This window comes from Burkholderia cenocepacia (assembly GCF_900446215.1).
GTDB classification, from domain to species: domain Bacteria; phylum Pseudomonadota; class Gammaproteobacteria; order Burkholderiales; family Burkholderiaceae; genus Burkholderia; species Burkholderia cenocepacia.
Window position 1 is genome coordinate 168,837 of sequence record NZ_UAQZ01000013.1, and the last position, 57,671, is coordinate 226,507.

Genomic DNA, 57,671 nt, shown 5'->3' on the forward strand with positions numbered 1-57,671 from the left:
ACCGTGCGCGTGTCGATCGCGAGTCCTGCCTCCCCGGCCGCTTCGAATACGCCGCGCACCGACGCCAGCAAGCGCGGCAACGGCACGCTGCCCAAGCCGCTGCCCATCAGCTCGATCGCGGTCGCGCGCAGCACGGCGCCCGGCAACAGCACATCCGCGCCGCTGATCGAGCCGATCTCCACGAAACGCAGCCGCCGGCCGCCGGGCGTCGCCTTCGCGGCGACAACCAGCAGCGTCTGCGCGCTGGCGCCCCACAGATAATCGAGCACGACGTCCACGCCCGCGCGGAAATGCGGTTCGAGCGCCCGCGCCAGATGCACGTCGTCCTGCTGCAGCGACACCGCCGCGTCCGCGCCGGCACTCAGCAACGCCTGCAACGCGGCCGCGTTGCGGCCCGTCGCGATCACCTTCGCCGCGCCGAGATGCTTCGCGATCCGCACCGCGAGCCGCCCCGACGTGCCCGTTGCGCCATTGACGAGCACCGTCTCGCCCGCGACGAACCTCGCGCGTTCGGTCAGCGCCGCCCACGACGACATCCCGGGAATCGCGATCGCCGCGGCCGTGACATCGTCGAGCGCGTCCGGCAGTGGCACGCACTGCGTATCCGGCGCGATCGTGCGTTCGGCCATCGCACCGAACGGCGCGGGCGCACCGAAGAAGTAGACGCGCCGGCCATCATCGAGACGCCCCACGCCGTCGACACCCACAACGAACGGATAAGCGCCAACGGAGGAATAATGCGTACCCGCCGCACGCCCCTGCGCGATGCGGCTCAGCGCGGACGCCGTCACGTCGATCAGGCTGTGGCCCGGCATCGCACTCGGCGGTTCGAACTCCGTATAAACCGGACGCTGTCCGGCGCCTTCGACGACTGCTGCTTTCATGGTGATTCCTTCGATTCTGGAGGGTGGGCCTTACCGGGCATCGAGCCATGCGCGCAGCGCGGGATCGCGTACTTCCAGCACGTCGAACAGGCCGAGCGCACGCAGCGCGGGCAACGCATCGATCGCGTCGGCCTCCGCACGCGCCCGCTCGGCCGGGGCAGCGTTCGGGTCGATCAATACACGCGCGTTGACCAGAAACGCGCCGACGGTCCCCTTGCGGATCGTCGTTCCGCCGGCATCGATCCGGTCGGCATGGTCGGGAAGCATCTGTTCGGCTCGCATCGCGTCGTACTCCGGTTGTCATCGATGGACGCAGTGTAGGCGTGCGAATCCGGCCGATCTCCGGTATAACAGCCATTCGATACCGATATCCGGCCATGTCCGATCCACTCCTGCCCGCCCGCTTCGTCACGTCCGACGACGGCCCGTTCGTGGTCGCCGCCGTCCTGTCGCAACGCGACCCGCGCATCACCGCGCCGCATTCGCATGCGCGCGGCCAGCTCGTCGGCGCGCTGAGCGGGCTCGTGACGATCGGCCTCGACGACCAGGAGTGGGTCGTGCCGGCGATTCATGCAATCTGGATTCCGCCGCATTGCCGGCATTCGTTGCGTTCGTTCGGGCCGATTGCCGGCTGGTCGGCGTTCGTCGCCGAAGCCCGCTGCGCAGCGCTGCCGGCGACGCCGCGCGCGATCCGCACGACGCCGCTGCTGCGCGAAGCCGTGCAGCGCGCGGCGAGCTGGGGCGATTCCGATCTGAATGCCGCGCAGACGCGGATCGCCGACGTGATCCTCGATGAAATCGCGGCGTCGGAAGCCGAGGCGCTGGGGCTGGTCCGGCCGCGGGACCCGCGGCTCGTGAAGATCACCGATGCGCTGGCCGCGGATCTCGCGAACGACCGGCGGCTGGAGGAATGGGCCGAATGGGCCGGCATCGGCGCGCGGACGATGAGCCGCCGCTTCGTCGCCGAGACGGGGCTGACGTTCGCGCAGTGGCGTCAGCAGGCCAGGCTGCTGCGGGCGCTGGAGCGCATTGCCGACGGCGTGCCGGTGACGACGATCGCGCTCGATCTCGGGTACGACAACGTGAGCGCGTTCATCGACATGTTCCGGCGCGCGCTGGGGACGACGCCGGGAAGGTACCTGGAGGCGGGACGGCAAGCACCGGGATAAGTACGGCCGCCATGCGCGGGCATGACGCCGCGCGACGAACGGCCGGCGCCCGGCACGGGAAAACCGCCCGCCGCTGCATCAATACGTGCCGTCGCCCTGCTTCGCGGCGCCGCCGCTCCCCTTGAACTGCGCGGCGAGCCGCTCCGCGCTCCGTGCCAGCAGCGTCGTATCGACGCCGACCGCGACGAACGACGCGCCCGCTTCCAGATAGCGCCGCGCGGCTGCTTCATCCGCGCTCAGGATGCCCGGCGCCTTGCCGGCCGCCTTGATCGCGCGGATCGCGCCGTCGATCGCGGTCTGCACGTCCGGGTGCCCCGGATGGCCGAGATGGCCGAGATCGGCCGCAAGATCAGCCGGCCCGATGAACACGCCATCGACGCCGTCGACCCGCGCGATCGCATCGATCGCCTCCAGCCCCGCGCGCGTCTCGACCTGCACGAGCACGGCCATCTCGTCGTTCGCGCGATGCAGGTACTCGCCGACGCGATTCCACCGCGATGCGCGCGCCAGCGCACTGCCGACACCGCGAATCCCGTGCGGCGGGTAACGGGTCGCCGCCACCGCCGCGCGCGCCTCGTCCGCGCTCTGCACCATCGGCACGAGCAGCGTCTGCGCGCCGAGATCGAGCACCTGCTTGACGATCACCGGATCGTTCCACGGCACGCGCACGACCGGATGCGACGGATACGGCGCGATCGCCTGCAGTTGCGCGAGGATCGTCGGCACCGTGTTCGGCGCATGTTCGCCGTCGATCAGCAGCCAGTCGAAACCGGCGCCCGCGACCACTTCGGCGCTGTACGGATTCGCGAGACCGAGCCACAAACCGATCTGCGCGTCGCCGCGCGCGAGCGCGGCCTTGAAGACATTCGACGGAATCTGCATCGTTCGCTCACCTCACTCGAAATAGCACTGGATCGTCCCGAGCGGGCCGTAGTCGACGCTGAACGTATCGCCCGAGCGCGCCGCGCACGGCCGCGTAAACGACCCGCCGAGCACGATCTGCCCCGGCTCCAGCGCGACGTCGAAGCGCGACAGCCGGTTCGCGAGCCACGCGACGCCGTTCGCCGGATGGTTCAGCACGCCGGCTGCCACGCCGGTTTCCTCGACCACGCCGTTGCGCGACATGATCGCCGCGACCCAGCGCAAATCGACGTCCTGCGGGCGCACCGGCCGGCCGCCGATCACGACGCCCGCGTTCGCCGCGTTGTCGGCGATCGTGTCGAACACCTTGCGCGGCCGCTGGGTGTCGGGGTCGATCGACTGGCTGCGCGCGTCGATGATCTCGAGCGCGGGCACCACGTAGTCAACCGCGTCGTACACGTCGAAGATCGTGCAGTTCGGGCCGGTGAGCCGCTTGCCGAGCACGAACGCGAGCTCGACCTCGACGCGCGGCACGATGAAGCGGCCGGTCGGGATCGTGCCGCCGTCCGCGAAGAACATGTCGTCGAGCAGCGCGCCGTAGTCGGGCTCGTCGATCTGCGACGAACTCTGCATCGCCTTCGACGTGAGGCCGATCTTGTGTCCCTTCAGCGTGCGGCCTTCCGCGAGCTTGAGGGTTACCCACGCGCGCTGGATCGCATAGGCGTCGTCGATCGTGATGTCGGGATGGTCGAGCGAAATCTGGCGGATCTGCGTGCGTGCGCGCTCGGCGTCGTGCAGACGGTGCGCGAGCTGGTCGATGAGGGCGGGTTCGAGCATGGTCGGATCGGGAATGGGGTTCAGCCGGCCCGCTTGTAGCGGGCGTGAATGTTGTTGTGCTTGTACGAGCCGCTTTCGCTGAACTCGGTCAGTTCCATCGACAGCGCGAGATAGCGTTTCGCGTACAGCTCGGCGAAATGGGCCTTGATCGCGTCGAACAGCGCGTCGCACGCGGCTTTTTTCTGCGCATCGGTGCGGCCCGAGCCGATCTTCAGCATCACGTGGACGAACGCGTCGTCCTCCGTGCCGTCGGCGACGCAGTAGTCGTGCAGCTCGATCGCGCGCGACCGGATGCCGCCGGTCGGGAACACGCCGCCCTGCGCGATCAGCGTCGCGTTGATCGTGCGCAGCAGCGCGGGAATGCGAGCGTCGTCGCGGATGTTCGCGGTGTATTCGACGACGATGTGTGGCATGGCAACTCTCCGGTCGGATTCGAGGGCGTGGCGGGCGGCAACGCTCAGGGCAGCGGGAAGATCGCGTTGATCTGCCCGGTGCCCGAGCTCGCGAAATAGTCGGTGACGATCTCGACGGGCCGGTCGTAACGATCCCAGCCGAGCAGCCCGAGCAGCATCGCGGTGTCGTGCATGCCGCCTTCGCCGTGGCAATGCGTGTTGTACTCGGGCAGCATCGCGCAGAAGGTCTTGAAATCGCCCTGCTTCCACAGCTCGACCACGCGCAGGTCGACCTGCCGGAAGAATTCGCGACTGATCTGATGGATCGATTCCTCGGGGCTGCCGTTGTCGTTGAAGCGGTGCGACAGCGAGCCGCTCGCGAGGAACGCGACGTTCGAATCGCTCTTCTCGATCGCTTCGAGCAGCGCCTCGCCGAAGCGCCGGCTTTCGTCGAGCGTGTGCCACATGCACCAGCCGGCGATCGACACGACCTTGAAATGCTGGTCGCCGTTCATGTAGCGCATCGGCACGAGCGTGCCGTATTCGAGTTCGAGGCTGTCGATCTCGTGTGCGCGCGTCGCGACGCCGCGCTCGGTGGCCGTTTCCGCGATCAGCCGGCCAAGCGCCGGGTTGCCCGGATACGCGTACTGCATGTCGCGGATGAAATGCGGCAGCTCGTTGCTCGTATAGGTGCCCGCGAACCGCGCATTGCAGTTCACGTGATAGCCCGCGTTGACGAGCCAGTGCACGTCCGACACGACGATCGTGTCGACGCCGAGCGCGCGGCAACGCTCGCCGATCAGCTGGTGGCCGCGGATCGCCGCTTCACGGCAGCCGTGATGCTTGCCGGGCAATTCCGACAGGTACATCGACGGCACGTGCGTGATTTTCGCGGCGAGGGACAGTCTGCCCATCGTTCAAGTCTCCCTATCGTTCTTGCGACAACACGGCCGGCGCCCGTCACACGCCCCAGCGCGGGACGTGATGCGAACCCATCGAAATGCACACGTTCTTGATCTCGGCGAACACCTCGAAACTGTACTCGCCGCCCTCGCGCCCGGTACCCGATTCCTTCACGCCGCCGAACGGCTGGCGCAGGTCGCGCACGTTCTGGCTGTTGACGAACACCATCCCGGCCTCGATGCCGCGCGCGAGGCGATGCACCTTGCCGACGTCCTGCGTCCAGATGTACGACGCGAGGCCGTACGCCGTGTCGTTCGCAAGCCGCAGCCCGTCGTCTTCGTCGTCGAACGGGATGATGCACGCGACCGGCCCGAAGATCTCCTCCTGCGCGATGCGCATCCGGTTGTCGACGTCGGCGAACACGGTCGGCCGCACGAAGTTGCCGTTGCGCAGATGGTCGGGCAGCCCGGCCGGCTTGTCCGCGCCGCCGGCAACCACGCGCGCGCCTTCCTGCTCGCCGATGCGGATGTAGCCCGTCACCTTTTCCCAGTGCTGGCGCGTGATCATCGCGCCGAGATTCGTGCCCGGATCGGCCGGATCGCCGACCACCAGGTTGTTCGCGCGGCGCGCGAATTCCTGCACGAAGCGGTCGTAGATCGTGCGTTGCACGAAGATCCGCGAGCCGGCGGTGCAGCGTTCGCCGTTGATCGAGAAGATCGTGAACAGCGACGCGTCGAGCGCGCGATCGAAATCGGCGTCGTCGAAAATGAGCACCGGCGACTTGCCGCCGAGCTCCATCGAATACTTCTTGAGGCCCGCGCGTTCCATGATCCGCTTGCCGGTGACCGTACCGCCGGTAAACGACACCGCGCGCACGTCCGGATGCCGCACGAGCGCATCGCCGGCCGTCGCGCCGTAACCCTGCACAACGTTCAGCACGCCGGGCGGGATGCCGGCTTCGAGTGCGAGCCGGCCGAGCTGGTCGGCCGTCAGCGGCGACAGCTCCGACATCTTCAGCACGGCCGTGTTGCCGAGCGCGAGGCACGGCGCCGTCTTCCACGTGGCCGTCATGAACGGCACGTTCCACGGCGACACCAGCGCACATACGCCGACCGGCTGGTACAGCGTGTAGTTGAGCATCTGGTCGTCGACCGGATAGGTGCGCCCGTTCATCTGCACGCACACTTCCGCGAAGAAGTTGAAGTTCTCGGACGCGCGCGGAATCAGCTGCTTGCTCGTCTGCGCGATCGGCAGGCCGGTGTCCTGCGTCTCCAGCGCGGCGAGCATCGGCACGTTCTTCTCGATCAGCTCGCCGAGCTTGCGCATCAGCTTTGCGCGCTCCTTGGCCGGTGTGTTCGCCCATTTCGGGAACGCTTCCTTCGCGGCGCGCACGGCCGCGTCGACCTCGGTCTCGCCGCCCGACGCGACGTCGGTGATGACTTCACCCGTCGCCGGGTTCAGCGTCGTGAAGGTTTCGCGGCTCTCCACTTCGCGGCCGCCGATCCAGTGCTTGATGGTCATGTGCTCTCCTTCCTTGGGCGACGGCCTCAGCCGGCGCGATAGTAGTCCGCTTCGCCGACGATCGTGTTCACGAGCCGGCCGATCCCTTCGATTTCGGTCACGACTTCGTCGCCCGGCTGCGTGTTCGCCAGCCCCTCGGGCGTGCCGGTCAGGATCAGGTCGCCCGGCGAAAGCGTCATGAAGCTGCTGATGTGCTCGATCAGCGCCGGCACGTCGAACACCATGTCGCGAGTGCTGCCGCGCTGCGTCTCCCGGCCGTTCACCGTCGTGCGCAGCATCAGGTCGCCCGCGTCGCCGATCTCGTCGCGGCTGACGAACCACGGCCCGAGCGGCGTGCAGGTGTCGCGGTTCTTCACGCGCAGGTTCGGGCGGTAGTAGTTTTCGAGATAGTCGCGGATCGCGTAGTCGTTCGCGACCGTATAGCCGGCCACGTAGTCGATCGCCTGCGCGCGGCTCACGCGGCGCGCCGGGCGGCCGATCACGACGGCCAGTTCGCACTCGTAATGCATGTGCGTGGCGTCCGCCGGGCGCACGGTGAGCGACCGGTGGCCAACGAACGTGTTCGGCCCCTTCAGGAAAATCAGCGGCTCGGTCGGTGCATTGAACGCGAGTTCCTTCGCGTGGTCGGCGTAGTTCAGGCCGAGCGCGAAGGTCGTGCGCGGCGCGACGGGCGGCAACCACGCCACCGCGTCCTCGGCCACCACTCGCCCCGTATCCAGGCGGATCGCGCCGTCGCCGGCCGGTTCGGCCGCATGCAGTGCGCCGTTGTAGATCACGCGAGCCGTCTTCATCGTGCTCCCTCCGCCATCAGCGTATGCCGCAACGTGCCGATGCCGGCCGCGGCGATCTCGATCGTGCTGCCCGCGCGGGCATGCGGTGCGCCGCCCGCGACGCCGAGCAACAGCACGTCGCCCGCGTCGAACGACATGAACGCCGTCACGTCGGCGATCAGCGCGCGCACCGGGCGAATCAGCGTCGCGGTCGACGCGGACGCGGCCACCTCGCCGTCGATCCGCACCGTCAGGCCGATCGCGTCGACGTCGGCGAGCGCGGCGGCCGGCACGATCGCCGGGCCGAGCGGGCAGAAACCGTCACGGCACTTGAAGCGCACGGCCGGCCGGTAGTAGTCGGGATGCGGCACCGACACGTCGCTCGCGAGCGTGAAGCCGTGCACGTAGTCGAGCGCCTGCGCGGCCGCCACGCGCGTCGCGCGCCGGGCGAACACGACGGCCACCGACGCGCCGATCTCCAGCGCGTCGACGCCGGCCGGCACGACGACGGCGGCGCCGTCGGCCGCATGCGTGTTGGCGGATTTGATGTACAGGATCGGCGCCTGCGGCGGGCGGCCGTAAGGCGGCGCATTCACGGCGTCGCCGAGCGCGTCGAGCGCCGCGCGCTCGTTGAGCAGCGCCCCGTAGACGGTACCGATGGCGACCGGCAACGGCGGCGCCGCGGCGGTCGTGCAAGACAGCTCCATGCGTCATTCCCCTGCCGCGCGTCGCGGCGCATCGTCAATAGTTAATATCTTAAGTAAACAATCGTGCGCTGGCAACCTCGATTACCCTGATAGGCGAAATTCATCAGCTTCGGCTGTTAAGATTGATGCGTCCCCGTCCTCTGCTCTCCCCCGATGAACCGTACGCTCGACCATCGCAACCTGGCCATGCTGCTGCTCGAGGCTCGCGAAACGCTGATGGGTTTGTTTCGCCCCATTCTCAAGGAATTCTCGCTGACCGAACAGCAATGGCGGATCATCCGCGTGCTCGACGGCGAACCGGCGCAGGCGCTCGAAGCCGGTCAGATCGCGAAACGCTGCTGCATCCTGAGCCCGAGCCTGACCGGCGTGCTGGAACGGATGGAGCGCGACGGCCTGATCACGCGCACGCGTGCGCAGGAGGATCAGCGCCGGCTGCTGGTCAGCCTGACGCCGCAAAGCAGGAAACTGGTGACGGAAATCGGTCCGCGCATCGACGAGCAATATCGTCAGCTCGAGTCGCGGTTCGGCCAGGACGGCCTCGAAGATATCTACCGCGCGCTCGACCGGCTCATCGAGCTCGGCAGCCACGCGTAAAAACGGCGCCCGCGCCGCGATCGGCAGGAACGGGCGCCGGTGTGGCGCGGGCGGTCGAGCGGGCTTGCGCCGGCCCCACGAATGCACTTTTCCAGACAGGGAAACGTGCGTTGTTCGCGTGAACGTGCCCTAATGGATCGCGCCGCGCATCAGCTCGGTCACGGCCACGCCGCGCGACGTGCGCATGCACTCCTCGACGTAATCGATGAACGGCAACGGCTCGAAATCGATTTCGTCGCGCACGCGGCGATTGTCGAACACGCGATCGACCGTCGCGAATTCCCCGCAGCGCTGCAGCGCCCGGCCGATCACGCGCTCGAGCGCCGGATCGGGGCGCCCGAGCACGTCGCGCACCACGAGCGGCAGCTCGGCCGGCGCGCACGCCGCGTAGCGCGGCGCCCCGGTCATCCCCGCCGCCTCGTCCATCGCGCGCACGATCTGCGCGACCTGCGGCGCCTCGTCGCCGGCCGACACGTGATAGACGTCGTGCGCGAGCGTCGGCTTGACGGCCAGCAGCATCGTCGCGCGCGCCACGTCGTCCACCGACACGATGTCGATGCGCGTCATCGGCCGCGCGGTGAAGCGGCGCGCCGCGTGCGCGAGCCGGAACATCCAGAACGAATTCGGCGCGGGCCGCGTCCCGAGCACCGTGTGGCCGACCACGTGCGACGGCCGCACGACGACGAGCGGCAGCCCGAGCGCGCGCAGGCGCTGCTCCGTTTCCGCCTTCGCGTGCAGGTAGTCGGCCGCGAGCACCGCGCCCGGCAGCCCGTCGTCGCCCGGCGCGGCGTCGTTCCCCGCGTCGCGCTCCGCCTCCTCCTGCACGATTCCGCCGCGGCCCGCATGCGCGTAGGCCGTGCCGACGTACACGAAGCGCTGCAGGCGCGGCGCGCGCGCAAAGCGTTCGGCAAAGTGCACCGCATCGGCGATGTCGGCCCGCAGATGCGCGCCGTCGGCCGGCGACGCGTGGCCCGCGCAGTGAATCACGTGCGTCGCGCCGGCCAGGCGCGGTGCATCGGCGCCGTGCCACACGTCGCCAAGCGCGCCGACGATCACGTTCGCATCGGTCAGGCGCGACGCCCAGTACGGCGCAAGCCCCGCGCGCAACGCCGCTTCACGCAGCCGCGCGACCGCATGGCCGCGGTCCTGCGCACGCACGACGCAGACGATGCGTTCGAGCAGCCCTGCATTGACGAGCGCCGTCAGCACGGTACTGCCGATGAAGCCGGTGGCGCCGGTCAGCACCAGCCGTCCGACGTTCGCCGCCGCGACCGGTGCGCTGGCCGGCGACACGAGGCTCGTCCGCCAGTTGAGCGACAACGCGGTTTTCCAGATCAGCACGATAGTCTCCTTCGAAGAGTCGGCCGGGCGGCGCGGTGCCCGCGGTTGCGGGCGGCGCACGGCTCACCGGCCGGGCCGGGGCTGACGCGCGCCCCGGCGGCTCCCGATCGGGCGTGCGGCCTGCGATCGCGTCGATCGCGCTCTGGCACGAGGTGGCGGCAGCCGACGCGGACGGGCGTCCGCGGCACAGGATCGGGAAGGTCCCAGTGTGGGGCCCGAACGCATGCAAGTCTGTCCCGAAAGTTTCGTGAAAGTGTGCCGATTTGTACGCGATTGTCGGAGTGTGTCGTGCCGGCCGCCGCGTCAACACGCTGAAACGTTCGCTCGGGCCGCGTCCGGGCGGTGCCGGATCGCACTCCCGCGGCGGTTTCGGCGGCGGCCGGCGGCATTGTCATCCCATGTCTGGACCGCCGCGCGTCTTCGCATGGACACCGCGATCGCCGGTGTCCCCCGCGTGTGCTGACGCCTCGGGAATGACCATGAATCGTCAGACGTCGTTTCATCTGAAACCGAAATAGACCCAATACGGATTTATTGCGGATTATCACTTGCGTTTCACACCAGTCTATCTAGACTATTCAAGTCCAAACGGTCGAATGTGTCATTTTTTTCAGGAGACGATGCAATGCGCCTCACCATTCGGATTAATGGCAGCGAATCGGCAACCCGGCACTCCTTCGCGGTACTGTGGGTCGATACCGACGAGGGGCTGTGGTCGCGCGAGGCACATCAGGGCATCGACCTTCCGACCTGGGGCAAGGTCCGCGACGTCGAGGGCGCGATGGCGCTCTGCGCGGCCGACAGCGGCAATGCCGTCTGTCAGTTGAAGGGGTTGTCGTTCGATGCGACGCGGCGTGAACAAGGCCCCGCGGTGCTCGCCGGCGAACATCCCGACGGCGCGTGGCGGCTGCAGGCGGTCGATACCTGCACCACCCAGCCGGAATATCGGGAATTTATTTCCGTTGCCCGATAGGTATTATTGACATGAATCGTCTGCGGTTTTCGGGTTTATTCCGGTATCGGTGATATTCATTTCGATATTCAGCATGAATGGCGCCTCGGTTCGAGGCGCTTTTCATTTTCTGGATTAAAGAAATAACCGGGGTGCGGGCAATTGATCGCGCGCCGGGACGCTCGCGATCGAGCGGCGGCGAAGACCGCACGCTCGGATCGGCATGCGACGCTCGTGCGTGTTTCGTCCCCTGTGCAGCCGCCGCGAATGCCTGCCCGGCCCCGCCTTCCTCCCTTTTCCGCCGTGTTCCCGATCGCCTGCCATTCGCCTTTTTGCGGGGCCGGAACATACTTTCCCCACACGGTGTTTACTCATTTATTACAATTGCATTATTCAGACTGACCCGCCGCCGCCCGGCGGCCCGACCCGGCCATTGCATGAGCGTAAAAAAGAAGACCCACCCTGCCGATCCGTACGCAGCGGCGACCAAGAATCCGATGCTCGCGTCGCGCCTGCCGATGTGGCGCTCGCGGCTGATCGTGGTCGTCGTGTTCCTCGCGTTCGCCGCGCTGATCGCGCGCGCTTTCTGGGTGCAGGTCGCGAACCAGGATTTCTACGTCGGCCAGGGCCAGAAGCGTTATCAGCGCACGATCGAACTCGACGCGATGCGCGGGCGCATCGTCGACCGCAACGGCGCGATGCTCGCGGTCAGCCTGTCGACCTATGAAATCTGGGCGAACCCGAAACAGGTCGCCGACACCGATTACCCGCAGATCGCGAAGCTGCTCGACATGCCGCTCGTCGAGGTGAAGCGGCGTCTCGGCAACGACAAGACGTTCGTGCTGCTCAAGCGGCAGGTCGACGCGGATACCGCGAGCCGGCTCGACAAGCTCGCGATCGACGGCATCACGCAGATCGCCGATTCGAAGCGCTTCTATCCGGAAGGCGAATCGGCCGCGCACGTGGTCGGCTTCACGAACGTCGAGGACAAGGGCCAGGAAGGCGTCGAGCTCGCGGCCAACGCGCGCCTGCAAGGCACGTCCGGCCAGCGCGAGGTGATCCGCGACCGGCTCGGCCGCATCGTGTCGGACACGCGCCCGCTCGTCCCCGCGCAGCACGGCGCGACGATCGAGCTGACGATCGACCGCCGCATCCAGCAGCTCGCCTTCAGCCAGCTCAAGGCGGCCGTGATCGAGAACAACGCGGTGGCCGGCAGCGTCGTCGTGCTCGACGCGCAGAACGGCGAGATCCTCGCGCTCGCGAACTACCCGACCTTCGATCCGAACGACCGCGCCCGCCTCACCGGCCAGCAACTGCGCAACCGCGCGGTGATCGACACGTTCGAACCGGGCTCGACGATCAAGCCGCTCGTCGTCGCGCTGTCGATCGACGAGCGCAAGGTCACGCCGAACACGATCATCAACACGTCGCCGGGCACCTACAAGATCGGCCCGGCGGTGATCCACGACACGTCGAACCACGGGTCGCTGACGGTATCGCAGGCGCTGCAGAAGTCGAGCAACGTCGCGCTTGCGAAACTGGCGCTGAACCTGCCCGCCGAAACGATCTGGAACAAATACCAGGAGTACGGGATCGGCCGCGCGCCGGAGCTGACGTTCCCGGGCGTCGCGTCGGGCCGGCTGCGCGGCTACAAGCGCTGGCGGCCGATCGAGCAGGCGACGATGGCGTACGGCTACGGGCTGTCGATGTCGCTGCTGCAGATCGCGCAGACCTACACCGCCTATGCGGGCGACGGCACGCTGCACCCGGTGTCGCTGCTGAAGAACGGCACCGACCAGCAGACGATCGACGCGCACCGCGGCCACCGCGTGACGTCGCCGCAAACCGCCGCCGCGATCCGCTCGATGCTCGAGATGGCGGTCGGCGAAGGCGGCACCGGGCGCCGCGCGCGCGTCGACGGCTACCGGATCGGCGGCAAGACCGGGACCGCGCGCAAGCAGGTCGGCGCGAGCTACGCGAAGGGCAAGTACCGCGCGCTGTTCGCGGGGATGGCGCCGATGAGCAACCCGCGCCTGATCGTCGCGGTGATGATCGACGAGCCGCGCGGCAAGGGTTACTACGGCGGCACCGTGGCCGGCCCGGTGTTCGCGTCGGTCACGAGCGGCTCGCTGCAGCTGCTCGGCGTGCCGCCCGACGCGCCGGTCGAAGCGGAGAAGAACGCGCCGGCGAAGGCCGCCGCGCCGCAGAAGACGGTCGCCGCGCCGAAAGCGGCGACAGCGACGACGACCGTCACGCAGAAACCGTCGGCGTCGCCCAGGACCACCGCGCAAGCCGGCCCCCCCGCGCCCGCGAAGCCGGCCGCCGCCGGCTGACGAAGCCACGGGCGATGCCGGGTCCGCATCGCCCCGCCCCATCCCACTCTCTAGGAACGCACCGCATCATTTGAGCGTTCCCGCCGCGTCCTCCTACAATTTTTGCGCGCCGCAGGCGGCCTTGCCTGCGCGCCCGACTACAACAACGGAGAGAGACGCATGCGATTCCACTGGAAAACGCTCGTGCTGGCCACCGCGAGCGTCACGCTGCTGGGCGGCGCCCCGGCCCGGGCGGCCGATGCCGCCGACGTGAAGATCGGCTTCCTCGTCAAACAGCCGGACGATCCGTGGTTCCAGGACGAATGGCGCTTCGCCGAACAGGCCGCGAAGGAACAGCACTTCACGTTGATCAGGATCGCGGCGCCGAGCGGCGAGAAGGTGTCGACTGCGCTCGACAGCCTCGCCGCGCAAAAGGCGCAAGGCGTGATCATCTGCGCGCCCGACGTGAAGCTCGGCCCCGGCATCGCGGCGAAAGCCAGGCGCGCGGGGATCAAGCTGATGTCGGTCGACGACCAGCTCGTCGACGGCCACGGCGCGCCGCTCCCGGGCGTGCCGCACATGGGCATCTCCGCTTACAAGATCGGCCAGCAGGTCGGCCAGGCGATCGCGGACGAGACGAAGCGGCGCGGCTGGAATCCGGCCGAAGTCGGCATCATCCGGCTCGCGTACGACCAGTTGCCGACCGCGCGCGAGCGCACGACCGGCGCGGTCGACGCGCTGAAGGCCGCCGGCTTTCCGGCCGCGAACGTGATCGACGCGCCCGAGATGACGGCCGACACCGAAGGCGCGTTCAACGCGGCGAACATCGCGCTCACCAAGCATGCGAACTTCAAGCGCTGGGTCGCGTTCGGCTCGAACGACGACACGACGGTCGGCGCGGTGCGCGCCGCCGAGGGGCGCGGCATCGGCGCGGATGCGATGGTCGCGGTCGGCATCAACGGCAGCCAGATCGCGCTCAACGAGTTCGCGAAGCCGAAGCCGACGGGCTTCTACGGTTCGATCCTGCTGAATCCGCGCCAGCACGGCTACCAGACGAGCATCAACATGTACGACTGGATCACGAAGAACCAGGCGCCGCCGCCGCTCGTGCTGACGTCCGGCACGCTGATCACGCGCGACAACGAGAAGCAGGCGCGCGCCGCGCTCGGCCTGTGAACCCGCACCAGGAGCCGACATGACACGCACCACCCTCGTGACGGGCGCCGCCGGCGGCATCGGCCAGGCGCTGTGCCGCACCTTCCTCGCAGCCGGCGACCGCGTGCTCGCGCTCGATCGCGACCGCGCGGCGCTCGACCGCTTCATCGGGACGCTCGCCGATGGGCGCGCGACGCCGGTCGTCGACGATCTCACCGACGCCGAGCGCCTGTGCTCGATGCTCGAATCGCATCCGGAAGTCGACGTGCTGGTCGCGAACGCAGGCACGGCCGCCTCGACCACGCTGCGCGACACGACGCCCGCGAGCTGGCGCACCGATCTCGATGCGAACCTGACCGCCACCTACGTGAGCGTGGAAGCCGTGCTGCCCGGCATGCGCGCCCGCGGGCGCGGCGCGATCGCGATCATCGGTTCGGTCAACGGCGTGCATGCGCTCGGGCATCCGGCCTACAGCGCGGCGAAGGCCGGGCTGATCAGCTACACGAAGTCGCTCGCGATCGAATACGGCCGCGACGGCGTGCGCGCGAACATCGTATTGCCGGGCACGGTCAAGACACCCGCGTGGGAAGCGCGCGTGCAGCGCAACCCGCAGGTATTCGAGCAATTGAGGAAATGGTATCCGCTCGACGATTTCGCGACGCCCGACGACGTCGCGCAGGCGGCGCTGTTCCTGTGCTCGCCGGCCGCGCGGATCATCACCGGTGTCGCGCTGCCGGTCGACGGCGGCCTGCTGGCCGGCAATCGCGTGATGGCGCAGGAACTGACACTCGAGACGTTCTACTGAGACTGAAGCCGGCAGCGCCGGCGGCCGCCCGCGCCGCCGTGCGCTGCCCGGTGCGCGATGCCGCGCGCCGTCAATGCGCGGCCGCGACCGGCTTCGCCATCCGGCCGAGCACGTGCTCGGTCATCCCGCGCGCGAGTTCGGTCTCGCCCATGAACACGGTGCCGATCCCCTCGTTCGACAGCAGCGCGGCCTCGTCGCTACTGTTCGTGCACAGCACGACTTCAAGCGTCGGGTTGAGCGTGCGCGAAATCTCGACGATCTGCCGCACGTCGAACACGTCGGGCAGCGTGACGACCAGCATCCCGGCGCGGGCGATATGCGCCTGCACCAGCACGATCGGCTCGATCGCGTCGCCCGACACGGCCGCGATACCGTCCGCGCGCAGCTTCTCGACGAGCTCGCGATTCTGCTCGACGACGACATACGCGATCCCCCGCTCGTCCAGCGCATGCGCGATCCGCGTGCCGACCTTGCCGTAGCCGACGATCACGACCTGGCCAGTCAGATGCGTCTGCGGCGTCGACATCGGCAGCGCGGCGAGCGGATCGTCGCGCGCCTCGAGCTTGCGTGCGAACGCCGAATGCTTGCGGATCCAGGCGAGCGCCGGATCGATCATCGCGAACAGCAGCGTGTTCATCGCGATCGAGATCAGCGCGACCGCGAGAATCAGGCTCTGCCCTTCGGCCGACAGCAGCCCGAGCGCACGGCCGAGCCCCGCGAGGATGAACGAGAATTCGCCGATCTGCGCGAGGCCCGCGCCGACGGTCAGCGCGGTGTTCAGCGGATAGCGGAATGCGATCACGAGCGCGACGGCCGCAACCGTCTTGCCGATCAGCACGATCGCCGCGACCTCGATCACGTGCAGCGGCTCGTCGAGCAATACTTTCGGGTCGAACAGCATGCCGACCGAGATGAAAAACAGCACCGAGAACGCGTCGCGCAGCGGCAGCGTCTCGTCGGCCGCGCGCCGGCTGAATTCCGACTCGCGCATCATCATCCCGGCGAAGAACGCGCCGAGCGCGAACGACACGTCGAACAGCTTCGCCGCGCCGAACGCGATGCCGACCGCCGCCGCAATCATGCAAAGCGTGAACAGCTCGCGCGAGCCCGTGCGCGCGACGAGCCACAGAATGCGCGGGAACACGCGCTTGCCGACCACCAGCATCAGCGCGATGAACGCGGCGACCTTCAGCATCGTGACGCCGAGCGTGCTCCACACGCTGCCGCCGGCCGCGTGCGCGTCACCGGGCGGCGTGCCGCCGAGCAGCCCCGCCACGGGCGGCAGCAGCACCAGCACGAGCACCATCACGAGATCCTCGACGACCAGCCAGCCCACCGCGATACGCCCGTTGACCGTTTCGACGAGCCCGCGCCCCTCGAGCGCGCGCAGCAGCACGACGGTGCTCGCGACCGACAGCGCCAGCCCGAACACCAGCGCCGCACCGAGGCTCCAGCCCCAGGTGAGCGCGAGCCCGCCGCCGAGCAGCGTCGCGACGGTGATCTGCACGATGGCGCCCGGCAGCGCGATCTTGCGCACCGCGAGGAGATCGCCGAGCGAAAAATGCAGGCCGACGCCGAACATCAGCAGCATCACGCCGACTTCCGCGAGCTGCTGCGCGAGCGACAGATCGCCGACGAAACCGGGCGTGCCGGGGCCGATCACGATCCCGGCAAGCAGATAGCCGACGAGCGGCGGCATTTTCAGCAGCGACGCGAGGTAACCGAAGATCATCGCGAGACCGAAACCGGCCGCGAGCAACGCAATCAGGCTGACGTCATGAGGCATCCCCCCTCCCAAGCTCTTGTAACTATTTAGTAAGGTTCAAGAGTGAAAGGATAAGGGATGAGGCGGAAGAATGGCGCGCAGCGGCGAAAATTTCACGCGGCGGCGCCGGTTGGCGGGGCGCGACCCCGGCAAAGTGAAAGGCATGGCGGGCCCGGTCGCACGTCGATGTGGACCGGGCGACAGGCGGGGCGAGCGCCCTGCCGCTCCCGTCAGCGCGACGCTTGCGGGAACCGCGCGCCCGGCGGCGGCTCGGGCCGCGTCGACGGCACGCTCTTGCGCACCTTCGCGACCTGCGCGGCCGTCACCGGCGCGCCCGTGTTGCCCCAGCTCGTGCGCACGAAGTTCGACACGTCCGCGACTTCCTGGTCCGACAGGCGCCAGCCGAACGGCGGCATCGTGAAGGTCGACGGCGCGGTGCGCGTGCCCTGCAGCGCGCTGCCTTCCAGCACGACGTGGATCAGCGAGGTCGGATCGTCGCCCTGCACGACCGGGTTGCCGGCGAGCGCCGGGAACACGCGCGTGTAGCCGTGGCCGTCGCTGCGGTGGCAGGCCATGCAGTTGTCGCGATAGACGGCCGCGCCCGGCTTGCTCGCGTCGCCGGTCTGCAGCGCCTTCGCGGCGGCCGCGTCGTACACGTGCGGCTGCTCGCCCTGCACGCGCGGCGGCAACGTCTTCAGGTAGCGTGCGATCGCGTTCAGGTCGTCGTCGGTCATGTGCTGCATGCTGTGGCCAACCACGTCCGTCATCCCGCCGAACGCGGCCGTGCGCAGCGTACGGCCGGTCTTCAGGAACTGCACGATCTCGGTTTCGTTCCACGTGCCGAGGCCCGTGCGCGGCTCGCCGCGCAGGCTGGTCGGCACCCAGCCGTCGATCGCCGCGCCGCCGGCCAGGAAGTCGAGGCCGTCCGCGTCGGTCAGCCCGCGCTCCTGCATCGTCGGCGCGCGCGGCGTGTGGCATGCGCCGCAATGGCCGAGGCCCTGCACCAGATACGCGCCGCGGGCGACCACCGGGTCGGTGTACGGCGCCGCGTCGAACGGCTTCGGCGCCGGCGCGAACAGCTTGCGCCAGATGCCGAGCGGCCAGCGCATCGACAGCGGCCACACGATGTCCACCTTGCGGTTCTCGTGCTCGACCGGCGCGACGCCGTGCATGAAGTACGCGTACAGCGCCTTCATGTCGTCGTCGGTCAGGCGCGAATACGACGGGAACGGCATCGCCGGATACATCGTGTCGCCGTTCTTGCGCACGCCTTCGCGCACCGCGCGGGTGAAGTCCTCATAGGTCCAGCCGCCGAGGCCCGTCTTCGGTTCCGGCGTGATGTTCGTCGAGTAGATGCCGCCGATCGGCGTGTCGAACTTCAGGCCGCCGGCGAACGGCTTGCCGCCGTTCGCGGTGTGGCAGGCGATGCAGTCGCCCGCGCGGGCGAGGTATTCGCCGCGCTTCACGAGCGCCGCGTCGGCGGACTGCGCGACAGGCGCAGCCGCCGCGCCCGAAGCCGCGGCCGGCGTAGACGCCGGCTGCGCGAACGCGGCGCCGCCCGCCAGACCGAATGCCGCCCAGGCCGTGCCGATCGCCAGCGCGCGCCGCAGCGGGGACACCGGACGCGCGGCGTTGTGGTGGTTCATCGTCCTCTTCATACGGTCACCAGCGGGGCGGGATTTTTCAGGTATTGCTCGCGGATCGCACGTGCCGACCAGTAGGCCAGCGCCGCGATGATCCCGGTCGGGTTGTAGCCGATGCCCTGCGGCAGCGCGGACGCGCCCATCACGAACACGTTGTGCACGTCCCAGCACTGCAGGTAGCGGTTCAGCACGCTCGTCTTCGGGTCGGTGCCCATGATCGCGCCGCCGACGAGGTGGGTCGTCTGGTACTGGCGCGAGTCGAAGTGCTTGCCGAACTCGCGCGTCGACACGCCGATGGCCTTCGGCCCCATCGCTTCCGCGATCTTCTTCATCTGGCCGGTCACGTACTGCGCCATCCTGATGTCGTTGTCCTTCCAGTCGAACGTCATCCGCAACAGCGGCTGGCCGTACGAATCGCGATAGGTCGGATCGAGGTCGAGATACACGTCGCGGTACGACATGTTGGTGCCGTGCGCGTCCATCGAGATCGTGTGCGCGTAGTTGTCCTTGACCGCCTTCTTCCACGCCGAGCCCCACTGCGGCGTGCCGGGCGGCGTGGCAATGCCGCTGATCGGCTTCACGCCGGCCTGGTTCACCCACAAGGGCGAGCCGCCGACGAAGCCGAGCGGGCCGTGGTCGAAATTGTCCGCGTTGAAGTCGTCCACCGCGACGCCGTTGCCGCCCGCGCCGATGAACGGGTTCGTGTAGGTGTCCTTGTCGAAGAACGCCTTGATCGTCGACAGGTTCTGGTACGCGAAATTGCGGCCGACCACGCCTTCGCCCGAGATCGGATCGTACGGCTTGCCGATGCCCGACAGCAGCAGCAGGTGCACGTTGTGATACTGGAACGCGGCCACGATCACGAGATCGGCCGGCTGGTGCACTTCACGCCCGGCCGGATCGACGTAGGTGACGCCCGTCGCGCGCTTCTTCGTGTCGTCGAGGTCGACGCGCAGCACGTGGCACTTCGAGCGCAGCTCGAAGTTCGGCGCCTGCTTCAGCGCCGGCAGGATGTTCAGGTTCGGCGACGCCTTCGAATACATGTAGCACGCGTAGCCGCTGCAGTAGCCGCAGAAGTTGCACGGGCCCATCTGCACGCCGTACGGGTTCGTGTACGGGCCCGACGTGTTCGCCGACGGCAGCCGGTACGGATGCAGGCCGAGCGAGTGCGCGGCATCGAAGAAGCGCTGCGCCGAATACGTATTGAGCTGCGCGGGCAGCGGGAAGTTGTCGCTGCGGTTCGCCTCGAACACGTTGCCGTCGCCGACCACCTTGCCGCCGACCTTGTACGCCTGCCCCGACGTGCCGAACACCTTCTCGGCGAAATCGAAATGCGGCTCGAGCTCGTCGTACGTGACGCCCGTATCCTGGATCGTCATCCCTTCGGGGATGAACTTCTTGCCGTAGCGCTCTTCATAGTGGCTGCGCAGGCGCAGCTCTTCCGGCGTGATCCGGAAGTGCACGCCCGACCAGTGCAGCCCCGCGCCGCCGACGCCTTCGCCCGGCAGGAAGGCGGCGAGCTGCCGGTACGGCAGCGCGGTGTCCTGCAGGCCGTGGCGGATCGACACGGTCGTCTTCGACAGGTCGAGGAACAGCTTCTTGCGGATGTTGTAGGTCAGCTCGTCGATCGTGTTCGGGTACGCGCCGTCCGGATAGGTGTCGCGATATTCGCCGCGCTCCAGCGCGACGACGTTCAGGCCCGCTTCGGTCAGTTCCTTCGCGAGAATCGCGCCGGTCCAGCCGAAGCCGACGATCACCGCATCGACGTGCGGCTTCTTATCTGCGGCCATCAGCTGCGCTCCCCGTTGATCGAGACGGGGCCGTACGGATAAGGCTTGCCGCTCTGGTTGACGAAATCCATGAAGTCCGCGCGTGCGCCCGGGAAACCGATCATCTTCCACGCGGCCATGTCGCGATTGCCGCCATGCACCGGATCGCAGAAGTAGCCTTCGCGCGTGTTCTGCAGCAACTGGCCGAGGAACACGCCGGGCGGGACGTCGTCGATCTGCGCGCCGCCCTTTTCCAGCGCGCCGAGCACCGTGTCGCGCGTCGGCGCGTCGAGATCCGCGAACGCCTTGCCGTGCGCCTTTTCGCAATAGCGGTTGACTGCCGCGATGCCGAGCCGGTAGATGTCGCGCGGCACCAGCTTCAACTGGTAGCCGAGCTCGGGCACGCCCTGCTGGAACGGCCCCTGCATGTACCACGTCGCGCCGTGCGCATACGGCGTCTCCATCTGGCGATCGATGAATTCCGGCACGCCCGCTTCGAGCGCGCCGGGGCCTTCGGCGTCGGCCGGAATCAGCCGGTCGACGGCGGCCTGGACGAACGCCCATTCCTTCGCATCGAAAAAGGTCGGCTTGTACGGCGCGCGTTCGGCGCTGGCCGCCGCAGTGGACGCGTTGCCGGCGGTCGTCGCGGACGGCGACGACGAATGCAGGTCGCAGCCGGCGACCGACGCGATCGGCACGAGCGCGACCGACGTGCGCAGGAAACGGCGACGCGAATTGGGTTTGTCAGGTGGCGTGGACATGGTCGGATGTTGATCGTTGGGGATCGGGGTTCGGACGCGCGCATTCCGCATGCCGCGTGCCCGGCACGGCAGCCGTGCCGCAGGCGGCCGGTCGCCCTGTTCTTTCGTGTGTTGCGCACAACCTCGACGCTGGCGCCCGGCCGCGATTCGCGGTGGCGCCGTCATTGCAGCCGCACTCGCCCCGGGGCCGGCGGCGTTGCGCGGATCGACCTCTTTGCGGGCCCTATCGTCGGACAAATACCGGCATCGGCCGGCATCTTTCCGTCATCGCCCATGACCCTTATTCAACTTAGACGTCGCGCCTGCCGACGGCAAGCGCAACGTGCACGACCCTCTTTCCGGGCCTGGCGACGAGTGCCGCGAATTATATATGGAACCGGTTCCATTGCTAGAGGGTTCAATGCAATTCAGTGCATCGAAATCAGCAACAATGGAAAAACCGGATGCCGGAATGTGCAAGGATGAGGAAATGGCGGACAGCGACGATCAGGCGGCGACGGAACCCGGCGCCCCTCATCACGTGTATCTGCCGGCGGACATCCGGACGGCGCTGGCCGTCGGCGCGCGTTACGGCGTGCCCGCAATCCTCGAAGTGGCGGCGCAGCTGATGCACCGGCAGGGCCACACGTTCTTCGCCGCCGAAAACGATGTGTGGCTGATCGATGCCGTGCCGGCCGAATATCTCGAGCTAATCGATACGCGCGCGGATTGAATCACGCACCGTTCCTCTCTCACCACGGCCAGAACATCGACGCGATCGACAGCGCCAGCGCCGCGCACAGCGGCGAGTAATACAGCGTATCCATCCGCGCGAAACGCGACCCGCGAATGCGTTTGAAGAAGCCGACGTAGCGGAAATCGCCGACGGCCCGCACCGCGAAGATCAATGCGAGCGCAACGACCGCGAACGCGATCGCGCAGGGATACGTGTTGCGCCCCAGCCAGCCGGCACGCGCGGCGACCGCGCCTGCACCGCCCAGCAGCGCGAGCGCGACGGCAAGCGTGCCGACCGCAGTCGGCCGCAACAGCGGTACGCCATCCTGCTCCGGAATGGCCGCGCGCTTGCCCAATCGCCCGCCGAACGCCCAGTACACGTGCACGAGCGCGATGGCGCAAAGCGTCGGTACGCTGAAATACGCAGCGGTCATGTCGATCAAGGTCCTCGTCTCGTTGTCTCGTCGTTTTGCCGAAAGGTGTTCGGCTCGCGGCCCCGGCCCGCGCCACGCATGACGATACCGAAACCCGGTCACATGCGCATTGCGACCTCGAGTCGCAACCGATCGCCACGCATGCTGCGTTGCAGTGCGCATGCGTCGTCGCACAGCCCGGTCGCTTGACTTCCCTCCGCGCACTACTACCCTGTTATTCCAGTACTGCGGTCGGCCTGCCGCTGCGCGACCGGCTGCTCGCACGACGACGATAACGAAGGCCATGGAGGCGACTCATGCTGATCGGTGTGCCGAAAGAGATCAAGAACCACGAATACCGCGTCGGCCTCACGCCGGCCGGCGCGCGCGAACTCACGCGGCACGGCCATCGCGTGCTGGTGCAGCGCGGCGCGGGTACGGCGATCGGCCTGCTCGACGACGACTACACGGCCGCGGGCGCGTCGCTCAGCGACGGTGCCGAGGACATCTTCGCGCGCGCCGACATGATCATCAAGGTCAAGGAACCGCAGCCGGCCGAATGCGCGATGCTGCGGCGCGGCCAGATCCTCTACACATACCTGCATCTCGCGCCCGATCCCGATCAGGCCGCCGCGCTCGTGAAATCCGGCGCGGTCTGCGTCGCGTACGAAACCGTGACGGGCCCCGGCGGCGGCCTGCCGTTGCTCGCGCCGATGAGCGAAGTCGCGGGCCGCATGTCGATCCAGGTCGCGGCGACCCACCTCGAAAGCCCGCGCGGCGGCCGCGGCCTGCTGATGGCCGGCGTGCCGGGCGTGCCGGCCGCGCACGTCGTCGTGCTCGGCGCCGGCGTGGTGGGCACCGGCGCGCTGCAGATGGCGGTAGGCCTCGGCGCGCGCGTCACCGTGCTCGACAACAACGTGAACCGGCTGCGCCAGCTCGATCTCGTGTTCGCCAACCGGATCGCGACCGTCTGTTCGAATGCGCAGACGGTCGACGAAGCCGTGCGCGATGCCGACGTCGTGATCGGCGCCGTGCTCGTGCCGGGCGCGTCGGCGCCGCGGCTCGTCACGCGCGACATGATCGCGACGATGCGCAAGGGCGCGGTCGTCGTCGACGTCGCGATCGACCAGGGCGGATGCTTCGAGACCTCGCATGCGACCACGCATGCGGCGCCGACCTTCGTCGTCGACGGGGTCGTCCACTACTGCGTCGCGAACATGCCCGGCGCGGTCGCGCGCACGTCCACCTTCGCGCTGAACAATGCAACGCTCGGCCATGCGCTCGCGCTCGCCGACAAGGGCTGGAAGCAGGCGATGCTCGACGATCCGCATCTGCGCGCGGGCCTGAACGTGTGCGACGGTCACATCACGTACGAAGCGGTCGCGCTGGCGCTCGGCCTACCTTACGTCCCCGCGACCGGCGTGCTCGGATGACCCTGCCGGCATGAGCTGAACGCATCGCGACCGGCCACGCTCACGCGCCCTTCGACCGACTCCGCTTCGCACCGCCGCCCGCGCTGCCCGCACCGCCCATCGTGCGCGCCAGCAGCGGCCGCAGTTGCGCGAGCGTGCGCGTGTTCAGCACGTCCTGCCGCGTCAGCCAGCCGCGCCGCGCCTGATCGACGCCGAACGCGAGGTTGTCGAGCTCGTCCGCGCTGCATGCATCCGAACCGATCGCGACCGGCACGCCGGCCTTCGCGGCCTCGCGGCACCACACGTCCGGCAGGTCGAAGCGCCGCGGCTGTGCATCGAGTTCGACGAAACAGCCGCGCGCGGCAGCCTGCGCGAGCACGCGCGGCACATCGAGTTCGCAGGCGTCGCGCTCGCCGAGCAGGCGGCCGGTCGGGTGCGCGAGAATCGAGAAATGCGGATGATCCATCGCGCGCAGCATGCGATCGGTCTGCGCGCCGCGCGGCAGGTCGAAGCCGTCGCGTATCGCACCGACCACGAGATCGAGCCGGCCGAGCAGCGCGTCGGGCACGTCCAGGCTGCCATCCTCGCGAATGCCGGCCTCCACGCCCTTGAGCAACACGAAATCGTCGAACGTCGCGTTGAGGCGATCGATGTCGTCGAGTTGCCGCGCGAGCCAGTCGAAACCGTTGCGAGCGCCGCCGTCGGGTGGGGCGCGGTCGGTGACGGCCAGATAGGCGAGCCCGCGTGCACGCGCGGCAGCGGCCATCGCGCGCAGGCCGTCGCGGCCGGCCGACGCATCGGTGTGCGCGTGCAGGTCGCCATGGAGATGCTTGCGCTCGACCAGCGCCGGCAGCGTGCCGGCACGCGACGCATCGATCTCGCCGCGATCCTCGCGCAACTCGGGCGGCACCTCGTGCAACCCGATAGCCGCGTAGACCGATGCCTCCGTCGCTCCGGCAATCCGTTCGTCGCCACGAAACACGCCGTATTCGTTGATTTTCAGGCCGCCGGCCTGCGCGAGCCTGCGCAGCGCGATGTTGTGCGCCTTCGATCCGGTGAAGTAGACGAGCGCCGCGCCGAACGCATCGGCATCGACGACCCGCAGGTCGACCTGCAATCCGTTGACGAGCATCACGCTCGAGCGCGTCTTGCCGTGCGCGAGCACGCGCGCCACGTCGTCGTAGCCGACGAACGCTGCGGTGACCGCACCCGCGTCGCGCGCGGTGACGAGGATGTCGAGATCGCCGACCGTCTCGCGGCGGCGGCGGAAGCTGCCGGCCGGCACGGCCTGGCCGACGCCGGTCACCGCCCGCAGGCGTTCGAGCAACGGCATCAGCGCATGTGCGGCGTCGGGCAGCAGGAAGCGTTGCGGCTCGCGCTGCAGGCGATCGTCGATCGCTTCGAGCAGATGCGCTTCGGTTTTCGCGCCGAAGCCCGGCAGCTCGCGCACATGCCCGCTCTTCGCTTCGGCGCGCAACTGTTCGAGCGAATCGACGTTCAGCGCGTCATGCAGCGCCTTCACGCGTTTCGCGCCGAGCCCGGGCACGTCGAGCAGCTCGACGATCGCGCCCGGCAGCGCATGACGCAAGGTTTGCTGCAGTTCGCAGGTGCCGGTCGCGGCGATCTCGCGCAGCTTCGCCGCAAGATCGGCCCCGATCGACGGAATCTTCCCGAGATCGTCGCCGTTCGCGATCATCATCGGAATATCCCGGCCGTAGTCGGCGATCGTACGCGCGGCGTTGCGGTACGCACGCACGCGAAACGGGTTGGCGCCCTGGATCTCGAGCATGTCGGCGATCTCGGCGAACACGGCCGCGCACTCGGCATTGTGGATCGGCATGATCGGCGTGGCTCCCTTCCACGTGGATGGCGCCGCGCCCCTGCGCGACGGCGTCTGCCCGCCCGGCGCCGCATGTCGACGCCGCCGGGCGCCCGTTGGTCATCCTGCGCCGGCCGCGCGGCGCGTACCGCGCGGCTGGAGCCGCGGCGTCAGAGCGACGCGCGCGGTGTCGTCGCGTAGCGTCGTTCGTAGATCGATTGGCAATGCGTGCAACGTTCGGCGGTCGGCCGCGCCAGCAGCCGCTCGTAGCCGACCGCGCCGTCGCAGTCGATGCATTCGCCGTAACTGCCGTCACGCATCCGCTGCTGGGCGCGCCCGATCGCGCGCAGTTCGGTCAGCTTCATCCCGATCAACGCATGGTCGACGTCGACGAACAGGTCGGCATTCGCCTCGTCGCCCTCGTCCGGCGCCGCGCCGGCCAGATCCGCATAGGATTCCGACGCGCGCTGGTCTTCGCTCGTGCGGATCTCCGCACGCAGCGCCTGCTCGCTCTCGTTCAGCCGCTGTTTCAGCGTCTGCCGTTGTTGTTGGTCGAGCGACATGGCCGTCTCTCCTGTTCCGGTTCCGCGCGAAGAAAGGCGGCGCGCGGTATCGCGCCGGTGCGCGACGCGCAGGCATGACCTGCGCCGCCGCATCCGGATGATGCGACCGGACGCGCAAAACGCCGGACGCATTCGACGCAGGATAAACCCATTGAACACGCGTGTGTTGACCGGAATCAGCGTGCCGGTCATGCGACGGCGGAGGGACGAAACTGGGGACGGACGCGGAATCGCGACCGAAGGGGCGCGTGGCGAAGCCCCGTCGGCGCAAACGCAGCGCAGCAATTTCCCATGCGGCCACATCGCTTCGTTCCGTGCGCACGAGCCGGCCTCATTCCGTCGATACGGTCGCTCGCGCGGCGCCGCTTCGATGATTCGTCTTCCTTAGAATGCATTGCGCCCGATGAAGCCGCGCACCACCGTCATCAGGATGATCTTGATGTCGAACCAGAAACTCCAGTTCTGCATGTAGAACAGATCGAACTTCACGCGCGCCTCCATCGCCTCGACCTTGCGCGTTTCGCCACGATAGCCGTTCACCTGCGCCCATCCGGTGATGCCGGGCCGCACGCGGTAGCGGTACATGTAGCAATCGATCAGTTGCCGATAGAGGTCGTCGTGTTCGATCGCGTGCGGACGCGGGCCGACCACCGACATCTGCCCGAACAGCACGTTGAAGAACTGCGGCAGCTCGTCGAGCGACGTGCGCCGCAGGAATGCGCCGACACGCGTGATGCGCGAATCGTTGCGCGACGCCTGCCGCACCACGCCCGGCTGCACGCGGTGCACGCGCATCGTCCGGAACTTCAGGATATGGAACTCGCGGCCGTCGACGCCCTTGCGGCGCTGCTTGAACAGCACCGGCCCCGGCGACGACAGCTTGACCGCGATCGCCACCATCGTCAGCAGCGGCAGCAACGGAATCAGCACGCCGAACGCGAACAGCCGGTCGAACGCGAACTTGGCCCATAGCTCCGGCGCGGCGCGCGGCGTGGTCGCGAGATTGATCGCCGGCATGCCGAGCAGGTCGGTCGCGGAGCGATCGACGACCGCCATCTGCCGCACGTCGGGCAATAGCCGCAACTCGACGAACTCGTCGCGCAATTCGCGCACGATGCGCTGGATCCGCCACTCGTGCGACATCGGCAGCGTGAGCCAGACCTCGTCGATGTCGCCGCCCCGAATCAGGTCGCGCAACGTGGGCCAGTCGTCGATCACCGGCACGCCGCCGATGCCGCCCGCGGCGGTCTGCGCATCGTCGTCGAATACGCACGCGGCCACGAACGGGCCATTCGGCGCGCGCTGCATCCGCTCGATCGCCACCCGCCCGTAGCCGGTTGCGCCGACGACGGCGACGCGACGTTGCCGCCCCCGCGGATCGCCGCGCGTCAGCGCGAACGCCAGCAACGCCGCGCGGCCGAGCAGCAGCGCCGCGTCACCGGCGAGCACCGTGCGCACGATCCAGCGGGTCGTGACGGTGCCGCCGCGATTCATGATCCACATCGTGCCGGCCACCGTCAGCACGCTCGCGCACACCACCGCCACCAGCGTGTGCGTCAGCGGGTGCGCGCCGCCCTGCACCGCGACGCCGCCGCGCACGGTGCGCAGGTAGCGCGGCAGCAGCGCCACCGTCAGCACGCACAGCAGCGCGATCGCGCCGCGCTGCGCGTCGGACAGCGCATGCCAGCCGAGACCCGACGCAGCCAGCGCGACGAGCGCGCCGGCCAGCACGAGCACGACGTCGGCCGCCGCGATCGCGGCGCGCCGCATCGCATTCGTTCCACCGGACATCGACTGCATCGTCACGCACCGTGCGCCGGGAAACCGCAACGCCCTTCCGGCATGCGCGGGCGAACCGTCGCCGGCCTCGTATTCCCGCGCGTGCCGAGCAGCCGGCGATAGTCCGCGCGAATCAGGTCGTAGCATTCGCACGCGTGATGTTCGAGGCCATCGCGGTCGAGCACCGTGATGCGGCCGCGGCGCTGCCGGATCAGGCCGGCTTCCTGCAGGTTCCCGGCCGCTTCCGTCACGCCTTCGCGCCGCACGCCGAGCATGTTCGCGATCGTCTGCTGGGTGACGGTCAGCTCGTCGCCGTCGATCCGGTCGTGCGCGAGCAGCAGCCAGCGGCTGAGTTGCTCGCTGACCGAATGGTGCCGATTGCACAGTGCGCTGCGCGAGATCTGCGCCATCGTCGCCTGGCAGGTGTTGAGCAGCAGCCGATAGGTCTGCGGCGACCGCTCGAACTCGGCGCGCATCACGCAACTCGGCACGCGATACGCCATCCCGCCGATCCGCACCTCGACCCGACTCGACGCGGCGACGCCGCCGACCAGCGTGCCCAACCCGACCACGCCCTCGCGGCCGACCACCGCCACCTCGACCATCGCGCCGTCTTCCATCAGGTGCTGGACCGACATCATCGCCGTCGTCGGAAAGTGCAGATGACGCATCGGCTCGCCGACCCGGTCGAGCATCCCGGCCTTGATCCTGACCAGTTCGAGATGCGGTGCGATGGTGCGGATGCTGTCCTCCGGGAGGGCAGCAAGGATGGCATTCGCCGAGTAGCTCGAGTGAAGATGAAGCATGTCTGTATCCCTTTTATTGTCCGCGCCGCCTGCAGCCGCGTGCACGGAACTCGTTATCGCGATGCGCGCCCGGACATTGACAGCGGTTGCGGCCCACAACCCTGAATCCGACTGACCATCGGCTTGTCATCGCCGGATTGAGTCGACTGTCCCGTTTCGACACGCCAGCCCGAATAAGCGATTTACGTGCCAATAGCCGTCCATCCTTAATATATGAATCACGTCCGATTTAGCGCACCCGAATAACCGTCCCCAAAATCAAAAAAACGTCTCATTTCCGGACACTCCTCCACGCAACGGACACAGCGCACATTCGACTGATCAATTCCCGTGCATCGGCCGCGGGCGATCGGAGGACGGCCGCGACGCTTACCGTTCAAATACTTACAGCCGATTTTCAATTGTTTCCGTGATGTGCAGCGCAGCATTTGCCGACGCGACCACACCTCACACGCTTGTTTCAAACTGTCTCAAATTTGAATCGGGACACTAATTCGAGGCTCTGTCCGCTACCGCACACATCATGCTCAAGCCATTGATCCCAATGAAAAATCAGGCGCTCCCCGTTTATTTGTCAAATAATGTTCAATGTCGCGGGAGCCTTTCGTTGTACGATACGCCACGTCGTTCGATTGATTCCGGTTCGACATCGAATGACAGGAAAGCGCACCAATCCATTTCCGGACAATTAATCGCTTGAAAATGAATCATTAAATCGGCATAACGTTTGCACTGAACCGCAATCGTCAAACTTTGTGAAATGACGTAATGCGAAATTGCCCGAATTCGATTGCGTGCTAGCCTTTTTCGCCAGTATCGTCATTCCGCTTTCGATCAACACAAGTCCGCACGATCGTGCGAAATCCCCGTTGCGGGATTCGCCGCGACGACGCGCGACCGCCACCCTGCGAGGATGCGCCGTGACTCACCAGGCCCCCGACGCCGTCGCGTATGCGAACGGCATGATCGAGCTTTCCCACAGCTTCGACGCCAACCGGTTTCTCGCGGCCATCGACCGCGACGAACTCGCCACGCTGACGCCCCACCTTCAACTCGTTCACCTGAAATCCGGGCAAGTGCTGTGCGAACCCGGCGAAATGCTCACGGCCGTCTACCTGCCGGTCACGACCGCGATTTCGCTGCAGTACGTGTCGTCCGGCGGCATGACGCTGGAAGTCGCGGAGATCGGCAGCGAAAGCGTGGTCTGCGACGACGTGATCGGCGGCAGCGGCCGGATGCCGTGTCGTGCGCTCGCGTGCCGCGACGGCTTCGTCTACCGGCTCGACCGGCGCGTCTTCGCCGCCGCGTTCGACGCGTCGCCGGTGATTCGCCATCTCGTGTTCGTCTGCGTGCGGCTGCTGATGGCGCAGGTGTCGCAGATCACGTTCTGCAGCCGTCACCACGTGCTCAAACATCAGTTATGCAGATGGTTCCTGCTCGCGTTCGATCGCACGCGCAGCATCGAGATCCAGGTGACGCACAGCATGCTCGCGCAAATGCTCGGCGTGCGGCGGGAGACGGTCACGGACGCCGCCGGCGAAATCCAGAAACTCGGCCTGATCCGGCAATACCGCAGCTCGATCGAGCTCGCGGACCTCGACGGCCTCGAAAAAATGTCGTGCGGCTGCCGCGCGATCGTGCGCGACGAGATGAAGCGCATCCTGTCGGCCGACTCGGGCGTGCCGGCCGCGTCGCGCACGTGATCAACGTGCCGGACCGGGACGGCGCGACGGCGCCGCCCGCGTGCAGGGTCAGCTGTTTGTAGGGTGGCGAACAGAACGCCGTGTCTGCCAATGGTCTACTGATGCCGGACTGCCGGGGGGATGTCAGCGCTTGTCGCGCGTCTGCCCGAGCGGACGACACCACGCACGCCGGAGCAGCACGTGAAAAACGAAATCAGAACCATCCTGAAGCACGTCGCCCATCTCGAAGCCGCGATCGATTCGATCGGTGACGGGGACGACCTCTACGAAGCGGGCCTCTCCTCGCTCGATACGATCCAGCTGATGCTCGCGATCGAAAAGCAGTTCAACATCGAGATTCCCGACGAGATGCTGAACCGCAACCTGTTCCGCAGCATCGACGCACTCGCGGACACGATCGCCACGCTGCAACGCACCGAGCATTCCGCATGAGCGCGCTGCTACCCGAACTCGCGCCCGACAGCGATTCGCATCGGCTCGACGAGGCCGCGCATGCGGTCGCACAGATCGCCGCCCAGCATGCCGATGCGGTCGATCGCGACGCGCGCTGCCCGGTCGAGGCGATCGAGGCGATGCGCGCGCGCCGCCTGCTCGGCGCGATGGTGCCGACCCATCTCGGCGGCGCTGGCGCGTCGCTGGAAGGCATCGCGTCGGCCTGCTCGATCCTCGGCCAGGCCTGTGCATCGTCGGCGATGGTGTTCGCGATGCACCAGATCCAGGTCGCCTGCATCGTCAATCACGCCGCCGACCAGGGCTGGCACAAGCTGTTCCTGCAACAGCTCGTGCGTCACCAGTGGCTGCTCGCCTCGGCCACGTCGGAAGACGGCGTCGGCGGCAACCTGCGCGCGAGCCAGTGCGCCCTCGAAACCGACGGCGGCGGGTTCCGGCTGCACAAATCCGCGCCGACGATCTCGTACGGCGACTATGCCGACGGCATTCTCGCGACCGCGCGACGCGATGCGGACGCGCCGGCTTCCGAGCAGGTGCTCGTCACGCTGCTGCGCGACGGCTATACGCTCACGCGCCGCGGCGAATGGGACACGCTCGGCATGCGCGGCACCTGCAGCAACGGCTTCGTGCTCGACGCGCAAGGCGCCGCCGTGCAATGCCTGCCGGTGCCGTTCGCGAAGATCGCCGAAGAAACGATGGTGCCGGTCTCGCACATCCTGTGGGCCGCGGTGTGGATCGGCGTCGCCGGCGACGCGTTCCATCGCGCGCACCAGTTTTTCCGCGCGCAGGCGCGCCAGACCGACGGCGCACCGTCGCCCGCCGCGCGGCGCATCGCCGAATCGCTCGCGCTGATGCAGGCGATGCAGGCCCGCGTCGACAACGTGCTGCGCCTCCACGCGAACGCGTCGGCCCGCTCGTGGTCGGCCGGCATGGCCTGGGCCGCCGAGATCAATACGCTGAAGACCTACGTGTCGGCAACCGCGCTCGAAGTCGCGCACCAGGCGATGATGATCTGCGGGATGGCCGGCTACAAGCAAGGCACGCCGTTCAGCATCGGCCGCCACATTCGCGACCTGCACGCGGCGCCGCTGATGATCAGCAACGACCGCATTGCCGCCAACACTGCGAGCCTGTTGCTCGCGCTGCGTCCTGCGACGCTGGAGAAACATACGTGAACGATCGCCTCGCCGTGCCCTCCGCCGCCTCCGCTCCCGCCGACGCACCGCTCGACCGCGCGGGCGTCAATCCGCTGCGCGACGCGCTGATCGACGCGGGCCTGCTGGTCTCGACCGGCATCCAGGGCCTGTTCGGTCGCAGCGAACGATTCGAGCGCGTGGTCGAGGCGCTCGACGCGTTCGTCACGCGCGTCGGCGCCGACCAGCAGGCCGAAGTGCTGCGCTTCCCGCCGGCGATGAGCCGCACCGAGTTCGAGCGCAGCGAATACATGAAGAGCTTCCCGCAACTGGCGGGCAGCGTGCATGCGTTCTGCGGCGACGAGCGCCAGCATCAGCGCGTGCTGCAATGCCTCGATCGCGGCGACGACTGGACCGAAAGCCAGAAGCCGACCTACGTCGTGATGACACCGGCCGCGTGCTACCCCGTGTATCCCGTCGTCGCCCGCGCGGGCGCGCTGCCCGCCGACGGCCGGATCGTCGACGTGTTCTCGTACTGCTTCCGTCACGAACCGTCGCTCGACCCGACCCGCATGCAGTTGTTCCGGATGCGCGAATACGTGCGGATCGGCACGCCCGAGCAGATCGTCTCGTTCCGCGAGACGTGGATCGAGCGCGGCACGCGGATGATCGAAGCGCTACGCCTGCCGAATGCGATCGATCTCGCGAACGACCCGTTCTTCGGGCGCGGCGGCAAGATCGTCGCGAACAGCCAGCGCGAGCAGAACCTGAAATTCGAGCTGCTGATCCCGATCGAGCACGACGACCGCCAGACCGCGTGCCTGAGCTTCAACTACCACATGGACCACTTCGGGCTGCTGTGGGACATCCGCACCGCGACGGGCGACGTCGCGCACACGGGCTGCGTCGGCTTCGGCCTCGAGCGGCTCACGCTCGCGCTGTTCCGCCACCATGGCTTCGACATCGACGCATGGCCGCGCGAGGTTCGCGACGTGCTGTGGGGTACGCGATGAGGTTCGTTTCCCGCGACGGCGAAGACGCGTCGTTCGAGGACGTGCGCCACCGCGCGCGCCACTACCGGCCGCACCCGCTGCACAGTCAGGAGATGGTCTGGAAGCAGACCAACTGCTATGTCGACATGTGGCTCGAGGTGCTCCGGTGGTGGGGCCTCAATCCGTACGCGGCGCTGCCGTTCACGATCGCGCTCGACTTCGAGGGCGATCAGTTCACGTTCTTCAAGTTTCCGCACGACGAACTGGAGCGGCTCTACGGGATCGTCGTGCAGGAACATTCGATCTACGAGCCGCTCGACCAGCACATCGAGACGCAGGTCGCGCGCGGCCATCTGATGATCGTCGAGGTCGATGCGTGGTTCCTGCCCGATACGCGCGGCAGCAGCTACCGCGCGCAGCACACGAAGACGACGATCGGCATCGACGCGATCGACCGCGAGAAGCAGCAGATCGGCTACTTCCACAACAGCGGCTATTACGTCGCCGAGGATTTCGATTACAACGGGCTCGTCGGCGGCAGTTCGCCGATGACGCTGCCGCCGTACGTCGAATGCGCGAAGCGGCGCTTTGCGCCGCTCGACGAACGCGCGCTCTGCGAAGCGTCGCTGGCCGCGTTGCAGCGTCACCTGCGGCGCCTGCCGGTCGTCGATCCGATCGCGGCATTCCGCCGGCAGTTGCAGGCCGACGCGCCCATCCTCGCGGAAGCGCCGCTCGAGCATTTCCATGCGTACTCGTTCAATTCGGTGCGGCAGCTCGGCGCGAATTTCGAACTGTTCGGCCACTATGCCCGCTGGCTGCAGGCAAGCGGCTGCACCGGGCCGTTCGCCGAGATCCGCGCCGCGTGCGATCGCATCGCGTCGGAAGCGATGGTGCTCGAATTCCGGCTCGCACGCGCGTGCGCGCGCGGCAAGGAAGAGCGCGGCGATTCGACGCTCGAGGCGATCGAGGCCGCGTACACCGACCTCGTCGCGTGCGCGCGGCAGATCGGTGCGCCGCTGCGGCACGTGACACCCGTGCGCTACGACACGGCACCCGTGTCGGTCATGCGGTGACGCGCGCGCGCGCCCTGCCCGCGTGGTCGCTGCTGGCGACGGCCGCCGGCGCCGTGCGCGACCCGCGCGACCTCCCGGACGACCACGGCGGCTGGATCGCCGCGCCGGTGCCCGGCACGGTCGCGCAGGCGCTCGCGTTGGCTGGCCGGCTCGACGAAGCCGCGTCGCTCGACGAGCGCGACCACTGGTACCGGCTCGAGCTGCGCGGGCGCGGGCCGCGCATCCTGCGCTTTCACGGCCTCGCGACGCTCGCGCAGGCCTGGCTCGACGACACGCCGATCCACCACTCGGACAGCATGTTCGTCGCGCACGACGTACCGGTGTCGCTCGACGGCACGCACCGGCTGACCGTGTGTTTCCGTGCGCTCGCGCCGCACCTGCGCGACGCGCGCGCGCCGCGCCGTGCGCGCTGGCGCACGCGGCTCGCGGAACCGGCCGCGCTGCGCACGATCCGCACGTCGCTGTTCGGGCACATGCCGGGCTGGTTTCCGCCGTATGTCCCGACCGGCCCGTGGCGGCCCGTCGACGTGCTCGATCCGGCCGACGGGCCCGTTCCGAGCGATTGCAAACTGCATGCACGCGTCGACGGCGACACAGGCTGGCTCGACGCGGAACTGACGTTCGCCGCACCGCTACCCGAACCGCTCGTCGCGCGGCTGTCGTGCGGCGACCATCACGCGACGCTCGAACGCGCCGGCGCCGGCCAGTTGCGCGCGAGCGTCGCGATACCGAACGTGCGTCGCTGGTGGCCGCATACGCACGGCGAACCGGCGCTCTACGAGATCACGCTGCATATCGGCGACGCGCGCCTGCCGCTCGGCTCGACGGGGTTCCGCACGATCGAGATCGATTCCGGCGCAGACGGCAAGGGGTTCGGGCTGCGCATCAACGGCGTGCCCGTATTCGCGCGCGGCGCATGCTGGAGCAGCGCCGCGCCGCTCGCGCTGCACGCGGACGACGCGACCTACGGCCGCCTGCTCGGGCTCGCGCGCGACGCCGGTTTCAACATGATCCGCGTCGGCGGCACGATGACCTACGAGGCCGACGCGTTCCACGCCTGGTGCGACCGGCTCGGACTGCTGGTCTGGCAGGAATTCGGCTTCGCGAACTTCGATTACGCGCTCGACGATCCCGCGTTCGCGGCCAACGTCGATCGCGAAGCGAGCCAGTTGCTGTTGCGTCACGGCGCGTCGCCGTCGCTGGCCGTGCTGTGCGGCGGCAGCGAGATCGCGCAACAGGCCGCGATGTCCGGGCTCGGGCCGAAGCAGCGCTTCCTCGAGCTGACGGCCTACCGGCTGGCCGGCCACGCGGCCGCGCACCGCCCCGATGTTCCGTACGTGCCCGATTCGCCCGACGGCGGCGTGCTGCCGTTCACGCCGCGCGAACGCGTGTCGCACTACTACGGCGTCGGCGCGTACCTGCGTCCGCTCGACGATGCGCGCCGCGCGGACGTGCGCTTTGCGAGCGAATGCCTCGCGTTCGCGAACGTGCCGTGCGATGCGACGCTCGCCGAACTCGGCTGGCCGGGCGTGCACGAGCCGCGCTGGAAGGCGGCCGTGCCGCGCGACCCCGGCACGTCGTGGGATTTCGAAGATATCCGCGACCACTATCTGCAGACGCTGTACGACGTCGCGCCGGACCGGCTGCGGCGCGAGGACCCGGCACGCTATTTCGAGCTGTCGCGTGCGGTGATCGCTGACGTGATGCGCGAGACCTTTTCCGAATGGCGACGCAGCGGCTCGCGTTGCGCCGGCGCGCTCGTGTGGCAGTTCCAGGACGTGATGCCCGGCGCCGGATGGGGCGTGATCGACGCCGCGCACCGGCCGAAATCGGCCTGGTATGCGCTGCGCCAGGTGCTGCAGCCGATCCAGGTACTGCTGGTCGACGAAGGCCTGAACGGGCTCGACGTGCATGTCGTCAACGAACGCCCGGCGCCGCTGTCGGCGGCGGTCGAACTGGTCGCGCTGCGCGACGGCCGCACGCCGGTCGCACGGGCCGGCGGCCCGGTGCGGATCGCCGCGCACGACACCGTGCGGCTCGGCTCGGCCGAGCTGCTCGGCCGCTTCTTCGACTGGACCTACGCGTACCGCTTCGGCCCATGCGAACACGATACGGTCGTTGCAACGCTGCGCGCCGACGACGGCACGCTGCTGTCGCAGGCGTTCCATTTTCCGTCCCGCACGCATCCGGCCGTGCTGGCGCGCCGCGAACCCGGGATCGAGGCATGCGTGTCACGCACCGGCGAGACCTGGCACGTCGACATCGATACGCGGCACGTCGCACGCCACGTGCAGATCGACGCGCCGGGTTTCATGCCGAGCGACGACTGGTTCCATCTCGCGCCGGGCACGCCGGCGCGCATCGCGCTCGTTCCGTTGCAAACCGACGGGAAGCCCGCGACGGCTGGCGACAGCGCGCCACCGACGGTAGACATCCGCGCGGTGAACGCCGCGCGCGCGGTGCGGGCCACGCAGGCCGGGTGACGCGACGCTCGCGGCCGCCGCGAGCGTCGTGCCGCTCCGTGTCAGTGCCGCGCCTCAGTCGGACGAGCCGGTGCCGCGCGGTCGCTCGATACCGTACGCCTCCATCCAGCGATACAGCGTCGCGCGCGACACGCCGAGTTCGCGCGCCGAAGCGGCGACGCGCCCACGCGTGCGCAGCAACGCGGTTTCTATCGCCTCGCGCTCGATCGACTTGCGGATGTCGGCCACCGACGGCGACGCCGCGTCGAGACAGTATTCGAGCTCGAGATCCTGCGCGGTGATCAGGCGCCCTTCCGTCATCACGACCGCCCGGCGCACGCGGTTGATCAGCTCGCGGACATTGCCCGGCCAGTCGTGCTTGTAGAGCGCCGTGATCGCATCCGTCGAAAACCCGCGCACGCGATGGCGCGCATCGCCGCGAAAGCGTTCGAGCATGTGGTGCGCGAGCAGTTCGATGTCCTTGCCGCGTGCCCGCAGCGGCGGCTGGTCGATGCGCATCACGCACAGACGGTGGAACAGGTCGGCGCGAAAACGCCCTTCCTCCATCGCATCGCGCAGGTCGACGTGCGTCGCCGACACGATCCGGACGTCGACCGGCACCGGGTCGCTGCCGCCAAGACGGTGAATCGAACGCTCCTGCAGAAACCGCAGCAGGCTCGCCTGGCTTTCGTGCGGCAGGTCGCCGATCTCGTCGAGCAGCAGCGTGCCGCCGTTCGCGGCTTCGACGTAGCCGATCTTGCGCGCGTTCGCGCCGGTAAACGCGCCACGCTCGTAGCCGAACAGTTCCGATTGCAGCAGGTGCGGCGGAATCGCACCGCAGTTGACCGCGACGAACGGGCCGTTGCGCCGCTCCGAATGGCGGTGGATCGCCAGCGCCGTGAGTTCCTTGCCGGTTCCCGTTTCGCCGAACACGAACACCGGTGCGTCGGTGCGCGCGAAACGCCGCACCGTATCGAACAGCCGCAGCATCGCGCTGCAGGTGCCCACGATGCCCTTTTCCTCCGATTCGAGCTGTTCGCGATCGCGCGCGAACAGGCATTCCATGCCGTAGGCATGGCCGACCGTATCGGCGATCCGCTGATGCGACGCCGGTAATGTCACGTAATCGAAACAGTAGTCGCGCAACAGCGCCCGCACGTTCGGCGACGCGGTCTGGCCGACATCCACGAGCGCCACCCAGACGACGTCGCGCATCGACGCGCAGGTCGACGCGATGCTGCCGATCGCATCGGCGTGGCCGCCGCTCAGATCGAGAATGCCGCACGTAATTTCGCCGGACGTGTCGCGCAGCTCGCTCGCATGGGCGACGACCGACACTTTCCAGTCGCGGCGCGACAATTCCTTTCGCAGCATCACGGACGGCGATTGCGTCCAGTAAATCAGCGGACGCTGCCCGTTACCGCTCCCCGCGCCGGCGCTCTTATCGCGCGTTATTGGCATATTCATAACGAACCATCACTTTCTGCACTCCGCGAACCGTTCGCGTGCGCTGCGGCCGGCGGCGCATGGCCGCCTTTCCGCGCTGCGTTTCCGCAGCTTTGGCGAAGATCGAAACTGCACACGGCGAGAACCCCCGGAGGTCGAGCCGGATGTCATCCGGCCTCGTTGTCATCGAACTCGAACGGAATGCGCGGCTGCGGGAGCCACAACATTCCGGCTTTGAAGCGACCCGCCGTCAGGCGGGGCACGTCGGCAAACGGAAATTCCGTCCGCATGTGCGTCGCGTCGTACACGACAGTCGCGCCCGATGCTGAACCGGAGGGCCGCCAAACCGCGCCCGGATTGACCGCCCCATTTCATCCGCACCTGAATTTACACCCCGTTTCGAGATGACCTTGTTACCAAAAGATAAACCTGAATCAGTCGGTTACGCTGCCCGTGGCCGCGCGCTCCGCGCGTTTGACCACTGAGATTTGATTATCTCTGACCATTCCCGTCAATCAGTGGCAAATACTACTTTTCTGCAAGATTGATTCCGTCGATTGCCCGCGATTTCCATCGAAATCTCCCCAAAACCGCAGTACCGTGCTTCCCGGATCGCATAATCGCGCGCACCGCCGGGTAGCCGCTCCGCCTTCCGGCCGCGCACGGACCGCCCGGCCGTTACACGTCGTAATCAGCGGCGTCGCGTCGCGCCGGCGCTTTTAGGCGAATTCCCGCCGATCGGCGTGAACGCCGCGCGCCGGCACACACGTCGTGCGGTGCAGCATGATGGCCATCCTTTCTCGCCAGACCGGATGACCCGCGCGGTTCGAACGGAAGCAGACGCACCGCAGATCGCGACAGCCATACATGCGCGCAACCGGCAGCATACCGCCGGCCGGACGTGTGCACCGCGCAGGTGCGCACGATTCCAAATGAAACGCCGCGAGGCCTCATGAACCGGCCTGCGCGAGGCAATCGACGACGAACCGGTGCCCGGCGCCGTCATGCACGAGCGCCCATCGTGAACTCGCAATCGTCGGTCCCGCGCCCGGCGCCCAGTTCGTGCGCGATGTCCTCCGGCCGCACTTCGCTGCACGCCGCCACGATGAATCAATTATGAAAAGGCACCGGCCCCGACGGTGTGTGCTACCGCACATTGCGACGCTCGCGCGTCGCGAACATCGCCTCGTATCCCGCGCCCGGCATGCGAATCCGGAGCGTGAGTAGGCTTTCGAACAGACCGCCGGACCGTGCTTCCGGATGATGAAGATCGCCGCGCCGCACGGAACGATCGCGTCCGTGCGGCGCGACGTGCCGAAGGCATCACGCGAGGACAGCATCATGGAATGGCATTGTTGTGAATTCGAACATCTGAGCGCCGTCGATCTCTATGCAATCCTGCGCGCGCGCAACGCCGTGCTGGTGGTCGAGGATGCCCACACGCATCTCGACATCGACGGCAAGGACGCGGGCGCGCTGCACGTCTTCGCGAGCGTGCACGACGGCGACACGACGGAAGTCGCCGCGTACGCGCGCATCCTGCCAGGCGACGACATCGATCCTGACGTCGTGATCGACAAGGTGCTGACGAGCGAAAGCTGCCGCGACGACGACACGCTCGAGCGGCTGATCGGGCGCGCGCTCACCGCCGCGCAGGCCGCATGGCCGGACACCGCGGTGCGCACGCACGTCCCTGCGCCGCGTCAGGCGTTCTACAAACGGTTCGGATTCCGCAAGGCCTACGGCCCGTATCTCGAACAGGGTGCGCCGTTCGTCGGCCTGGTCCGGTCGGCCGACCGCGCCGCCGGCGCGCTGCGTCACCTGCTGTCGCGGGCCGTTTCGGTCTCGCGCAACGACGACTCGCGCGCCGACGGCCGCGCTCACACCCGGCTACCCGCCGATACCGGAGCGAACCGATGACCCGCACCCTTCATCCGGTTCCCGAGCCCGATCTGCCGAGCATCCTGCCGGTGATTCTCGCCGGCGGCTCCGGCACGCGGCTGTGGCCGCTGTCGCGCGAACAGTATCCGAAGCAGCTGATCGAGCTGGTCTCGAACGAATCGCCGCTGTCGGCAACCGCGCGCCGCCTGAACGGCATCGCGAACGCGTCGCTCGGCGATACGCTGCTGCTGGTATGCGGCGAACAGCATCGCTTCATGAGCGCCGAGCAGGTGCACGGTCGCTCGGCGCCCGCCCGCATCCTGCTGGAGCCTGCCGCGCGCAACACCGCGCCCGCGCTGACGCTGGCCGCGTTCGACGCGAGCGCGCTCGCGGACGATCCCGTGCTCGCCGTGATGCCGGCCGACCACGTGATCGTCGATGACGGCGCGTTCCAGGATGCGGTCGCGCGCGCGGCGCGCTACGCGCAGGAAGGCGCGATCGTCACGCTCGGCGTGCTGCCGCGTCGCGCGGAAACGGGCTACGGCTACATCCAGGTCGGCGAGCCGCGCTCCGGCCGCCACGGCAGCCAGGGCGGCTACGCGATCGGGCGTTTCGTCGAAAAACCCGACGCGACGCTCGCCGAGCGTTACCTGCAATCGGGCGACTACTGGTGGAACAGCGGGATCTTCGTCACACGCGCATCGGTCTGGCTGAAGGCGATCGGTGCGCTCGCGCCGGACATCCACGCGGCCTGCGAGACCGCGTGGCGCGCGGGTGTCGCCGACGATCCGTTCTTCCGGATCGATGCGGCGGCCTTCGACGCGTGCCCATCGGATTCGATCGACTATGCGGTGATGGAGCGCCTCGCGGAGCATGGCGAACTCGGCATCGAAGGCATCGTGGTGCCGCTCGCGGCCGGCTGGTCGGACGTCGGCACGTGGGACGCGATCTGGGAAATCATGCCGAAGGACGACGACGGCAACGTCGCGCGCGGCCCGATCGTGTTCGAGGATACGCAGGACAGCCTCGTGCGCTCGGAAGGCCGCCTCATCGCATGCGTCGGGATGAAGGACGTCGTCGTGATCGAGACGGCCGACGCGGTGCTGGTCGCGAACAAGCACGACGTGCAGCGTGTGAAGAACATCGTCGCGCGCCTGAAGACCGACCAGCGACCACAGGCGAGCGAGCATCGCAAGGTGCAGCGGCCGTGGGGCCACTACGATTCGATCGATTTCGGCGAGCGCTTCCAGGTGAAGCGGATCGTGGTCGAACCCGGCAAGCGGCTGTCGTTGCAGATGCACTATCACCGCGCCGAGCACTGGATCGTCGTGCGCGGCACCGCGAAGGTGACGCGCGGCACTGAAACATTCCTGCTCGGCGAGAACGAATCGACGTACATCGCCGTCGGCGAAGTGCATCGACTCGAGAATCCCGGCCGGATTCCGCTCGAAATCATCGAGGTGCAGTCGGGCAACTATCTCGGCGAGGACGATATCGTTCGCTTCGAGGATCAGTATGGGCGGGCGGTCGAGGCACTGCCGGCCCAACAGACATAGCGGACACGACGCGCCGCCCGCGTCGCATGCGAACCCGATAGCGGTCGACGTCGTTCGCGACGCGCGTTCCGCCGTCGACCGGCGGCGCCGGGAATCAACGAGGCTGCCCGACGAGTTCGCGTACGCGCGGGAGCAACGACGTATCCGCACCGACTACGTCAGGCGCGACCGAGCGGGATTGAAGCGTCATCGCACACGGCCCGGATGTCGGGGAGTCGACCACGCAATCGTGCTTCGGGCCAACCCGTACCGGCATGCCGCCGATCCCCGACAGTTGATTGTCTGCGAGCCGGACCCCGGACACGTTCCCCCACAGGCGAATGCCGTCGAAGCGTGCTTGCGATACGCGATTGCCGACCACGGCCACTTGCGTCACCGCGCCGGACCACGTGCTGACCTCTATCGCGCCCTGCTGCGTGAGCGGGCGGGGATCGGTCCGGCCGGTCGCCGTCTGGATGTTCGCAATCACATTATTCTCAATCCGGACACCGGACGCGCCGTAGGTTTGGAAGCTGTCCTCCTGTGCGACGAGAATCCCCGCGCTCACCTGTACGTTGCGTACGATGTTGTTCGAGATCGTCACGTCCGCGCCACCGACCACCGTAATTCCGCGCCCCCACGTGTTGCCTTCGAGCGAGTTACGCGTGATCAGCACGTTGCGGCTCAGCACCCCGTCGCCGCGGTAGCTCACCACGGCAATCATGTCGTCACCGGTGTCACGCACGACATTGCCTTGAACCAGCACGTCGCGCGCACCATGCGTCATGTGAATGCCGTCGGCAAGCGTCGACAGTACCTCGTTTCCGACGATCGCGACGTCCGAGCCGCCAAACACGAAAATGCCGGCGCTGGCACCGCCTTCGACGACGTTGTCGAGCACCTGCACGTCGTGCCCCGTGACCTCGACCTTGGTCGACTCCCGCGACGCGAGACGCGTCGTGCCGGTGCCCTTGAGCCGGAATCCGACCAGCGTCGTACCGTCGCCCCGCATCTCGATCGTCTGGTCACCCGGCCTGGTCGCCGTCAGCGTCGCGCCGTACCCCGACAACACGACATGCGGCCGCCGCACGATCAACGAACGGCCGACCACATACCGCCCAGGCGCGAACACCAGTCGCTGCCCGGGACGCAAGCCGTCCAGCACGCGTTGCAGCTCATCCGCCTGATCGGCCGAGCCGGAAGCGGGATAAACGTACGCATCCGGCACCTCCTCATGCCGTGTACCTGCTGTGGACACGCCGGGCGCCGCCACGGCGCACCCAGGCCACCACAACCCACCAGCCATGAACATGCCGGCGATCACGGCGCATACGCGAGACAGGCATCGTGAAGCACGCATAGTGAATCCGTTCCCTCGAACAATCTGGCGCACGGCGCTGGCACGCGCGCTCGAACAACCGCTTTCGCGGTAGACATGATTCATGCCGGCTGCCTGGACATCGATCGCTCCCGGCGATGGCAACCGGCTGTATTCCGGCCAACCGTCGAGCGCCGCGCAGACCGGCGACTCCGTTGAAACGAACGGAACGGCGCCTTCCATTGGACCATTCGATCCGGGCGGCCCTCGGTGCGTCAGCACACCAAGATATCCGGCACCAGCTCGACGTGGTGCGGCGCCATTCCACGAAGCGTTACGCGTACATCGCGCGAATACCCGCACGACAAATCGCTCGACGAATGTCGTCAGACAGCAGCCGCGATCGACTAATCCCTCCGTCGGTAAGCCATCGCACCCAGCGCGTCGCGCATGCGCTGCACAATGACTCAAGCACCGGATGTACGTCACGGCAGGTACTTTCGGTCGCGTGATCTCGCGTGGCTGTGGCCCGATCTCAACCTGCGTCGACGCCACCTGCGGCGCCAGTGGATCACGCACCTTTGGCCCCGGCGCGACGGATTCAATGTTCTCGATCTTCATGGATTCACAAATTAGGAATCCATATCTCATCGGCATGGCATTGCATCTGCGCAACCGTCGGCAATTTGACAATCCGCCGTCCAACCACTTTCACGACGAGCGATGAAAAACGCGATCGAACCGACAGGCCGAAAGATGACCACAAAAAAGATCGTTCATATCGCCGAGGCGTTCGGTGGCGGCGTGCTGTCGATGTTGACCCAGCTTGCCAACCATGCCGCGGCGGCCGGCATCGACGTAACGGTACTGCACTCGATTCGACCGGAAACACCGGCCGATTTCTCGACGCTGTTTCGGCCTGACGTGAAGCTGATCCACGTCGACATGACTCGCGAGGTCAGCATCCGGCAGGATCTGCTGAGCGTACGCGCGCTGGTCAGGATTCTTCGCGACTGCAGACCGGCCGCGATTCATCTGCATTCGTCGAAGGCCGGTGTGCTGGGGCGTCTCGCTTCGAGGATTGCCGCCCCCGATGCCAGGGTCCTCTATTCGCCTCACGGGCTTTCGTTCCTGCGCTTCGACATTTCGCGCATGCGGCAAAGCGCCTATCTGAACTTCGAACGCATCGCCGCGCATATCGGCGGCACCATTGTCGCTTGCTCGGGCAGCGAACTCGGCGAGATCAAGGAAAAGGTCCGCGCCAAATCGGCCGTCCTCGTGGAAAACGGTGTCGATGTTGCCGAGATCCTGCCCCGCCGAACACGAGACGATGGCAAAACCGTGATCGGAATGAGCGGTCGGGCATCGTTTCAGAAGAACCATCATGCATTCGTCGAACTCGCCGCCAAACTGCGGCGCGCCGACGTCGACTTCCTCTGGATCGGCGGCGACGCCAACGAGATTCCGGATCCGCGCCAGGGCAAGGCCGTCATCTGCAGCGGCTGGGTGACTCGCGCGCACGCGCTGGCACTCACGTCGGGACTGGACATCTATGTCCAGACCTCTCGCTGGGAAGGCATGCCGGTCGCATTGATCGAGGCCCAGGTTGCTGGCATCCCGGCCGTGGTGACGGACGTCGTCGGCAATCGCGATGTGGTGGTTCACGGCGTGACCGGATATGTCGCGTCAAGCGTCGACGAGATGGCCGCGTATCTGACCAAGCTGCGCGACGACCGGCAACTTCGCGAAAAAATGGGTACCGCGGCCCGAACGCGGGCGGTTCAAAGGTTTTCGATGAACACGGTCTTCCGGCAGTGGCACGCCTTGTACGGTCTGGATACCGTCGAGTCTCACGCCGGTACTCGCGGTTTCGAACCGGTTGCCCTGGATCACATCAAGGCCCGATTCTGAATTCGATATGCAATGATGGACATGACCGCTTTCAAAAAACCGAAACAGCTCCTTTACAACGGTCGATTTACGACACAGAAGACGACCGGAGTGCAACGAGTGGCGCGCGAGCTGATCGCCGCGCTCATCAAGTTTCAGCCGCAAGACCCGGTGACCCTCCTTATGCCTCCCCAGCCTGGCGTCGAGGTGAATGGAGCGCGGACCGTCAAGGTCGGCATTCACAAAGGCGTCGTCTGGGAGCAACTGGTCCTGCCGTTTTTCGCCCGCTCCGGGCGCCTCGTCAATCTCGGCAATTCGGCGTCCATTTTCATCCGCAACCAGATCATCTACATGCATGATGCGGCGGTATTCGACACGCCTGCACATTTTTCGCGGTCGTTTCGGATGTGGTACCGGATCATGTTCTGGATCCTGGCGAGAACCTCCGCTTGCGTGCTGACCAATTCCCGTTTTTCACGGGATCGCCTCGCGTACCACTGCGGTATCTCCACCGAGAAAATCAGCGTCGTTCCGCTCGGGGCGGATCACCTCGACTCGCTGGAGCCCGACGCGAGCGTGCTCGACGCACATTCGCTGACGCCGAACCGGTTCGTGCTCGCGGTCAGCAGCATGAATCCCACCAAGAACTTCGGCCGGCTCATCGCGGCATTTCGGCAACTCGACGATCCGTCGGTCGATCTCGTCATCGTCGGGATGAGAAACACGACCGTGTTCGGCAACCAGGATCATGTAGCGGCGGCAGAACCGAACATCAAGTACGTCGGCTACATCAGCGACGAGCAACTGAAGGCGCTGTATCAAAATGCGGTTTGCTTCCTGTATCCGTCAATTTACGAAGGTTTCGGTATTCCGCCCCTTGAAGCGATGCGATACGGCTGTCCGACGATCGTCGGAAAAGCCGCGGCGCTACCGGAGGTCTGCTCCGATGCGACGCTGTACTGCGATCCATATTCGCAGGACGACATTGCGGAAAAATTGCGGCGCCTGCTGGATTCCGACGATCTCAGAGCCGAGCTCAAGCGGAAGGGAATCCATCACGCGGAAAAATATTGCTGGAGCAAAAGCGCAAAAATGATGACGGAAATATTCGAAAGGCTGTAGGCGATCGACACAAGCCCGTCGCCATGACCGAGGCCGCGAGCCGCGTCATACCCCGCCGCGCTCGCGCCTGCGGTCGTCGTAATCAAGACACGCACCGTCGCCCTGCCTCGCAATCGTCGTGACGGCAGCGCAACCTGTCGCCTCGCGAACCGCGTTACCTCGATCTCGCCGGCATGTTGATCAGGCCAACCCGTTCGCGGAAAAGCACGTACATGAGTACGACGGCCACCGTCGTTTCGACCATCAAGACGGCAATCGCCGCCCCACGCTCCGCAAACAGCGACGCAAGCGGCGGCAGTATCGTGACGTTCAGCAAGCCGGACGAGATCAGAATGGTGCTGAAGACACGCTTCATGCCCAGCGGCAGCATCGTTTGAACGCCAAAGAGATCGGTCATGCATGCCATGAACGGTACCAGGGCGAGACAACGCAGTACGGCGACTGTCGGCTCGAACGTGGTTCCGTACAGGATCCGGACGGCGAGCGGCGCGAACTCGTAGATCGTTGCCGACATTGCGAGCACGAGCGCGCCCTGCACGACAATCAGCTTGCGCAGGAACGCAAACGCTTCGTCACGTGCGTTATGCATCAGGTAAGTGATATGCGGGTATGTCGTTGCCCTCAGCGGCTGCAGCATGCCGACAGCGGCACGGATCAGCTTGTCGCCGGCGGCAAAATAGCCTGCGGCGACGTGACCGGAAACGATACTCAGCAGGACGGTGTTGGTCGATGCGTAGAACGAGATCGACGTCGACGCGAGGAACACCTGCGTGCCGCCTTTCAACGCTTCGGTAATATCGGCGAACCGCACGCGGACACGCGCGATCTCACGGCAAAAAAACAGGTAAGCAAGCAAGGTAGCTCCGCAGAGCAATGGCACGGCCGCGTTGATGGCGACCGCGTACAGGATATCGTCCGGGGTGCGAATCCAGAGGAAGAAGGCGGCGACGCTGAGTGCGCGATATCCGACCACCGTCATGCTGAACACGCTCAGTTTCTGAATGCCCTGAAAGTACCAGCCTGGCGTGAGCGCGGCGCCGATTGCCATCCCGAATTCGAGCAGCAGCGCCGTGCGCTCGGCCTCGAAGTACGGAATCAATGACGTCATCGCAACGAGTACTGCGAAGCCCGCGACGGTTATCAGCCACTGCGCGCTGATGGTCGTCCAGAAAATGCTCGATCGCTCGACCTTGTCGCGCGCAAGCGCGACACGCGGCGTTGCCGTCAGGTCGAAGCTGTAATTCACCAGATTGATGAAATACGTGGTCACCGCGAGCACGAACGACAGCCGACCGTACTGTTGAGGGCCGAGCACACGGGTCAAGAGCGGCAGCGTGACGAGCGGCACGACGTACGTCGAGATCTGCAACGCAAACAACATGGCGAAGTTTTTTCGAACGGCGGTCATCGTGCTTTCTTGACTGAAAATGGACAGTGCATCGCCTGTCAACAGGCATGCACGCGCGGTGCATGCTGGTCGATGCCGAGTGCAGCATACAGAGACGACGCGTAGCAATCGACCGAGTAACGCGACCAGTCGTAGCGACGTGTGCCGTCGTCGAGGTGGGCGCGTAGCGCGTCGATTGCCCGCGAGAACGCTTCGGGGGTGTTGCGATAGAGGATCTTGTTGCCGATCTCGTCGCCAAACGTCGACAAACTTCCGATGTCGTTCACCAGTACCGGCAGGCCCAGGACCGCGGCCTCGACTATCACGAGGGGGGCGTTTTCCACCCAGATCGACGGAAGCACAAGCGCGTCGTGCGTCGGCAGCTCGGCGAACAGCGCGGCATGGTCGAGACGGCCGGCAAAGCGCAGCCTTCCGTCCTTGACGAGGCCGGCGTGGCATTCCTCGAGACGAGCGCGCTCCGAACCTTCGCCATAAACGGTAAGCGATGCAATCGCTTCACCGGCGGAATCGGCCATCAGCGCGAGAAACGGCGCCAGGCCCTTGTCCTCTTCGATACGACCGACGAACGCCAGATCCAGACGCGCGCGCTGCGCCGGTTTCGGTGCGCGGGGAACCAATGCCGCGTCGATCGGATTCGATAGCAGCGTGGCGCGGGTGCGCCCGAATCGCGCGATCAGGTCGCGCATGAACGGGCTTGGACACAGGATTTCGTCGAACAGGCCGAGCGGGTCGAAAAGCGCATTGACCGTGTGCCAATGCAACTTCTTCACGACGTCGTGGAGAATGCCGTGCGGACTGGCGACAGAGACGAAGCGCCGGACGCCGTGCAGCTGGTCGAGCGACAACGGCTTCGTCTGCCCGCCGGAATAGATCTGCAGGCTCGGATTGTAGAACACGAGATGGTAGTCGTGCGCCGTCATGTACAGGCTACACCCGGAGCGCCGCTTGTAGCGGGCAAGCACGGGCAGGATCGCGCTCGACAGGCGATTGTGATAATTGTGTACGAGAATGCGTTGTGGCCGAAACCGGTCGAGCAGCGCGCCGAGCGCAAGCGCAGTCGCACGCGACCACACACGGGCGCGCCGAATATTTTCGTCCCCGGGCAGCGCATGCTCGTCGAAGGTTTCGACCGACACGTCATTGCGTGCGCGCAGCACGTCGACGGACATTCGGTATACCTCCTCCGCGCCTCCCTTTCGAACGAAGTCGTTGATGACCAACACGCGCATCACGCCGGGCCTCGACGTGCATCAGGCCCGAAGTTCAACGCCCCGTCATCGTCTTCGCGTCGAGACGCGATCTGCGCAATATCACAGACCGCTTGCAAACAGTAAAATTTACGCAATTTCCGGCAGTCGTGGCAAGTTCGTTTCATCTGCATTCCTGAGCGGAGCCACGGCGCTACGTGCGTCTGGCGAGTGGCCCTGTGAAACACTACGTCGCTACGATAACGTACCGGAAACGGCGAATCTGTTCGCATGGTCACTCAGAACCGGTTCACCCTACCTGCCCGGCGGCAACGGTACCGCTGCGACCTAGAGTGTCGATTCGGTGCGCCGCTTGCGTGAATGCGACGCCGTCACACGTTTCGTCTTCTCCGTTGCCGCCAGTTCCGCCGGTGCCCGCCAACCGGCAAGCAGCCCAGTACACCGGTCGATGACATATTGCGCGGCGGCAGTGCCGTACAATGAATGATCGACGGCATCCCGCAGATCGACCGACATGTTCGGCAAACGGGCAAACGCACGCGAAGCGGGACCAAAATGCCGTACCAGCGTATCGACACCGGGATCGAACGTGCCGTAAATCAGATGGGTGCGAATGCCGCGCGCCGACATGTCGCGCAGCAATCCTCGCGGCGTATCCTTGCCCGGGCACCACCCGACCCGTTCCGCGGCACGCATGACCGGCACCCACATGAAATCTGCGACGAAGCGCGTTAATCCGCGCAGAACCGGACGCAGATCACGACCACTGCGCAGCAGGCGACGCCACTTTCCAATACTGCGCAACGATGCCAGATAGCCTCGCATCGAATTCGTCTGATTCTTGATCACGTTCGCGAGCGTCTCTCCGCGAGGCCATACGAAAACCGGGAGATTGATCGCGATCGCGCCGGCAAGCTGCCCGCTCGACGCGGCATGAAGCGACGTGTACGCGCCGGAGCAAATCCCGAATGTGACAACCTTGTGATGCCCGGCCTCTTTCAGCCACTCTGCCGCCGAAACCATGTCGGTGATCACCTGATCCGAATACGGGATGTCCGATTGATCGTCACGCGCATGCGTGCCGCTGTCGCCGATTCCGCTCGCATCGATCCGCAGGCTGCAGATGCCTTGCGCGGCGAGCGACCGGGCCAGCCGGACGGCGAAACGTCCGTCCGCGACGCGCGAATTGGCCGCCGTATTCGTGATCAGGAGCGTTGGCGCGGCGGCCCGCATGATGTCTTCGGTCGGCTCGCACAGCACCCCGACCAGTTGCCGCGGTCCCACGCGAACGATTCGTTCGACGCTCCCTTGTCCCGTGAGTACCACGCCGGGGTCGAGGCATCGCGCGGGCGCGTTGACGGCCGGCTCGGGATCGTCGTCGAACCAGCCCGCAATCGTGTCGAGCAATGCCGCCGGCCACCGCGACCAGTGCGGCTCTCGCATTGCGGCCGCCCAGTCCGCGCATGCATGAACGCTGACCGCGACACCACGTGCCTGCAACGCGTCCGATAGCATCGCACTGTCGCCGTACGGTGCATCGACAAGCAATGCGCGCGCCGGCAACGTGCCCGATTGACGGGCAGCCTGCAACAGATCGATACGCCGGAGCGCGTCGACCAGATCGTCGGGGTACGTGTGTCCGAGTATGTTCAGGGGTTTCTCGTCGCGAACCGCGCCTCGCACGGTCGGCGGGGCGTTGTCGAGCCAATGTTGCGCGACGACGGAGAGCTCGCGGAGGTAGCCGCGACCGCGCACGACGGGCGCAAGCGCGACGAAACGCGTAAGCCCGGGGATGCCGTCCGCGGCGAGAAGCGCCACGGCCGCGCCGGCACGCACCCCGATGAGCGTCAGACGGTCCAGCGCGACGCGCTCTCGCAACGCGTGTACGGCGGATCGAACGCTACCGAGCATCTGGCCGAAGCGACCGGGATCGCTTTCGTCGCCGAGCGAATCGCCACTTGCCGGGTAATGAAAGCGCAGCACAGGAAAGCCGCGCTCCGAAAGATGCTCGGCGAGTGAACGCACGAGTTTGTGAAGCCAGAGTGCTTCGTGACCGAGCGGCTCGCAAATGACGATGCCGTGTGTTCGGGTGCCCTCGTGAAGCCAGCCGACGCATCCATCAAACTGGACAGGTGTCATGGTCTTATCCTTGTTTTAATAAACGCTAGTGAAATCCGTTACAGGGCGTGTTCCCCGTCAATCGCCCGGGACCAACCGATATCCGTTTCATGCCGACTCCAGCATCCCCCGGAAGATATCGGGCGCCGTTTCCCGCTCCCGCGAACCATCCGCGTTTGATCTTTTCCAACCGGCCCTGGTGCCGCGGGCCGATCTGCGCCAATCAAGCGTCAGCCATCAGCCTCGCCGGAGGCAAACAGATTGCTTCTCCGGCGCGCGGTGAGCGTACGCGCAAACTGCACAAACGGTGCTTCGCACAACCGATAACCGGCCCAAGACAACGGAATCAAAGGCAGGATCGGTACGATCATGTAGAGACCGAGCGGCCAACCAGTAATGTGGAAACGCTGGCACAACCAGAACATTGCAAACAGCGGAAGGCTATGCAGCAAGTAGATCGAATAACTGATCTCGCCGAGCCATGAAAGCAGGCGAATGCGGAGCTTCAGAATCGTCGCCAATGCGGTGAACATCACGATGCCGATGAAGTAAGCGAGCGAAGTCGGAAAGTGCTCCATGTTGTGATGTCGCCAATCGCTGAGCGCCCCCATCAGCGCGACACTTGCCATCACCGCCGTCAGGCCGGCTGCCGCCGATCGGTAAGTGATCGCGATTCGGCCCGGAGCACCACGCCACGGCCATCCCGCGCGCAGCAATTTGAGAGGCGTGTCGTATGCCTGGCGAAAGCACGCGCCCCAAAACATGATGCCGAGATGATATGGCATGGTCTTGTATTCGCTGGGCATACCGGCCGGAGCGAGTTTCAATCCGACGATCATCACGAACAGCCCTGTCAATCCGATACTGACAACGCACAGACAGAACATCCGGTGAAGTACGCCGCTCCAGAACAGGACCAGACACAGCCCGTAAAAAACCAGTTCTGTCTCCAGCGTCCAACCATGCGGCAATATCAGGCTCTCTCCGAATGCGGCGGGCATCATGGTCACGTTCGCGACGATTCCATCGACATCCATCTTTTTATCGAACAGATACCAATGGACAAAATATCCCAAAGGCAGCGCCAACCAGTAAGCCGGGTATAGCCGGAAGAATCTTCGAACGAGAAACCGCTTCGTTCCCGCACCAACCTCCCCGTGCAGGCTGCTTGGAATCAGCATGCCGCTGATCGCGAAAAACACCACCACGCCAACACGCCCGAAGTTCATGGAGCGCTGCAGCGTATCGAGCATGTATTGCGAGCCCGCCAGCGGAGCGAATCGCTCGGCATAGTGCGTCCATATGACGAGTATCACCGCAACCGCGCGCATGGCATCGACATGATGAAATCGCTTCGAATCGTTCGAGTGGGACATGGCTGAAATAGTAAAAACCGGGGTGTCTCGTCACGACTTTCCGGCGCTGCGATCGAAGTCGAATCCATCGCCCCTACGTTCGCGACGCGACATCCACGCTCGACGCATCGACCGAAACGGTTCCGGTCGTCGACATCGCCCTCGTTTCGCGCGACGACCCAGGCGCATGCCGCCTCAGCTCGCGCCGGAATGCTTCCGGTCGATCACGTACCACCAGGCCAGCGCGGCCAACGCATAGAAAGCCGTGCGCGAACCGAACATCATCCAGTAATCGCCTTGCTGAACGGCAAAGGTCGCATACGAAAAGACCTTCGCCATCAGCCACAACATCACAACCCCGCCACGCATCGTGACCAGGATCTGCAACGCGGCCAGCGCGCCGTACACGACGCCGGTCATCGCGACGAAGGCCGCCCCCCCGGCATAACCAAACCAATACACCGGCACCGCCATGTTTCCCATCGTGAACGTGACGTCGTCGAAGATGTAGGCCTTGAGGAGCTGAGGCTCCATATACGAAACCATCAAGTCACGCAAACCACTCGGTTGGGAATCGTCGAAAAAGGTCGGCATCGTCCAGGAAGCGAGAGAGTTCACGAAACGCCAAAAAGCAGCCGCGCCACCCAGCGCCGGCGCCGCGAACATGCGCGCATCACCGTCCACCACGTACCACGGCTGCCCCTGCAGCAGAAAGCGCGACGAGATCACATCGGCCACTTCCAGCCCCTGCCCCCGGTAGGCGTAAATGATGGAAACGGTGCCGAGCAACAACGCCAGTCCCGCACCGATACCCAGATAACGCACGACCGGTTTGCCGTTCATCGCATGAATCGCGATGAACGGCGCCAGCGAGCACAGGCCGATATGCAGCACCGCCATGAACTGCTCCCCATGCAGCACGTTGAGCCCGAGATCGACCGCCATCGTGACGATCGCCAACCACCGGATGCGTTTATTGGAACTGGTGGCGATGGTGCCCAGCAAAAAACCCATGAAGGTCTGATTGTTCAGGAACAGATTGAACATCGCGCCGTTCGACGCGTCGTTGCGCAACGCATACCGGTTGATGCCGGTAAACAGCGAGAATCCCGACGTCAACCCCGCCAGCACACCGGTCACGATGATCGCGGCCGCAAGTGCGAATCCCATCGCCACACTGACAGGTTGCAATGCAATCCGTGCCCTGATCGACTTGTGCGACGGGCGCTCATCCAGGAACCGGTCGAATGCAACGAGCGCACAGACGACAAAAATCAGATAGAACGAAAGGAGTCGGCTGAAAGCGCCGGTCGCCTCACCCGAGATATCGGTTTCCCGCAGGTATCCACCGTCCTCCAGTCCCACGCCGGCAAGAAATGCGGTCAGCCCGATCGCGAGCACATAGAGCACCGTCACGGCAAACACCGGACGATACTTGACCAGGACGACGAGCCCCGATGTTGCCAACAACAACGTGCATGTGGCGCTCTCCGCTTTCATTCCGAGCGCCGGCATCATCGCGTTGATCACAAATGCAAGCGCGAGTAGCGTCGATATCGTCACCCCGGTTGCGGATATGGGGCCGGTGTCCGGTATCGCTCGCGTAGTCTTATCTATCATGCTGCAACCCGAAATTCGTTCCACCGGTGGCACCCCGGTCGAGCCTGCGCACGCGCCGGCCGCCGCATGATTGCGCCCTTGCGCGAACCTGCGCCGGTGCCCCAACGTGCATCGCGCTTGTGACGGGCGCGCTGAAACATCCCGCCATATCGCTTGTTTCCGTCATGAACCAGTGAATCGACTCGTGCAAGCGACATCAGGCAACATTTCTCAGCAGTCCCTTTCTTACCCGCTCCCATGCCCTGAACAGAAATGCATTGGGTACGACGTCGCCCGGCTCTATCCGCGACTTGACTGCTTTCGTATGTCGACGGACGTTCGCGTAATGGCTCCACTGCAACGGTGAAGGCTGAAAGCCGTTGAATACCAGCCCGTCTACCTTCACGCCGACCCGATTCAAATTCCGGATCGCATCCACCACGCCGGCGTAGCTGACCGAACCTTGTCGCGCCACCATCAACGTGACGTCCATGAGCCTCGACAACATCGCGACGTTCGCCGCCGGGCGCGCCGACGGCGCATCCACGACGACCACGTCGTATTCGCTTCGCCATGCGGTGATCAACGGCTCGAGCCGTTTCGTTTCGAACAGGTGTCGCCACGGCTCGGCACGTTTTCCGGCAGGCAGCACATCGAAATTTTCACGGATGTGGACGATCGCCTTCCCGAGTTCCAGCGAACCGGTCACGACATCCGACAATCCTTTCTGGTACTTCACCGCCACGTGTCGATCTCCGCCCGATTCGTCCGCATCGGTGCGCACAAGCAAGGTTTTGAGACCGCTTTCCGATAAGAGGTAGGCGAGATTGGCGGAGATCAGCGACCTGCCCTGCGCCGGCTCCGGCGACGTGATCAGAACGACCCTTGATTTCCCCTGCTCAGCACTCGGCCCGTAACGCAGCAACAGAGCCAGATTGTCCAGCGCTTCGGTCAGCGGCGTATCCGGATACTCCCTGGCAGCAATGAACGCTGCCCGGTCGTTCAGGTCGGCCTCGACCTGATGTGGCGAGACCGGGAGAATGCCCAGCACCGGGACGCCGGCCACTTGCTCCAATTGCTCCGGATTCCGGACGCGCTGGAAAAACAGCGCGCAGCCTTGTGCCGCAGCAACGCCCAATATCAATCCGATTGCCGCACCCAGCACGATGACGAGCAGGCGCTTCGGCTGAACCGGTTTGTCGCTGACATCGGCCTTGTCGATGACGGACGCATTGCCGACCGTGCCCGCCTTGGCAATTTGCAGCTGCTGCGCGTTGTTCATCAAGCCGATATAGAGCTGATTATTGACATCGACGTCGCGTGACAGACGCAAATAGGTCTGCTGCTGCGACGGCAAGCGCGCAACCCTGCTTTTCAATTCCGCCGACTGTTGATCGAGCGTCTTCAGCTTGCTGGCTACCGCGGTGAGCTGAGGCTGTCCGGCGACATACTTCGACGCCAGATCCTGAAACTCGAGCTTGGCCTCGAGCCGTGACTTTTCGACCAAGGCCAACTGGTCGATAAGCAGTTGCACATCACCTTGCGCATCGATCGACCCCTGCGCATTGCGAAACTCGTTCAACGCATGTTCAGCCTGCTCCAGTCGCTTCTTCACCAGCGGCAATTGCGTGTCGAGAAACGTCAGACTGTGTTCGGCGTCCTCCGAGCGTCGCTTCGCCTTGGCATCCAGATAGGCGGCGGCAATGGCGTTGAGCAGCCGCGCGGCAAACACCGGGTCGGGGTCTTCGAAACTCAGTTGCATGATGCCCGACTGGCGTTTCGTTTCCGCGCCGTTCAGTTTTTTCAGGACCGCCTCGAGTCGCACCGGCGTGGCGACACGGCGCACGCGGAATTCCGTACCGACGCGTGCCACGATGCGCGATATCTCTACCCGATATCCGTTGGCTTCGCTCGGTTGGCCGACTTTCCCGGTCAACACCTCTTGATCATTGCTGTCCTTCAACAGGAAGCGATTGCCGTCGAGATAGTCGAGCTCCAGTTTCTTGCCGAGCTGCGCATCCGGAACGTCGAATTTGGTGAACTCGATCCTCTCGCCGCCCCACGCCCAGAACGGCGTATTGAACCACGGCTCGACGAGGCCATTGCGATCCTTCGGCAATATCGAACCGAGTAAACCGCCAACGAGCGGAATCGTATTCCGGACCGACACATCCACCTGCGCGACGGTAGCGTCAATGGCCTGGGTGACGACCGCGCGCGAGCGCGCGATATCGATCTCGCCGACTACGGCGGAGTTCTCGATATCCAGCGCGTTCGAAATTTCGGACAGCGAACCGAGCGCACTGTGCTTGTTTTCCTGGACCTGGATCAACGTATCCACGGAGTACACCGGTGTTGCCGCAATGGCATACACGAGCGCCAGCAGCAAACATCCCAGGAAAACGGCCAGGAAAACACGCCCGTGATCGAACACGTTTTCCAGCAACTGGACCAGCGTGAAGTCAACCCCGTTGCGAGAAACACTTCCCGGCCGGTCTCGGGATTGCTTCGATGAAGGCCTATCCAATGTCATGCATACGCTCCCAAATTGCCATTCTGACGGGCATCCTGTCACCGTGCGTGCTATTGATCACGCATGTCGCGCCAGTCGATCCGGGTCATTCTCTCGGCACATCATGCGAGGCACTTGTCTGCGTCCGACCGCCTGCATGCACGACCGCACCGCCGAGTCCCGAACAGAAACAAATGCCCTTGCCTGTTCAGGTCACTATGCGATAAATGCGTGGTTTTCTGAGTGCGATTCCTTACATTAAGAAGCTCCGGGTAAGCGAACCTCCGGGTTGCCACCCCGTCTCGTACGACGTCGAGGAGCGGTTCGATACAACGTGCCCGGCCTCCCTGAACTCACTCGCTCGACAAGGTTTGGCCCTGTTTTTGGCCCACGTCAGCGACGCATCTCGAGCGGCCAATCCGGCCTGCCATCCACGGCTTGGTGAACTAACGCACATCCTTTTTTCCGTAGTTCATCCAACATGATCCATGCGGGAATCAATCTCGGGTCGGCCGGTTCACCCGACAGCATGCGATGACGTCGAGGCGTCCGACAGTCGGTTGATCGGGACGGCCAGCATATGGGCAGGGGGATGAACGCCCGCCATGTCTGTCGCCGGCGGCCCGGAAAACGGCGAGTATCCACGCATGTGCGTCGCATCAATGTTTCTCGTTTAACCATGCTGAATGACGACATGAGCAACCACCAACGATTCGACACGTCAGTGCCGGACCAGAACAACCCGACAGGACGCCGAATGCGCGCTGCCCTTTACCTGGCGATTTCCGCCCTGCTTTCCGCCTGTGCCTTTGCGCCGGGCCAGCACATGGCATCCTCGCCTGCATTGCCGGTCACGACTGACGAGAACGGTGACGTGACCAGCGACATGAAGGTTCCGGTCAAGCAGATCGACCTGACGCTGATCGGGCTGATTCGTGCGCAGCAGAAGAGCCACTCCGCGTTGCCCGTTCCGGACAATCTGCTCGGCAAGCCGAGCAGCTACAAGCTCGGTCCTGGCGACGTATTGCAGATCACCGTGTGGGATCACCCGGAATTCGCTACCGCCGCCGGCCAGCCGACGCCAAACACCAAGTCCTCCGACGCCGCGCCTGGTTTCGTGATCGATGGCGACGGTAACGTGCAGTTTCCATACATGACGCGACCGATCCACGTGGCAGGAAAAACTGCGGCGCAGGTTCAGCGGGAAGTCAGTGCCGAGCTCAGGAAGGTATTCGTGAAGCCGCAGGTGACCGTTCGCGTGGCGTCGTTCCGCGCGGAGCAGGTGTATGTGGATGGTGAAGTGCGCGCACCCGGTTCGCAGGCGATCAACGACATTCCGATGACCCTCGTCGAAGCGGTCAATCGTGCCGGCGGCTTTGCACCGACCGCGGATCAAAGTCGTGTAACGATTACGCGCAATGGAACGACGTATCCGGTGAATGTCGCGCGGATGATGCAAACGGGCAAAAACCCCGCCGCCATCATGCTGCAGCCAGGCGACCTGCTCCACGTGAGTGCACGCGAAGACAATCCGGTCTACGTGATGGGTGAGGTGAACAAACCGCTGGCCGTGCCGCCGCAACGTGACGGTTCGCTCACGCTGAACGAAGCACTCGCACAGGCAGGCCAACTGAACCAGCAGACGTCGAATGCCAAACAGGTCTTCGTACTGCGCAAGGCAGACGACAGCGATCCCGTGGTCTATCGACTCGACATGAAGTCGCCGGTTTCGATGCTGCTCGCGAACCAGTTCCCGCTCGCGTCGAAGGACATCGTCTATGTCGACAATACCGGGCTCGTCCGGGCCAGCCGCGTGTTG

General features: G+C 66.1%; 47 protein-coding genes (2 of these 47 cut by a window edge). 20 read left to right on the top strand and 27 right to left on the bottom strand.

Going from position 1 to position 57,671, the window contains the following annotated elements; translation table 11 throughout:
- Together DTA15_RS23340 and DTA15_RS23345 are read right to left on the bottom strand one after the other, a co-directional pair.
- Positions 1-884, bottom strand: partial view of a quinone oxidoreductase family protein gene (locus DTA15_RS23340; RefSeq protein ID WP_006490703.1) — the 5' portion only. The gene continues 79 nt to the left of window position 1, outside the view; only the first 884 of its 963 coding nucleotides appear in the window; its start codon is at positions 882-884; its stop codon lies beyond the left edge, outside the window.
- A 30-nt stretch (positions 885-914) separates the two neighbouring features.
- Positions 915-1,166 (bottom strand): hypothetical protein, encoded by a 252-nt coding sequence (locus tag DTA15_RS23345; protein WP_006490702.1) that lies wholly within the window; start codon positions 1,164-1,166, stop codon positions 915-917.
- A gap of 95 nt (positions 1,167-1,261) precedes the next feature.
- On the opposite strand from DTA15_RS23345, the gene DTA15_RS23350 reads away from it, so the two are divergent.
- On the top strand, positions 1,262-2,053 hold the full coding sequence (locus tag DTA15_RS23350; protein WP_006490701.1) for an AraC family transcriptional regulator: 792 nt from the start codon (positions 1,262-1,264) through the stop codon (positions 2,051-2,053).
- Positions 2,054-2,131: 78 nt separating this feature from the next.
- On the opposite strand, the gene hpaI is transcribed toward DTA15_RS23350, so the two are convergent.
- Genes hpaI through DTA15_RS23385 form a run of 7 tightly spaced genes read right to left on the bottom strand, consistent with a single transcriptional unit; the run spans position 2,132 to position 8,044 of the window.
- Entirely contained in the window at positions 2,132-2,935 is an 804-nt protein-coding gene (hpaI, locus tag DTA15_RS23355; RefSeq protein ID WP_006490706.1) for a 4-hydroxy-2-oxoheptanedioate aldolase, read from the bottom strand.
- 12 nt (positions 2,936-2,947) lie between these two features.
- Complete coding sequence (gene hpaH / locus DTA15_RS23360; RefSeq protein WP_006490710.1) at positions 2,948-3,751, bottom strand: 2-oxo-hept-4-ene-1,7-dioate hydratase; 804 nt, start codon at positions 3,749-3,751, stop codon at positions 2,948-2,950.
- 20 nt (positions 3,752-3,771) lie between these two features.
- Positions 3,772-4,164 carry a 5-carboxymethyl-2-hydroxymuconate Delta-isomerase gene (locus DTA15_RS23365; protein WP_006490711.1) on the bottom strand — a complete coding sequence of 131 codons (393 nt, stop codon included), beginning with the start codon at positions 4,162-4,164 and terminating at the stop codon, positions 3,772-3,774.
- A gap of 44 nt (positions 4,165-4,208) precedes the next feature.
- Positions 4,209-5,057: a 3,4-dihydroxyphenylacetate 2,3-dioxygenase gene (gene hpaD, locus DTA15_RS23370; protein WP_006490699.1), complete on the bottom strand. Its 849-nt coding sequence runs from the start codon at positions 5,055-5,057 to the stop codon at positions 4,209-4,211.
- Between the two features lie 46 nt (positions 5,058-5,103).
- Positions 5,104-6,567: a 5-carboxymethyl-2-hydroxymuconate semialdehyde dehydrogenase gene (gene hpaE, locus DTA15_RS23375; protein WP_006490715.1), complete on the bottom strand. Its 1,464-nt coding sequence runs from the start codon at positions 6,565-6,567 to the stop codon at positions 5,104-5,106.
- 26 nt (positions 6,568-6,593) lie between these two features.
- Positions 6,594-7,358, bottom strand: a complete 765-nt coding sequence (locus DTA15_RS23380) for a fumarylacetoacetate hydrolase family protein (protein ID WP_006490709.1) — start codon at positions 7,356-7,358, stop codon at positions 6,594-6,596.
- Positions 7,355-8,044 carry a fumarylacetoacetate hydrolase family protein gene (locus DTA15_RS23385; protein WP_006490705.1) on the bottom strand — a complete coding sequence of 230 codons (690 nt, stop codon included), beginning with the start codon at positions 8,042-8,044 and terminating at the stop codon, positions 7,355-7,357. The genes DTA15_RS23380 and DTA15_RS23385 overlap by 4 nt, the downstream gene beginning before the upstream one ends.
- A gap of 153 nt (positions 8,045-8,197) precedes the next feature.
- On the opposite strand from DTA15_RS23385, the gene hpaR reads away from it, so the two are divergent.
- Complete coding sequence (gene hpaR / locus DTA15_RS23390) at positions 8,198-8,638, top strand: homoprotocatechuate degradation operon regulator HpaR (RefSeq protein WP_006490704.1); 441 nt, start codon at positions 8,198-8,200, stop codon at positions 8,636-8,638.
- Between the two features lie 129 nt (positions 8,639-8,767).
- Here the strand turns inward: hpaR and DTA15_RS23395 are convergent, their stop codons facing one another.
- Complete coding sequence (locus DTA15_RS23395) at positions 8,768-9,979, bottom strand: SDR family oxidoreductase (RefSeq protein ID WP_006492943.1); 1,212 nt, start codon at positions 9,977-9,979, stop codon at positions 8,768-8,770.
- 625 nt (positions 9,980-10,604) lie between these two features.
- Here DTA15_RS23395 and DTA15_RS23400 point away from each other — a divergent pair.
- The 4 genes from DTA15_RS23400 (at position 10,605) to DTA15_RS23415 (ending at position 15,203) form a co-directional block, all read left to right on the top strand.
- Complete coding sequence (locus tag DTA15_RS23400; RefSeq protein WP_006483554.1) at positions 10,605-10,952, top strand: DUF3564 family protein; 348 nt, start codon at positions 10,605-10,607, stop codon at positions 10,950-10,952.
- Between the two features lie 416 nt (positions 10,953-11,368).
- On the top strand, positions 11,369-13,264 hold the full coding sequence (locus DTA15_RS23405) for a peptidoglycan D,D-transpeptidase FtsI family protein (RefSeq protein ID WP_006483552.1): 1,896 nt from the start codon (positions 11,369-11,371) through the stop codon (positions 13,262-13,264).
- Between the two features lie 159 nt (positions 13,265-13,423).
- Complete coding sequence (locus DTA15_RS23410) at positions 13,424-14,419, top strand: arabinose ABC transporter substrate-binding protein (protein ID WP_006483551.1); 996 nt, start codon at positions 13,424-13,426, stop codon at positions 14,417-14,419.
- Positions 14,420-14,438: 19 nt separating this feature from the next.
- A complete protein-coding gene (locus tag DTA15_RS23415) occupies positions 14,439-15,203 on the top strand; it encodes an SDR family oxidoreductase (protein ID WP_006483553.1) in 765 nt (254 codons plus the stop codon).
- 70 nt (positions 15,204-15,273) lie between these two features.
- On the opposite strand, the gene DTA15_RS23420 is transcribed toward DTA15_RS23415, so the two are convergent.
- From DTA15_RS23420 to DTA15_RS23435, 4 genes are all read right to left on the bottom strand, one after another.
- Complete coding sequence (locus tag DTA15_RS23420; RefSeq protein WP_006493088.1) at positions 15,274-16,989, bottom strand: cation:proton antiporter domain-containing protein; 1,716 nt, start codon at positions 16,987-16,989, stop codon at positions 15,274-15,276.
- A 209-nt stretch (positions 16,990-17,198) separates the two neighbouring features.
- Positions 17,199-18,626, bottom strand: a complete 1,428-nt coding sequence (locus DTA15_RS23425; protein WP_012493300.1) for a cytochrome c — start codon at positions 18,624-18,626, stop codon at positions 17,199-17,201.
- A complete protein-coding gene (locus DTA15_RS23430; RefSeq protein WP_006491161.1) occupies positions 18,623-20,401 on the bottom strand; it encodes a GMC family oxidoreductase in 1,779 nt (592 codons plus the stop codon). Before DTA15_RS23430 ends, DTA15_RS23425 begins: the two co-directional genes overlap by 4 nt.
- Positions 20,401-21,141 (bottom strand): gluconate 2-dehydrogenase subunit 3 family protein, encoded by a 741-nt coding sequence (locus DTA15_RS23435; protein WP_006491164.1) that lies wholly within the window; start codon positions 21,139-21,141, stop codon positions 20,401-20,403. Before DTA15_RS23435 ends, DTA15_RS23430 begins: the two co-directional genes overlap by 1 nt.
- Positions 21,142-21,541: 400 nt before the next feature.
- Here DTA15_RS23435 and DTA15_RS23445 point away from each other — a divergent pair, with 400 nt between their 5' ends.
- Positions 21,542-21,853 (top strand): RNA 2'-phosphotransferase family protein, encoded by a 312-nt coding sequence (locus tag DTA15_RS23445; RefSeq protein WP_012493299.1) that lies wholly within the window; start codon positions 21,542-21,544, stop codon positions 21,851-21,853.
- Positions 21,854-21,872: 19 nt separating this feature from the next.
- Here the strand turns inward: DTA15_RS23445 and DTA15_RS23450 are convergent, their stop codons facing one another.
- Positions 21,873-22,289: a DUF3995 domain-containing protein gene (locus DTA15_RS23450; RefSeq protein WP_012493298.1), complete on the bottom strand. Its 417-nt coding sequence runs from the start codon at positions 22,287-22,289 to the stop codon at positions 21,873-21,875.
- A 296-nt stretch (positions 22,290-22,585) separates the two neighbouring features.
- Here DTA15_RS23450 and ald point away from each other — a divergent pair, with 296 nt between their 5' ends.
- On the top strand, positions 22,586-23,701 hold the full coding sequence (gene ald / locus DTA15_RS23455; protein WP_006493090.1) for an alanine dehydrogenase: 1,116 nt from the start codon (positions 22,586-22,588) through the stop codon (positions 23,699-23,701).
- Positions 23,702-23,741: 40 nt separating this feature from the next.
- Here ald and polX read toward each other — a convergent pair whose 3' ends face one another.
- The 4 genes from polX to DTA15_RS23475 form a co-directional block, all read right to left on the bottom strand.
- The gene (gene polX, locus DTA15_RS23460) at positions 23,742-25,520 is read right to left on the bottom strand and encodes a DNA polymerase/3'-5' exonuclease PolX (protein WP_006490443.1); all 1,779 of its coding nucleotides are present in this window, start codon (positions 25,518-25,520) and stop codon (positions 23,742-23,744) included.
- A gap of 149 nt (positions 25,521-25,669) precedes the next feature.
- The gene (locus tag DTA15_RS23465; protein WP_012493297.1) at positions 25,670-26,062 is read right to left on the bottom strand and encodes a TraR/DksA family transcriptional regulator; all 393 of its coding nucleotides are present in this window, start codon (positions 26,060-26,062) and stop codon (positions 25,670-25,672) included.
- 384 nt (positions 26,063-26,446) lie between these two features.
- On the bottom strand, positions 26,447-27,853 hold the full coding sequence (locus tag DTA15_RS23470; RefSeq protein WP_034178582.1) for an undecaprenyl-phosphate glucose phosphotransferase: 1,407 nt from the start codon (positions 27,851-27,853) through the stop codon (positions 26,447-26,449).
- Between the two features lie 11 nt (positions 27,854-27,864).
- Positions 27,865-28,647, bottom strand: a complete 783-nt coding sequence (locus DTA15_RS23475) for a Crp/Fnr family transcriptional regulator (RefSeq protein ID WP_006494985.1) — start codon at positions 28,645-28,647, stop codon at positions 27,865-27,867.
- 920 nt (positions 28,648-29,567) lie between these two features.
- Here DTA15_RS23475 and DTA15_RS23480 point away from each other — a divergent pair.
- From DTA15_RS23480 to DTA15_RS23505, 6 genes are all read left to right on the top strand, one after another.
- Entirely contained in the window at positions 29,568-30,350 is a 783-nt protein-coding gene (locus DTA15_RS23480) for a Crp/Fnr family transcriptional regulator (protein WP_006494986.1), read from the top strand.
- A gap of 180 nt (positions 30,351-30,530) precedes the next feature.
- On the top strand, positions 30,531-30,782 hold the full coding sequence (locus DTA15_RS23485; RefSeq protein WP_006490451.1) for an acyl carrier protein: 252 nt from the start codon (positions 30,531-30,533) through the stop codon (positions 30,780-30,782).
- On the top strand, positions 30,779-31,975 hold the full coding sequence (locus DTA15_RS23490; RefSeq protein WP_006490448.1) for an acyl-CoA dehydrogenase family protein: 1,197 nt from the start codon (positions 30,779-30,781) through the stop codon (positions 31,973-31,975). Before DTA15_RS23485 ends, DTA15_RS23490 begins: the two co-directional genes overlap by 4 nt.
- Positions 31,972-32,946: an amino acid--[acyl-carrier-protein] ligase gene (locus DTA15_RS23495; RefSeq protein WP_006490442.1), complete on the top strand. Its 975-nt coding sequence runs from the start codon at positions 31,972-31,974 to the stop codon at positions 32,944-32,946. The genes DTA15_RS23490 and DTA15_RS23495 overlap by 4 nt, the downstream gene beginning before the upstream one ends.
- Complete coding sequence (locus DTA15_RS23500) at positions 32,943-33,998, top strand: DUF1839 family protein (RefSeq protein WP_012493295.1); 1,056 nt, start codon at positions 32,943-32,945, stop codon at positions 33,996-33,998. The genes DTA15_RS23495 and DTA15_RS23500 overlap by 4 nt, the downstream gene beginning before the upstream one ends.
- The gene (locus DTA15_RS23505; protein ID WP_012493294.1) at positions 33,995-36,481 is read left to right on the top strand and encodes a glycoside hydrolase family 2 protein; all 2,487 of its coding nucleotides are present in this window, start codon (positions 33,995-33,997) and stop codon (positions 36,479-36,481) included. The genes DTA15_RS23500 and DTA15_RS23505 overlap by 4 nt, the downstream gene beginning before the upstream one ends.
- Positions 36,482-36,535: 54 nt before the next feature.
- Here the strand turns inward: DTA15_RS23505 and DTA15_RS23510 are convergent, their stop codons facing one another.
- Complete coding sequence (locus tag DTA15_RS23510; protein ID WP_012493293.1) at positions 36,536-37,927, bottom strand: sigma-54 dependent transcriptional regulator; 1,392 nt, start codon at positions 37,925-37,927, stop codon at positions 36,536-36,538.
- A 1,320-nt stretch (positions 37,928-39,247) separates the two neighbouring features.
- Here DTA15_RS23510 and DTA15_RS23520 point away from each other — a divergent pair.
- Together DTA15_RS23520 and DTA15_RS23525 are read left to right on the top strand one after the other, a co-directional pair.
- Positions 39,248-39,826, top strand: coding sequence for a GNAT family protein (locus tag DTA15_RS23520; protein ID WP_012493292.1), 579 nt, complete (start codon positions 39,248-39,250; stop codon positions 39,824-39,826).
- Positions 39,823-41,343 (top strand): mannose-1-phosphate guanylyltransferase/mannose-6-phosphate isomerase, encoded by a 1,521-nt coding sequence (locus DTA15_RS23525; RefSeq protein ID WP_006490764.1) that lies wholly within the window; start codon positions 39,823-39,825, stop codon positions 41,341-41,343. The genes DTA15_RS23520 and DTA15_RS23525 overlap by 4 nt, the downstream gene beginning before the upstream one ends.
- A gap of 94 nt (positions 41,344-41,437) precedes the next feature.
- Here DTA15_RS23525 and DTA15_RS23530 read toward each other — a convergent pair whose 3' ends face one another.
- Complete coding sequence (locus tag DTA15_RS23530; RefSeq protein WP_012493291.1) at positions 41,438-42,682, bottom strand: right-handed parallel beta-helix repeat-containing protein; 1,245 nt, start codon at positions 42,680-42,682, stop codon at positions 41,438-41,440.
- A 436-nt stretch (positions 42,683-43,118) separates the two neighbouring features.
- Between DTA15_RS23530 and DTA15_RS38890 the strand changes: the two genes are divergently transcribed.
- The 3 genes from DTA15_RS38890 to DTA15_RS23540 are packed head-to-tail and all read left to right on the top strand — an operon-like array spanning position 43,119 to position 45,652.
- On the top strand, positions 43,119-43,367 hold the full coding sequence (locus tag DTA15_RS38890) for a hypothetical protein (RefSeq protein WP_143274668.1): 249 nt from the start codon (positions 43,119-43,121) through the stop codon (positions 43,365-43,367).
- A gap of 29 nt (positions 43,368-43,396) precedes the next feature.
- Positions 43,397-44,551 carry a glycosyltransferase gene (locus tag DTA15_RS23535; RefSeq protein ID WP_012493290.1) on the top strand — a complete coding sequence of 385 codons (1,155 nt, stop codon included), beginning with the start codon at positions 43,397-43,399 and terminating at the stop codon, positions 44,549-44,551.
- Positions 44,552-44,572: 21 nt separating this feature from the next.
- Positions 44,573-45,652: a glycosyltransferase family 4 protein gene (locus tag DTA15_RS23540; protein ID WP_006490756.1), complete on the top strand. Its 1,080-nt coding sequence runs from the start codon at positions 44,573-44,575 to the stop codon at positions 45,650-45,652.
- Positions 45,653-45,806: 154 nt separating this feature from the next.
- Here DTA15_RS23540 and DTA15_RS23545 read toward each other — a convergent pair whose 3' ends face one another.
- The 6 genes from DTA15_RS23545 to DTA15_RS23570 form a co-directional block, all read right to left on the bottom strand.
- Positions 45,807-47,060: an oligosaccharide flippase family protein gene (locus DTA15_RS23545; protein ID WP_006490760.1), complete on the bottom strand. Its 1,254-nt coding sequence runs from the start codon at positions 47,058-47,060 to the stop codon at positions 45,807-45,809.
- Positions 47,061-47,098: 38 nt separating this feature from the next.
- Positions 47,099-48,289 (bottom strand): glycosyltransferase, encoded by a 1,191-nt coding sequence (locus DTA15_RS23550; RefSeq protein ID WP_012493289.1) that lies wholly within the window; start codon positions 48,287-48,289, stop codon positions 47,099-47,101.
- 306 nt (positions 48,290-48,595) lie between these two features.
- Positions 48,596-50,407: an alpha/beta hydrolase family protein gene (locus tag DTA15_RS23555; protein WP_006490739.1), complete on the bottom strand. Its 1,812-nt coding sequence runs from the start codon at positions 50,405-50,407 to the stop codon at positions 48,596-48,598.
- A gap of 209 nt (positions 50,408-50,616) precedes the next feature.
- Entirely contained in the window at positions 50,617-51,762 is a 1,146-nt protein-coding gene (locus DTA15_RS23560; RefSeq protein WP_006490766.1) for an acyltransferase family protein, read from the bottom strand.
- A 174-nt stretch (positions 51,763-51,936) separates the two neighbouring features.
- The gene (locus DTA15_RS23565) at positions 51,937-53,361 is read right to left on the bottom strand and encodes a DUF6418 domain-containing protein (protein ID WP_012493288.1); all 1,425 of its coding nucleotides are present in this window, start codon (positions 53,359-53,361) and stop codon (positions 51,937-51,939) included.
- Between the two features lie 196 nt (positions 53,362-53,557).
- Positions 53,558-55,873 carry a GNVR domain-containing protein gene (locus DTA15_RS23570; protein ID WP_012493287.1) on the bottom strand — a complete coding sequence of 772 codons (2,316 nt, stop codon included), beginning with the start codon at positions 55,871-55,873 and terminating at the stop codon, positions 53,558-53,560.
- Positions 55,874-56,546: 673 nt separating this feature from the next.
- Between DTA15_RS23570 and DTA15_RS23575 the strand changes: the two genes are divergently transcribed.
- Positions 56,547-57,671, top strand: the 5' portion of a protein-coding gene (locus DTA15_RS23575) for a polysaccharide biosynthesis/export family protein (protein ID WP_012493286.1). Its footprint extends 57 nt past the window's final position; the window shows 1,125 of its 1,182 coding nt (coding positions 1-1,125); the start codon lies at positions 56,547-56,549; its stop codon lies beyond the right edge, outside the window.

Coding starts and splice junctions, on each gene's coding strand:
- DTA15_RS23345 (WP_006490702.1), bottom strand. CDS start 1,166: ATGCGAGCCGAACAGATGCTTCCCGACCATGCCGACCGGATCGATGCC.
- DTA15_RS23350 (WP_006490701.1), top strand. CDS start 1,262: ATGTCCGATCCACTCCTGCCCGCCCGCTTCGTCACGTCCGACGACGGC.
- hpaI (WP_006490706.1), bottom strand. CDS start 2,935: ATGCAGATTCCGTCGAATGTCTTCAAGGCCGCGCTCGCGCGCGGCGAC.
- hpaH (WP_006490710.1), bottom strand. CDS start 3,751: ATGCTCGAACCCGCCCTCATCGACCAGCTCGCGCACCGTCTGCACGAC.
- DTA15_RS23365 (WP_006490711.1), bottom strand. CDS start 4,164: ATGCCACACATCGTCGTCGAATACACCGCGAACATCCGCGACGACGCT.
- hpaD (WP_006490699.1), bottom strand. CDS start 5,057: ATGGGCAGACTGTCCCTCGCCGCGAAAATCACGCACGTGCCGTCGATG.
- hpaE (WP_006490715.1), bottom strand. CDS start 6,567: ATGACCATCAAGCACTGGATCGGCGGCCGCGAAGTGGAGAGCCGCGAA.
- DTA15_RS23380 (WP_006490709.1), bottom strand. CDS start 7,358: ATGAAGACGGCTCGCGTGATCTACAACGGCGCACTGCATGCGGCCGAA.
- DTA15_RS23385 (WP_006490705.1), bottom strand. CDS start 8,044: ATGGAGCTGTCTTGCACGACCGCCGCGGCGCCGCCGTTGCCGGTCGCC.
- hpaR (WP_006490704.1), top strand. CDS start 8,198: ATGAACCGTACGCTCGACCATCGCAACCTGGCCATGCTGCTGCTCGAG.
- DTA15_RS23400 (WP_006483554.1), top strand. CDS start 10,605: ATGCGCCTCACCATTCGGATTAATGGCAGCGAATCGGCAACCCGGCAC.
- DTA15_RS23405 (WP_006483552.1), top strand. CDS start 11,369: ATGAGCGTAAAAAAGAAGACCCACCCTGCCGATCCGTACGCAGCGGCG.
- DTA15_RS23410 (WP_006483551.1), top strand. CDS start 13,424: ATGCGATTCCACTGGAAAACGCTCGTGCTGGCCACCGCGAGCGTCACG.
- DTA15_RS23415 (WP_006483553.1), top strand. CDS start 14,439: ATGACACGCACCACCCTCGTGACGGGCGCCGCCGGCGGCATCGGCCAG.
- DTA15_RS23420 (WP_006493088.1), bottom strand. CDS start 16,989: ATGCCTCATGACGTCAGCCTGATTGCGTTGCTCGCGGCCGGTTTCGGT.
- DTA15_RS23425 (WP_012493300.1), bottom strand. CDS start 18,626: ATGAAGAGGACGATGAACCACCACAACGCCGCGCGTCCGGTGTCCCCG.
- DTA15_RS23430 (WP_006491161.1), bottom strand. CDS start 20,401: ATGGCCGCAGATAAGAAGCCGCACGTCGATGCGGTGATCGTCGGCTTC.
- DTA15_RS23435 (WP_006491164.1), bottom strand. CDS start 21,141: ATGTCCACGCCACCTGACAAACCCAATTCGCGTCGCCGTTTCCTGCGC.
- DTA15_RS23445 (WP_012493299.1), top strand. CDS start 21,542: ATGCAATTCAGTGCATCGAAATCAGCAACAATGGAAAAACCGGATGCC.
- DTA15_RS23450 (WP_012493298.1), bottom strand. CDS start 22,289: ATGACCGCTGCGTATTTCAGCGTACCGACGCTTTGCGCCATCGCGCTC.
- ald (WP_006493090.1), top strand. CDS start 22,586: ATGCTGATCGGTGTGCCGAAAGAGATCAAGAACCACGAATACCGCGTC.
- polX (WP_006490443.1), bottom strand. CDS start 25,520: ATGCCGATCCACAATGCCGAGTGCGCGGCCGTGTTCGCCGAGATCGCC.
- DTA15_RS23465 (WP_012493297.1), bottom strand. CDS start 26,062: ATGTCGCTCGACCAACAACAACGGCAGACGCTGAAACAGCGGCTGAAC.
- DTA15_RS23470 (WP_034178582.1), bottom strand. CDS start 27,853: ATGTCCGGTGGAACGAATGCGATGCGGCGCGCCGCGATCGCGGCGGCC.
- DTA15_RS23475 (WP_006494985.1), bottom strand. CDS start 28,647: ATGCTTCATCTTCACTCGAGCTACTCGGCGAATGCCATCCTTGCTGCC.
- DTA15_RS23490 (WP_006490448.1), top strand. CDS start 30,779: ATGAGCGCGCTGCTACCCGAACTCGCGCCCGACAGCGATTCGCATCGG.
- DTA15_RS23500 (WP_012493295.1), top strand. CDS start 32,943: ATGAGGTTCGTTTCCCGCGACGGCGAAGACGCGTCGTTCGAGGACGTG.
- DTA15_RS23510 (WP_012493293.1), bottom strand. CDS start 37,927: ATGAATATGCCAATAACGCGCGATAAGAGCGCCGGCGCGGGGAGCGGT.
- DTA15_RS23520 (WP_012493292.1), top strand. CDS start 39,248: ATGGAATGGCATTGTTGTGAATTCGAACATCTGAGCGCCGTCGATCTC.
- DTA15_RS23525 (WP_006490764.1), top strand. CDS start 39,823: ATGACCCGCACCCTTCATCCGGTTCCCGAGCCCGATCTGCCGAGCATC.
- DTA15_RS23530 (WP_012493291.1), bottom strand. CDS start 42,682: ATGCGTGCTTCACGATGCCTGTCTCGCGTATGCGCCGTGATCGCCGGC.
- DTA15_RS38890 (WP_143274668.1), top strand. CDS start 43,119: ATGTACGTCACGGCAGGTACTTTCGGTCGCGTGATCTCGCGTGGCTGT.
- DTA15_RS23535 (WP_012493290.1), top strand. CDS start 43,397: ATGACCACAAAAAAGATCGTTCATATCGCCGAGGCGTTCGGTGGCGGC.
- DTA15_RS23540 (WP_006490756.1), top strand. CDS start 44,573: ATGACCGCTTTCAAAAAACCGAAACAGCTCCTTTACAACGGTCGATTT.
- DTA15_RS23545 (WP_006490760.1), bottom strand. CDS start 47,060: ATGACCGCCGTTCGAAAAAACTTCGCCATGTTGTTTGCGTTGCAGATC.
- DTA15_RS23550 (WP_012493289.1), bottom strand. CDS start 48,289: ATGCGCGTGTTGGTCATCAACGACTTCGTTCGAAAGGGAGGCGCGGAG.
- DTA15_RS23555 (WP_006490739.1), bottom strand. CDS start 50,407: ATGACACCTGTCCAGTTTGATGGATGCGTCGGCTGGCTTCACGAGGGC.
- DTA15_RS23560 (WP_006490766.1), bottom strand. CDS start 51,762: ATGTCCCACTCGAACGATTCGAAGCGATTTCATCATGTCGATGCCATG.
- DTA15_RS23565 (WP_012493288.1), bottom strand. CDS start 53,361: ATGATAGATAAGACTACGCGAGCGATACCGGACACCGGCCCCATATCC.
- DTA15_RS23570 (WP_012493287.1), bottom strand. CDS start 55,873: ATGACATTGGATAGGCCTTCATCGAAGCAATCCCGAGACCGGCCGGGA.